This is a genomic window from Dietzia sp. CH92 (assembly GCF_032248695.1).
In the GTDB taxonomy this organism is placed as follows: Bacteria; Actinomycetota; Actinomycetes; order Mycobacteriales; family Mycobacteriaceae; genus Dietzia.
Map to the genome: position 1 here is coordinate 398,627 of NZ_JAVHXC010000002.1, position 56,080 is coordinate 454,706.

Annotated in this window: 53 protein-coding genes and 2 riboswitches (2 of these 55 cut by a window edge); of the genes, 25 read left to right on the forward strand and 28 right to left on the reverse strand. The window is 72.4% G+C overall.

Translation table 11 applies throughout. The annotated features are described in order from the left end of the window. The 6 genes from rfbD to RWK90_RS05285 form a co-directional block, all read right to left on the reverse strand. Positions 1-660, reverse strand: partial view of a dTDP-4-dehydrorhamnose reductase gene (rfbD, locus tag RWK90_RS05260; protein WP_314035479.1) — the 5' portion only. The gene continues 399 nt to the left of window position 1, outside the view; only the first 660 of its 1,059 coding nucleotides appear in the window; its start codon is at positions 658-660; its stop codon lies beyond the left edge, outside the window. After that, positions 657-1,538 (reverse strand): glucose-1-phosphate thymidylyltransferase RfbA, encoded by an 882-nt coding sequence (gene rfbA / locus RWK90_RS05265; RefSeq protein ID WP_314035481.1) that lies wholly within the window; start codon positions 1,536-1,538, stop codon positions 657-659. Before rfbA ends, rfbD begins: the two co-directional genes overlap by 4 nt. Before the next feature lie 16 nt (positions 1,539-1,554). Beyond that, positions 1,555-2,667 carry a dTDP-glucose 4,6-dehydratase gene (gene rfbB / locus RWK90_RS05270; protein WP_314035483.1) on the reverse strand — a complete coding sequence of 371 codons (1,113 nt, stop codon included), beginning with the start codon at positions 2,665-2,667 and terminating at the stop codon, positions 1,555-1,557. A 10-nt stretch (positions 2,668-2,677) separates the two neighbouring features. Further along, a complete protein-coding gene (locus RWK90_RS05275) occupies positions 2,678-3,544 on the reverse strand; it encodes a hypothetical protein (RefSeq protein WP_314035485.1) in 867 nt (288 codons plus the stop codon). Between the two features lie 34 nt (positions 3,545-3,578). Next, entirely contained in the window at positions 3,579-4,781 is a 1,203-nt protein-coding gene (locus RWK90_RS05280) for a YhjD/YihY/BrkB family envelope integrity protein (protein ID WP_314035487.1), read from the reverse strand. A 317-nt stretch (positions 4,782-5,098) separates the two neighbouring features. Beyond that, positions 5,099-6,172, reverse strand: coding sequence for a YihY/virulence factor BrkB family protein (locus tag RWK90_RS05285; protein WP_314035490.1), 1,074 nt, complete (start codon positions 6,170-6,172; stop codon positions 5,099-5,101). Positions 6,173-6,396: 224 nt separating this feature from the next. Here RWK90_RS05285 and RWK90_RS05290 point away from each other — a divergent pair, with 224 nt between their 5' ends. After that, positions 6,397-6,795 carry a hypothetical protein gene (locus RWK90_RS05290; protein ID WP_314035492.1) on the forward strand — a complete coding sequence of 133 codons (399 nt, stop codon included), beginning with the start codon at positions 6,397-6,399 and terminating at the stop codon, positions 6,793-6,795. 135 nt (positions 6,796-6,930) lie between these two features. Continuing rightward, entirely contained in the window at positions 6,931-8,055 is a 1,125-nt protein-coding gene (locus tag RWK90_RS05295; protein ID WP_314035494.1) for an NAD-dependent epimerase/dehydratase family protein, read from the forward strand. A gap of 18 nt (positions 8,056-8,073) precedes the next feature. Here the strand turns inward: RWK90_RS05295 and RWK90_RS05300 are convergent, their stop codons facing one another. Next, positions 8,074-8,886: a 3'(2'),5'-bisphosphate nucleotidase CysQ gene (locus RWK90_RS05300; RefSeq protein WP_314035496.1), complete on the reverse strand. Its 813-nt coding sequence runs from the start codon at positions 8,884-8,886 to the stop codon at positions 8,074-8,076. 473 nt (positions 8,887-9,359) lie between these two features. Here RWK90_RS05300 and RWK90_RS05305 point away from each other — a divergent pair, with 473 nt between their 5' ends. Beyond that, positions 9,360-10,295 (forward strand): sulfite exporter TauE/SafE family protein, encoded by a 936-nt coding sequence (locus tag RWK90_RS05305; protein WP_314035498.1) that lies wholly within the window; start codon positions 9,360-9,362, stop codon positions 10,293-10,295. A gap of 239 nt (positions 10,296-10,534) precedes the next feature. Next, on the forward strand, positions 10,535-11,017 hold the full coding sequence (locus RWK90_RS05310; RefSeq protein ID WP_314035500.1) for an Rrf2 family transcriptional regulator: 483 nt from the start codon (positions 10,535-10,537) through the stop codon (positions 11,015-11,017). Positions 11,018-11,638: 621 nt separating this feature from the next. Here RWK90_RS05310 and RWK90_RS05315 read toward each other — a convergent pair. Genes RWK90_RS05315 through cysD form a run of 3 tightly spaced genes read right to left on the reverse strand, consistent with a single transcriptional unit; the run spans position 11,639 to position 15,412 of the window. After that, entirely contained in the window at positions 11,639-12,565 is a 927-nt protein-coding gene (locus tag RWK90_RS05315; protein WP_314035502.1) for a sulfite exporter TauE/SafE family protein, read from the reverse strand. A 4-nt stretch (positions 12,566-12,569) separates the two neighbouring features. Beyond that, on the reverse strand, positions 12,570-14,495 hold the full coding sequence (cysN, locus tag RWK90_RS05320) for a sulfate adenylyltransferase subunit CysN (RefSeq protein WP_314035504.1): 1,926 nt from the start codon (positions 14,493-14,495) through the stop codon (positions 12,570-12,572). Next, positions 14,495-15,412: a sulfate adenylyltransferase subunit CysD gene (gene cysD / locus RWK90_RS05325; protein WP_314035505.1), complete on the reverse strand. Its 918-nt coding sequence runs from the start codon at positions 15,410-15,412 to the stop codon at positions 14,495-14,497. Before cysD ends, cysN begins: the two co-directional genes overlap by 1 nt. Positions 15,413-15,577: 165 nt before the next feature. On the opposite strand from cysD, the gene RWK90_RS05330 reads away from it, so the two are divergent. From RWK90_RS05330 to RWK90_RS05345, 4 genes are all read left to right on the forward strand, one after another. After that, positions 15,578-16,516 (forward strand): helix-turn-helix domain-containing protein, encoded by a 939-nt coding sequence (locus tag RWK90_RS05330; RefSeq protein ID WP_314035507.1) that lies wholly within the window; start codon positions 15,578-15,580, stop codon positions 16,514-16,516. Between the two features lie 76 nt (positions 16,517-16,592). After that, positions 16,593-18,290 carry a helix-turn-helix domain-containing protein gene (locus RWK90_RS05335; protein ID WP_314035509.1) on the forward strand — a complete coding sequence of 566 codons (1,698 nt, stop codon included), beginning with the start codon at positions 16,593-16,595 and terminating at the stop codon, positions 18,288-18,290. A 154-nt stretch (positions 18,291-18,444) separates the two neighbouring features. After that, positions 18,445-19,974 carry an aldehyde dehydrogenase family protein gene (locus RWK90_RS05340; RefSeq protein WP_314035511.1) on the forward strand — a complete coding sequence of 510 codons (1,530 nt, stop codon included), beginning with the start codon at positions 18,445-18,447 and terminating at the stop codon, positions 19,972-19,974. A 111-nt stretch (positions 19,975-20,085) separates the two neighbouring features. Continuing rightward, positions 20,086-21,198 (forward strand): NDMA-dependent alcohol dehydrogenase, encoded by a 1,113-nt coding sequence (locus RWK90_RS05345; RefSeq protein WP_314035513.1) that lies wholly within the window; start codon positions 20,086-20,088, stop codon positions 21,196-21,198. A 368-nt stretch (positions 21,199-21,566) separates the two neighbouring features. Here RWK90_RS05345 and RWK90_RS05350 read toward each other — a convergent pair whose 3' ends face one another. Beyond that, positions 21,567-22,466, reverse strand: coding sequence for an SDR family oxidoreductase (locus RWK90_RS05350; protein WP_314035515.1), 900 nt, complete (start codon positions 22,464-22,466; stop codon positions 21,567-21,569). Between the two features lie 118 nt (positions 22,467-22,584). Between RWK90_RS05350 and RWK90_RS05355 the strand changes: the two genes are divergently transcribed. Continuing rightward, complete coding sequence (locus RWK90_RS05355) at positions 22,585-22,809, forward strand: hypothetical protein (RefSeq protein WP_314035516.1); 225 nt, start codon at positions 22,585-22,587, stop codon at positions 22,807-22,809. A gap of 132 nt (positions 22,810-22,941) precedes the next feature. Here the strand turns inward: RWK90_RS05355 and RWK90_RS05360 are convergent, their stop codons facing one another. The 3 genes from RWK90_RS05360 to RWK90_RS05370 all read right to left on the reverse strand — a co-directional run bounded on the left by RWK90_RS05360 (position 22,942) and on the right by RWK90_RS05370 (position 24,924). Then, the gene (locus RWK90_RS05360; protein ID WP_314035518.1) at positions 22,942-23,706 is read right to left on the reverse strand and encodes a 3-oxoacyl-ACP reductase; all 765 of its coding nucleotides are present in this window, start codon (positions 23,704-23,706) and stop codon (positions 22,942-22,944) included. Positions 23,707-23,835: 129 nt separating this feature from the next. After that, positions 23,836-23,933: riboswitch (TPP riboswitch) on the reverse strand. A 71-nt stretch (positions 23,934-24,004) separates the two neighbouring features. Then, on the reverse strand, positions 24,005-24,481 hold the full coding sequence (locus tag RWK90_RS05365; RefSeq protein ID WP_314035520.1) for an SRPBCC family protein: 477 nt from the start codon (positions 24,479-24,481) through the stop codon (positions 24,005-24,007). 128 nt (positions 24,482-24,609) lie between these two features. After that, positions 24,610-24,924: a multidrug efflux SMR transporter gene (locus RWK90_RS05370; protein WP_314035522.1), complete on the reverse strand. Its 315-nt coding sequence runs from the start codon at positions 24,922-24,924 to the stop codon at positions 24,610-24,612. Between the two features lie 10 nt (positions 24,925-24,934). Then, positions 24,935-25,001, reverse strand: a riboswitch (guanidine-III (ykkC-III) riboswitch). A gap of 81 nt (positions 25,002-25,082) precedes the next feature. Here RWK90_RS05370 and RWK90_RS05375 point away from each other — a divergent pair. The 4 genes from RWK90_RS05375 (at position 25,083) to RWK90_RS05390 (ending at position 28,375) form a co-directional block, all read left to right on the forward strand. Next, positions 25,083-25,979, forward strand: coding sequence for an MOSC domain-containing protein (locus tag RWK90_RS05375; RefSeq protein WP_314035524.1), 897 nt, complete (start codon positions 25,083-25,085; stop codon positions 25,977-25,979). Positions 25,980-26,044: 65 nt separating this feature from the next. Further along, the gene (locus RWK90_RS05380; protein ID WP_314035526.1) at positions 26,045-26,887 is read left to right on the forward strand and encodes an aspartate dehydrogenase domain-containing protein; all 843 of its coding nucleotides are present in this window, start codon (positions 26,045-26,047) and stop codon (positions 26,885-26,887) included. Positions 26,888-26,919: 32 nt separating this feature from the next. After that, on the forward strand, positions 26,920-27,186 hold the full coding sequence (locus RWK90_RS05385; RefSeq protein WP_314035528.1) for a hypothetical protein: 267 nt from the start codon (positions 26,920-26,922) through the stop codon (positions 27,184-27,186). Positions 27,187-27,190: 4 nt separating this feature from the next. After that, positions 27,191-28,375, forward strand: coding sequence for an FAD/NAD(P)-binding oxidoreductase (locus RWK90_RS05390; RefSeq protein ID WP_314035530.1), 1,185 nt, complete (start codon positions 27,191-27,193; stop codon positions 28,373-28,375). Between the two features lie 86 nt (positions 28,376-28,461). Here the strand turns inward: RWK90_RS05390 and RWK90_RS05395 are convergent, their stop codons facing one another. Together RWK90_RS05395 and RWK90_RS05400 are read right to left on the reverse strand one after the other, a co-directional pair. Continuing rightward, positions 28,462-30,801, reverse strand: a complete 2,340-nt coding sequence (locus RWK90_RS05395) for an arylsulfatase (protein WP_396230275.1) — start codon at positions 30,799-30,801, stop codon at positions 28,462-28,464. Positions 30,802-30,848: 47 nt separating this feature from the next. Beyond that, on the reverse strand, positions 30,849-31,748 hold the full coding sequence (locus tag RWK90_RS05400; protein ID WP_314035532.1) for a TauD/TfdA family dioxygenase: 900 nt from the start codon (positions 31,746-31,748) through the stop codon (positions 30,849-30,851). 121 nt (positions 31,749-31,869) lie between these two features. Here RWK90_RS05400 and RWK90_RS05405 point away from each other — a divergent pair, with 121 nt between their 5' ends. Both RWK90_RS05405 and RWK90_RS05410 read left to right on the forward strand, forming a co-directional pair. After that, the gene (locus RWK90_RS05405; protein ID WP_314035534.1) at positions 31,870-32,454 is read left to right on the forward strand and encodes a helix-turn-helix domain-containing protein; all 585 of its coding nucleotides are present in this window, start codon (positions 31,870-31,872) and stop codon (positions 32,452-32,454) included. Further along, the gene (locus RWK90_RS05410; protein WP_314035536.1) at positions 32,451-33,482 is read left to right on the forward strand and encodes a formylglycine-generating enzyme family protein; all 1,032 of its coding nucleotides are present in this window, start codon (positions 32,451-32,453) and stop codon (positions 33,480-33,482) included. The genes RWK90_RS05405 and RWK90_RS05410 overlap by 4 nt, the downstream gene beginning before the upstream one ends. Here RWK90_RS05410 and RWK90_RS05415 read toward each other — a convergent pair. From RWK90_RS05415 to RWK90_RS05425, 3 genes are all read right to left on the reverse strand, one after another. Next, positions 33,438-34,223 carry a TetR family transcriptional regulator gene (locus RWK90_RS05415; RefSeq protein ID WP_314035537.1) on the reverse strand — a complete coding sequence of 262 codons (786 nt, stop codon included), beginning with the start codon at positions 34,221-34,223 and terminating at the stop codon, positions 33,438-33,440. The genes RWK90_RS05410 and RWK90_RS05415 overlap by 45 nt on opposite strands. 97 nt (positions 34,224-34,320) lie before the next feature. Then, positions 34,321-35,250 (reverse strand): ABC transporter permease, encoded by a 930-nt coding sequence (locus tag RWK90_RS05420; protein ID WP_314035539.1) that lies wholly within the window; start codon positions 35,248-35,250, stop codon positions 34,321-34,323. Then, positions 35,243-36,361, reverse strand: coding sequence for an ABC transporter permease (locus tag RWK90_RS05425; protein ID WP_314035541.1), 1,119 nt, complete (start codon positions 36,359-36,361; stop codon positions 35,243-35,245). The genes RWK90_RS05420 and RWK90_RS05425 overlap by 8 nt, the downstream gene beginning before the upstream one ends. 249 nt (positions 36,362-36,610) lie before the next feature. Between RWK90_RS05425 and RWK90_RS05430 the strand changes: the two genes are divergently transcribed. The 4 genes from RWK90_RS05430 (at position 36,611) to RWK90_RS05445 (ending at position 42,004) form a co-directional block, all read left to right on the forward strand. Further along, positions 36,611-37,573 carry an ABC transporter ATP-binding protein gene (locus RWK90_RS05430; RefSeq protein WP_396230276.1) on the forward strand — a complete coding sequence of 321 codons (963 nt, stop codon included), beginning with the start codon at positions 36,611-36,613 and terminating at the stop codon, positions 37,571-37,573. Next, positions 37,570-38,607, forward strand: a complete 1,038-nt coding sequence (locus RWK90_RS05435) for an oligopeptide/dipeptide ABC transporter ATP-binding protein (RefSeq protein WP_314035545.1) — start codon at positions 37,570-37,572, stop codon at positions 38,605-38,607. Before RWK90_RS05430 ends, RWK90_RS05435 begins: the two co-directional genes overlap by 4 nt. Further along, positions 38,604-40,211 (forward strand): ABC transporter substrate-binding protein, encoded by a 1,608-nt coding sequence (locus RWK90_RS05440; protein WP_314035546.1) that lies wholly within the window; start codon positions 38,604-38,606, stop codon positions 40,209-40,211. Before RWK90_RS05435 ends, RWK90_RS05440 begins: the two co-directional genes overlap by 4 nt. Positions 40,212-40,393: 182 nt before the next feature. After that, entirely contained in the window at positions 40,394-42,004 is a 1,611-nt protein-coding gene (locus tag RWK90_RS05445; RefSeq protein ID WP_314035548.1) for an ABC transporter substrate-binding protein, read from the forward strand. 667 nt (positions 42,005-42,671) lie between these two features. Here the strand turns inward: RWK90_RS05445 and RWK90_RS05450 are convergent. The 4 genes from RWK90_RS05450 to RWK90_RS05465 all read right to left on the reverse strand — a co-directional run bounded on the left by RWK90_RS05450 (position 42,672) and on the right by RWK90_RS05465 (position 46,438). Continuing rightward, positions 42,672-44,162, reverse strand: coding sequence for an amidase (locus RWK90_RS05450; RefSeq protein WP_314035550.1), 1,491 nt, complete (start codon positions 44,160-44,162; stop codon positions 42,672-42,674). 105 nt (positions 44,163-44,267) lie between these two features. Further along, entirely contained in the window at positions 44,268-45,128 is an 861-nt protein-coding gene (locus tag RWK90_RS05455) for an SDR family oxidoreductase (protein ID WP_314035552.1), read from the reverse strand. A gap of 40 nt (positions 45,129-45,168) precedes the next feature. After that, positions 45,169-45,897 carry a sulfite exporter TauE/SafE family protein gene (locus RWK90_RS05460; protein WP_314035554.1) on the reverse strand — a complete coding sequence of 243 codons (729 nt, stop codon included), beginning with the start codon at positions 45,895-45,897 and terminating at the stop codon, positions 45,169-45,171. A 64-nt stretch (positions 45,898-45,961) separates the two neighbouring features. Further along, a complete protein-coding gene (locus tag RWK90_RS05465; protein WP_314035556.1) occupies positions 45,962-46,438 on the reverse strand; it encodes a nuclear transport factor 2 family protein in 477 nt (158 codons plus the stop codon). A gap of 77 nt (positions 46,439-46,515) precedes the next feature. On the opposite strand from RWK90_RS05465, the gene RWK90_RS05470 reads away from it, so the two are divergent. After that, positions 46,516-47,235, forward strand: coding sequence for a helix-turn-helix domain-containing protein (locus RWK90_RS05470; protein WP_314035558.1), 720 nt, complete (start codon positions 46,516-46,518; stop codon positions 47,233-47,235). A gap of 12 nt (positions 47,236-47,247) precedes the next feature. Here the strand turns inward: RWK90_RS05470 and RWK90_RS05475 are convergent, their stop codons facing one another. Further along, positions 47,248-48,708 (reverse strand): DUF4389 domain-containing protein, encoded by a 1,461-nt coding sequence (locus RWK90_RS05475; RefSeq protein WP_314035561.1) that lies wholly within the window; start codon positions 48,706-48,708, stop codon positions 47,248-47,250. Positions 48,709-48,936: 228 nt separating this feature from the next. Here RWK90_RS05475 and RWK90_RS05480 point away from each other — a divergent pair, with 228 nt between their 5' ends. From RWK90_RS05480 to RWK90_RS05490, 3 genes are all read left to right on the forward strand, one after another. After that, a complete protein-coding gene (locus tag RWK90_RS05480) occupies positions 48,937-49,530 on the forward strand; it encodes a 1-acyl-sn-glycerol-3-phosphate acyltransferase (RefSeq protein ID WP_314035562.1) in 594 nt (197 codons plus the stop codon). A gap of 62 nt (positions 49,531-49,592) precedes the next feature. Next, entirely contained in the window at positions 49,593-49,985 is a 393-nt protein-coding gene (arfB, locus tag RWK90_RS05485; RefSeq protein ID WP_314035564.1) for an alternative ribosome rescue aminoacyl-tRNA hydrolase ArfB, read from the forward strand. Between the two features lie 107 nt (positions 49,986-50,092). Then, entirely contained in the window at positions 50,093-50,881 is a 789-nt protein-coding gene (locus tag RWK90_RS05490; protein WP_314035566.1) for an SDR family oxidoreductase, read from the forward strand. Positions 50,882-50,941: 60 nt separating this feature from the next. On the opposite strand, the gene RWK90_RS05495 is transcribed toward RWK90_RS05490, so the two are convergent. Continuing rightward, the gene (locus RWK90_RS05495) at positions 50,942-53,008 is read right to left on the reverse strand and encodes a heavy metal translocating P-type ATPase (protein ID WP_314035568.1); all 2,067 of its coding nucleotides are present in this window, start codon (positions 53,006-53,008) and stop codon (positions 50,942-50,944) included. A 593-nt stretch (positions 53,009-53,601) separates the two neighbouring features. Here RWK90_RS05495 and RWK90_RS05500 point away from each other — a divergent pair. Beyond that, positions 53,602-54,228: a hypothetical protein gene (locus RWK90_RS05500; protein WP_314035570.1), complete on the forward strand. Its 627-nt coding sequence runs from the start codon at positions 53,602-53,604 to the stop codon at positions 54,226-54,228. Between the two features lie 70 nt (positions 54,229-54,298). Here the strand turns inward: RWK90_RS05500 and RWK90_RS05505 are convergent, their stop codons facing one another. Then, on the reverse strand, positions 54,299-54,484 hold the full coding sequence (locus RWK90_RS05505) for a DUF6440 family protein (protein WP_314035572.1): 186 nt from the start codon (positions 54,482-54,484) through the stop codon (positions 54,299-54,301). Positions 54,485-54,540: 56 nt separating this feature from the next. After that, positions 54,541-54,960 (reverse strand): hypothetical protein, encoded by a 420-nt coding sequence (locus tag RWK90_RS05510; RefSeq protein ID WP_314035574.1) that lies wholly within the window; start codon positions 54,958-54,960, stop codon positions 54,541-54,543. A 213-nt stretch (positions 54,961-55,173) separates the two neighbouring features. Between RWK90_RS05510 and RWK90_RS05515 the strand changes: the two genes are divergently transcribed. Beyond that, on the forward strand, positions 55,174-55,791 hold the full coding sequence (locus RWK90_RS05515) for a hypothetical protein (RefSeq protein WP_314035575.1): 618 nt from the start codon (positions 55,174-55,176) through the stop codon (positions 55,789-55,791). A 12-nt stretch (positions 55,792-55,803) separates the two neighbouring features. Here RWK90_RS05515 and RWK90_RS05520 read toward each other — a convergent pair whose 3' ends face one another. Then, positions 55,804-56,080, reverse strand: the 3' portion of a protein-coding gene (locus RWK90_RS05520) for a transcriptional regulator (protein ID WP_314035577.1). 77 nt of this gene lie beyond the right edge of the window; 277 of the gene's 354 nt are visible here — the last part of the coding sequence; the start codon falls outside the window, past its right edge; it ends in the stop codon at positions 55,804-55,806.

Genomic DNA, 56,080 nt, shown 5'->3' on the forward strand with positions numbered 1-56,080 from the left:
GGGCGAGCCCCACTGGTCGTCCACCACGCTGACCTCGTCACGCTCCCGCTCGAGGCGGGCCATGGTCGCCACGAAGTCCCCGCCGGGGATCCCCAGTCGCTCCCGCTCCGGCCCGGTGTACACCCAGGACGTGCGCAGGATCGTCGCCTCGGGGTGGGCGGCCAGCACGGCGTGCTCGCCGGCCAGTTTGGTGCGGCCGTACACGGTGGCCGGGGCGGTCACGTCCGTCGGCTCGAGCGCCGGGGCGGTCTCCGGGTCGGGCTCACCCGCTCCGCCCGGGGCCCCGCGGCCGCCGGGGACCTCGCCGGAGAACACGTAGTCGGTACTGATGTGCACCAGCCGCAGGCCGCGCTCCCGGCACGCCTCCGCCAGGATCCGCGGCCCCTCCACGTTGACCAGGTGCGCGCCCGCCTCGTCCGACTCGGCCCCGTCGACATTGGTGTACGCCGCGGCGTTGATCACCACCGCCGGCAGGTGCCGGTCCAGGTACCCCGCCACCGACTCCGCAGTGCTGATGTCCAGCTCGTCCCGGCCGGGAGCGAGCACCTCGCCGGGCCCGGCCAGCCGCAGGTGCGTGCCCACCTGACCGCGCCCGCCGGTCACCAGCACGCGCGGCAGCGCGTCCGGGAGTTCGGCGGTGCCGTCGTCGTCGGCGTTCACGGCGTACGCCCCTTCTCCCTGCGCAGGATCTCCAATAAGTATCGGCCGTACCCCGACTTCTGCAGGGCGTGGGCACGGGTGGTGAGCTCGTCGTCGTCGAGATACCCCATCCGCCACGCCACCTCCTCCGGGCAGCCGATCTTCAGGCCCTGCCGGTCCTCGATGGTGCGGACGTAGTTGCCCGCGTCGAGCAGCGAATCGTGTGTGCCCGTGTCGAGCCAGGCGGTGCCACGCGGGAGCACCTCCACCTGCAGCCGCCCCTGCTCGAGATAGTGGCGGTTGACGTCGGTGATCTCGTACTCCCCCCGCGCCGACCTGCTCAGCCCGCGCGCCACCTCCACGACGTCGGCACTATAGAAGTAGAGGCCCGGCACGGCGAAGTCCGAGGCCGGGTTCTCCGGCTTCTCCTCGAGACTGATCGCCCGCCCGTCCGCGTCGAAGTCGATCACCCCGTACCTGCTCGGATCGGCCACCCGGTAGGCGAACACCGCGCCCCCGTCGAGGTCGGCGAACCGACGCAACTGCGTGCCCATGCCCGGGCCGTAGAAGATGTTGTCACCCAGGATCAGCGCCACCGGCTCGTCTCCGATGTGCTCGGCGCCCAGCACGAACGCCTGCGCTAACCCCTCCGGCGCCGCCTGCTCCACGTAGCTCAGCGTGATGCCGAACTGGCTCCCGTCACCCAGCAGCCGCCGGAACTGACCCGCGTCCTCGGGCGTCGTGATGACGAGGATGTCGCGGATCCCCGCCAGCATCAGCGTCGACAGCGGGTAGTAGATCATCGGCTTGTCGTACACCGGCACCAGCTGCTTGCTCGTGGCGAGCGTGAGCGGCTGCAACCGCGTACCGCTGCCGCCGGCCAGGACGATGCCCTTCACCGCGCCACCCCCACCGTCACAGCACCGTCTCCGTCCGCGCGTACCGCGCCTCGACCCGCTCCTTGACCGGCGCCCACCAGTCCCGGTGCTCGGCGTACCACTCGATGGTCTGGCGCAGGCCCTCGCGGAAGTCGGTGTGCCGCGGCTGCCAGCCCAGCTCTTCGCGGGTCGCCGAGGCGTCGATCGCGTACCGCAGGTCGTGGCCCGGCCGGTCCGTGACGTGGTCGAACCCCGGGTCACCGTCCGTGCCCGCGACGCCCATGAGCTCGCAGATCAGCCGCATGACCTCGAGATTCGAGCGCTCGCCGTCCGCGCCGATCAGGTACGTCCGGCCCGGCTCCCCCGACTCGAGGATGCGCAGGACCGCGGCGTTGTGGTCGTCGACATGGATCCAGTCCCGCACGTTGGCTCCACTGCCGTAGAGGCGGGGCCGGCGACCGTCCAGGATGTTGGTGATCTGCCGCGGGATGAACTTCTCCACGTGCTGGTACGGCCCGTAATTGTTGGAGCAGTTGCTGATCGTGGCGCGCACCCCGAAACTGCGGACCCACGCGCGCACCAGCATGTCCGCCCCCGCCTTGGTCGCCGAGTACGGACTCGACGGGTTGTACGCCGTCGCCGCCGTGAACTTGGCCGGGTCGTCCAACTGCAGATCCCCGTAGACCTCGTCCGTCGACACGTGGTGCAGCCGCACGTCATGGCGACGGCACGCCTCGAGAATGGTGTACGTGCCCACGATGTTGGAGTGCACGAACGGCCACGGCGTCGCCAACGAGTTGTCGTTGTGACTCTCCGCCGCGAAGTGCACGACCGCGTCGCGCGGCCCCGTCAGCTCCGAGACCAACCGATCCGTGATCGCGGCGTCCGCACAATCCGCCTCCACCAGCTCTACGCGACCCCGCCCGCCGGCGGTGCCGCCGCGGTCCTCGTCGTCGTCCCCCACCGGCCGACCACCACTCGACGGGCCCGCCCCGCCCGCCGGCTCGAGGAGGTCCGCGAGACTCTCACGATTGGCCGCGTACGTCATGGAATCCAGCACCGTGACGTGTGCCTGCGGGTGCTCGCGGACGACGGAGCGGACGAAGTTGGCGCCGATGAACCCGGCTCCCCCGGTGACGACGAGGCGCATGGGCACAACCCTACCGTCCGGCCGGACCGCCACCCGACGGCTCGTCGCGCTGCCGGTCCGCCCAGCGCCGCTTGATCTCGCGCGACCTCCGCGAGTGCCGGACCGCCACCACCGCCAGGGCCACTCCCGCCACCAGCGGCACCCACACCTTGGTGTACTCGAGCAGGAACTCCACCCACCCCGGGAGCGTGACGTCCGGCCACGGGATGTTCGGCAGCGTGATGTCCGGCCACGGAATGCTCGGCCACGGGATGTCCGGCCACGGGATGCTCGGCCACGGGATGTCCGCCAGGCGCTCGATGATCCAGTCGAGCACGGGATCCAGCAACCGGCCGAGGACCGGCAACAACAGGATCATCGCGATGGCCCACCCCGACCTGCCGATGCCCGCCGCGACCGGGTAGACCACACGTTTCCACGGCGACGACGCGATCGCCTCCAGCCGGGCCTCGGCCGCGGAGCCGGGCGGCGGGTCGAAATGCACCACGTCGAGGCCCCCGCGGAACGTCACCTGGCGGACCGCGGTGTCGAGCAGGTTGGTGCGTACCTGGACACGCGGGCCCGCGAGCGGCGGCGGCGTGGTGTGCTCACCCGGGGGCGGCGGGTCCGCCGTGAGCGAGAAGCGCCGGTCGCTGATCTGCCGGGCCCGCGCCACCACGACCCCGTCGCGGAGCAGCGCGCATCCCGGAGACGCGGCAGCCGAAGGTGCGGCCTTCTCTGGCGGCCTGCGCTGCGGGTACCCGGGGTCGATGGTCTTGAGCTCGGCCGGGGTGCCCACCGCGAACTCGAGGACCCCGTGTTCGGGATGGTCGAGGCTCCAGATCTCGGGTGCGCCGGCGTGGGCGGGGACGTCGGTCGCGGGCCTGTCATCGGTCATCACGGGCTCCTCGGTCGGCGGGCAGCCCCGCACCCTACCGGCCGGGGCCGCGCCCCTCGGCGTTGACTGTCGACTCCGCGCGAGCGGGCGCCTCGGTGTCAGTCCCGCTGTGCGGCTCGGTGTCTGACCCCGCGGCTGGCTCCGTGGCTGGCTTGCCGGGCTCGGGCGTCTTGGTCGCGGGGTCCGCGGGCTCGGGCGTCTCGGTAGCGGGGTCTGCGGGCTCGGGCGCCCGTCCATCCGCCGGCTCGCGCAGGAGCGTGCGGTATTCGGCGATCATCTTCTCGCGCTGGCGGTTCTCCCACTCGCAGGCCCGGGTGTCGCGCGGGGTCACCTGGATGACCTCCTCTGCGGCGATGCCCGACCGGAGTTGGCGCACTCGGAGCACCTCCGCATCGAGACGTACCCCGTACACCACCGCCATGTTGACCAGCCACAACCACAGGAGGAACACGATGACGCCCGCCAGCGACCCGTACACCCGGTTGAAGTTGTCGAAGTTGGAGACGAAGAAGCTCAGGCCCGCCGTGGCCACGGCGATGATCGCCAGCGCGGCCGCCGCTCCAAGCGACAGCCACGAGAACCGGCGACCGGAGATGTTGGGCGCGAACCGGTAGAGGATCGCCAACGCGAGGATCACCGCCACCACGGCGGCGGGCCACTTGGCGACCCCCCACACCGCCAGCGCGGTGTCGCCGAGCCCGATCCAGTCGCCGACCGTCTCGGCCACCGGGCCGCTGAACGCCAGCGCCACCCCGCCTACGGCGACGAGCACGATCAGCAGCGCCGTCAGCGCCAGACCGGCGGGCAGCAGCCGCCACGGTGGGCGCCCCTCCTGGATGCCGAACATCGCGTTCATGGCCCGGCCGAGGGCCCGCACGTACCGGGACGCCGACCACAACGCGACCGCCGTGCCCACGATCAGTGCGGTACCCGCGGCGGGCGTCGTGACCAGCGCCTCGACCGGCCCGCGCACCGGGTCCAGCACCTCGGGTGGTGCGACGTCGGAGAGCATGTCGATCACCGCGTCGACGGTCCTGGAGCCCTGGCCGAAGACGCCGAGCAGCGACACCACGACCAGGACCGCCGGGAACAGCGAGAGCACTCCGTAGTAGGTGAGCGACCCGGCGAGGTCGGGCCCGCGGTCGCGGAGGAACTCCGTGATCGAGCGGATGAGCACCATCCGGGTGGTCCGCAGGCCTCTGCGGATGGCGGCGGTGGGCCCGTCCGAAGTGGTCATGCCCCGATTGTGGCCGTTGCCGGCCCGGAGCGCGTCAGCCTCGCCGGGCGTGTGCCCGTCCGAGGGCGCCTGCCCGCCACCGCCACAGCCGCTCCCGGCCATGGCGTCTCGCGCGCACCGCGGGGAGGGCGAGACGCCATCCCCGGAAGCGGCTGCGGAAATCGCGCACATCCGCGGGAGCGAGACGCCATCCCTGGGAGCGGCTGCAGGGGCGGGCCCGGGAGCGGGACGCCATCCCGAGGAGCGAGACGCCATCCCCGGGAGCGGCTGCGGGGGCCGGGCGGACGGACGCGAACCCGCCGGCGGGCCGGGGCCGCTCAGTCGCGGTGGCGGGCCTGTTCGGCCTGGGCCTCGCGGCGGACCTCGGCCGCGTCGTCGATGGTCTGCTGCTGCTTCTCCGCCGCCTTGTCGCTCGCCGTGGTGTCGCGGGGCGGGAGCTGGATGGTCTCCTCGGCGGGCATCCCGGCCTGCAGCTCACGGGCGCGCTCGACCTCGGCGTCGACCTCCGCGCCGAACAGCAACGCGTTGTTGGTGATCCACAGCCAGAGAAGGAAGATGATGACGCCGGCGAGCGAGCCGTAGGTGGCGTTGTAGCTGGAGAAGTTGGTCACGTAGAAGACGAACGCGCCGGTCGCCACCGCCCACACGATCAGTGCGATGACCGCGCCGATCGAGATCCAGCGGAACTTGGGTTGCTTGACGTTGGGCGCGAACCCGTAGAGCACGGCCAGGATGACGACGACGACGAGCACCAGCACCGGCCACTTGGCGATCCCCCACACGGTCACGGCGGTCTCCCCCAGACCGATCAGGTTCCCGACCCATTCGGCGATCGGTCCACTCACCACCAGGAGGAGCCCGGCGAGGCAGACCAGCAGGAGGAGGACCGCGGTCAGCACGAGGGTGACCGGCTTGAGCTTCCAGAAGGGCCGGCCCTCCTCGACCTCGTAGATGCGGTTCATCGCCCGACCGAACGCGCCCACGTACCCGGACGCCGACCACAGCGCACCGGCGAGACCGGTGACGAGGGCGACGCCGGCGGCCGGGGTGTTGACGACCGACTCGATGGGTCCGCGCAACGCGGCGAGCGTCTCCTCCGGGGCCGCGCCCTCGAGCAACTCCATCACCGCGTCCACCGTCGCCTGGCCCTGCCCGAACACGCCGAGCAGGGACACCACCGCCAGCAGGGCGGGGAACAGCGACAGGACCGCGAAGTACGTGAGGCTCGCGGCGAGATCGGTGCACTTGTCCCTGGAGAACTCACCTACCGCGCGCTTGATGCCGATCTTCCACGCGCCACTCTTGAGTGAGGTGGGCGACTCGGGCTTGCCGTGATCGGGGTCGGCGTCCGGCTCGGGCTTGTCGGTGATGTCGCGACTCGTCGTACTCATACCTCCAGACTTTCCCACCACCGTGGCCCGTCCGCATCCGTCCCGGCGCCTCGGCGCAGGAAACCGCTCGCCCCGTCGCCTCCCGAGTGCACACGCCCCCCGGCAGGCGATACCGTGATTCCCCCGTGAGATGTGACGCGCACCCGGCTGCGTTACCCTGTTCGATGTCACGTCATCAAATTGGTGCGTCACCACACTCGAGACCACGATCAAAGGAGCACACGATGAGCCTGTCCAACGCGATTCTCCGCGGCGTCAGCGGCGCCTTCGTCCTCAACTCCGGCCTGAGCAAGCGCGGCATGCCGACCGAGGCCGCCCAGGGCCTCCAGGGCTTCGCCGCCACGGGCGTGCCGGCCGTCACCAAGATGGACCCGGACACCTTCGGCAAGTTCGTCGCCTACTCGGAGATCGGGATCGGCGCCGCGCTGCTCACCCCGGTCGTGCCCCGCCGGATCGCCGGTGCGGCCCTGGGCGTCTTCTCGGCCGGCCTGCTGGCGATGTACTTCCGCAACCCCGCCATGACCGAGTCCGACGGCATCCGCCCCAGCCAGGAGGGCATGTCCCTGGCCAAGGACGCGTTCATGGCCGCGATCGCCGGCGCCCTGGTCACGGACAACTCCTGATCTCCTGGCGGCGGGCGCACCACCTCAGCGCCCGCCGCGTCGCCCGCAGGATCGGCCCGGCCCCGCCTCGCGCGGGGCCGGGCCGACGCGCATCTTCCGGATGCGTGAGCCCGGCACATCGCCGACGATGGGGCGATGACGCAGAACCCGGAGCCCGATCCCCCGGCCCGCCGGATGCGGATCGTCGTCACCGGCGCCAGCGGCAACGTGGGCACCCCACTCGTGCGGCGCCTGCTGGCCGACGGCCACGAGGTCGTGGGGCTGTGCCGCCGCCTCCCGCCGGCCGCCCCGCCCTACGACGGCGCGTCATGGCATCGCGTCGACCTGTCGTACGCGAGCGCCGCCGACCTGGTGGACGTCCTCCGCGGCGCGGATGCGGTCATCCACCTCGCGTGGGGCTTCCAGCCGACCCGCGACGTCGACCACCACCACCGGCTGGGCGTCGGCGGGACCGCGGCCGTTGTCGAGGCGTGCCGCCTGGCGGGCGTGCCGCACCTGGTGCACCAGTCCTCGGTGGGCGCGTACGCCCCCGTCTCCGACGGCGGCCCCGGCATCTCGGTCGAGCGGCGGGTCAGCGAGGACGCCGAGCTCGGGGGCGTCCCGACCGCCGCCTACAACCGCCACAAGACGGCCGCCGAGCACCTGCTGGACCTGCACGAGCAGCGGCACCCCGGCGCTCCGACGATCGCCCGCATGCGGCCCGCGTTCATCGTCCACGGCGGGGCCGCCTCGGGGCTGCTGCGCTACTTCACCCCGGCCCTGACCCCGGCCCGCCTCATACGGGCGCTGCCGATCCTCCCGGTGGACCGTCGGCTGACCGTGCCGCTGGTCCACGGTGACGACATGGCCTCCGCGCTGGCGGCGGCCGCCACGACCGGCGTGCTGGGGGCGTTCAACATCGCCGCCGAGCCCCCGATCACGCTCGACATGCTCGCGCGCGAACTCGGTGCGCGGCCCGTGCACGTGCCCTACCGCGTGCTGCGGCAACTCGTCCACGTCAGCTGGCTGCTGCGCCTGCAGCCGGTGAGCATCGGCTGGGTCGACCTGGCGTTCGGCGCGCCGCTCATGCACACGACCCGCGCCCGCGCGGAGCTCGGGTGGAGCCCCACGGTCCCGGCGGACGTGGCATTGCGCGAGGTGATCGACGCGATCGCCGCGGGGAGGGCCGGCACGTCACCGCCGCTGCGCCGGCGCACGCTGCTCGACGCCCTGGTGAGCCTGCGCAGAGGCGGCGCGGTGGACCGCCGACGGCTGCCCTGACACCGCGGCCCGGGCCGGTCAGGCGTCGGCGATGGCGCCGAGGATCGCGTCGGCGAGGTCGGCTCGGCACACCACGAGATCGGGCAGGTACGTCTCGGCCACGTTGTACTCGAGCGGCGAGCCGTCGATCCGAACCGCCACGAACCCGCGGGCCAGCGCGACCCCCGCGGGCGCCGCGGAGTCCCACTGGTACTGCCCGCCCGCGTGGATGTAGGCGTCGGCCTCGCCGCGGACGACGGCCGCCGCCTTGGCACCGGCCGAGCCCAGCGGTACCAGATCACCACCCACGGCGTCGGCCACGGCATCGGCGAAGGCGGGCGGTCGGGAGGCCGAGAGGACGATCCTCGGCCGGGTGTCCGAACGCGGCGGCAGGAGGCCTCCCCCGTCGACCCCGCCGTTGCCCACCGGTGCGGCGTAGATCTCGTCGTCGTCGACCCCACACACCACCCCGAGCGCGGGCAGCCCCACCGCTGCGGCGGTGAGCCGTGACGACGCCGGGTCCCCGTCGCGCTCCCACAGTGCGACGTGCACGGCCCAGTCGGGCCGGTCGCCGAGACCGTATTCGCGGGTGCCGTCGACGGGATCGATGATCCACACCCGGTCCGCGTCCACGCGGGAGAGGTCGTCCCGGGACTCCTCGGAAAGGACGGCGTCGTCCGGCCGCGCGTCCGCGAGCCGCGCGAGCAGCAGCTCGTTGGCGCGACGATCACCGACGTCGCCGAGCGCGCGCCCGGTGGGGCCCGAGGACCGGAGCTCGACCAGCAGTCGCCCGGCGTCCATGGCGAGGTCGACGGCGAGCTGCTGGTCCGGGGAGCGCGTGGCGGAGGTCATGCCCCCAGCCTAGGAGGCTCACCGCCGACGCGACCGGAACCCCCGGCGTCGGCCGTGGCCGTACTCCCTCACGACTCGGGCGGGTTCGTCCGGGCACCGATGGGCGTCGGCCGCGACCCGCGCGGCTCCGCGGGACGGGAGCACCCCGCTCCGGGCGCCGCAGCGCCGGCATCCCCACACGGCGCCGTCCCCGGTCTCCTCGACAAAGCACACGCGCTCTCCGACCTCGTTCATTGGTCTCCTCGAGCTTGGCGCCGGCCCCCTAAGCCCGCGCGGTGACGCCTATATTCTCACAAATCTTTTATCGCCGGTAGTGCGGTGCTCACATCGGGGGCGGCGGGCGCCGGGGCCGGGCACGCGGCGGTGTTCGGCGCCCCCGCGATGTCGATAGACAGATCGGTCTAGACATCGTCCGCGTCGTATGTCTACTGTATTACTCGACTTAATCGATCCACTCTTCTCAAGGGGAGCTCGTGAAGACCCTCATCGTGCTCGGCGTCGTCGGCGCCATAGCCCAACTCATCGACGGCTCCCTGGGCATGGCCTACGGCGTGACGTCCACGACCCTGCTGGTCGCGGCGGGCATCGCCCCGGCGGCGGCGTCGGCGTCCGTGCACTTCGCCGAGATCGGCACCACCCTCGCCTCCGGCGTCTCCCACCACAAGCTGGGCAACGTCGACTGGCGGATCGTGCGCGTCCTCGCGATCCCGGGCGCGATCGGTGCGTTCGCCGGCGCCACGATCCTGTCCAACCTCCCGGCGGACGTGGCCAAGCCGGTCGTGGGCGCGATCCTGCTCGCGCTGGGCCTGTACGTCCTCTACCGCTTCCTCGCCCTCGGCGGTCGGCGCCCGGAGTTCAAGGGCCGCGTCCGCACCGGCTTCCTGGTCCCACTCGGCCTCGTCGGCGGGACCCTCGACTCCCTCGGCGGCGGCGGATGGGGCCCGGTCGGCACGACCTCGCTGCTGTCGTCGGGCCGGGTGGAGCCGCGCAAGGTCGTCGGCTCGATCGACACGTCCGAGTTCGTCGTGGCCGTCGGCGGCTCGCTGGGCTTCCTCCTCGGACTCGGCGCCGCCGGGATCAACTGGGGCTACGCCCTGGCACTGCTCATCGGCGGCGTGATCGTGGCGCCGTTCGCCGCGTGGCTGGTCAAGCACCTGCCCGCGCGAGTGCTCGGTACCGCGGCCGGCGGCCTGATCGTCGTGACCAACTCGCGGACCCTGCTCCAGTGGGCCGAGGTGCCGTCGGCGGCCACCACCCCGATCCTCATCGCCCTGGTCGTCGTCTGGATCAGCCTCGTCACGTGGGCCGTGCGCACCGAGAGGAAGATCGGGCGCGACGACGACGAGCTCAGCACCTCCGACGGGCCCGCCCCCTCCGCGAGTGCGGAACCGGCTCCCGCCGGCGCCTGAGACCCGTTCGCGCCGAACGGCTGTCCCGTTCGGCGCCCACCCGCTGCGCGCCGCCTCACCCCACTGCCGCTCGCGCCCGGATCTGGTCGTTCGTCCACATGGACGGGCGACCAGATTCTTTTCCGCTGGCCCGGGCGATGTGGGGATGAGTCGGACGGTCCGGGCGCCCCGCGTCCGGCCCGCGCCGCTGCGGAGCACTCCCCGTCCGGCGCGCCGGCCGCTCTGGGAGACTGTGTCGCATGAGGGTCACGGCCAAATCGGACTATGCGTTGCGCGCGCTCGTCGAGCTCGCGGCGGCCCAGCTCGAGATGCCCGATCGTGACCCGCGTGAGAACCCGGTCAGCGCGGAGGAGTTGGGGCGCCTGCAGGACATCCCGCACGGCTTCCTCCAGGCGATCCTGTCGGATCTGCGTCGCGCCGGGATCGTGGCCAGTCGCCGAGGCAAGACAGGGGGATGGTTCCTCGGCCGCGCCGCTGCCGACATCTCGGTGGCCGACGTCCTGCGTGCGGTCGACGGCCCGCTGGTCAGCGTCTACGACGTCCGGCCCGAGTCGGTGGTCTACAACGAAAGGGCGGCGGTGCTGCAGCATGTGTGGATCGCGTCGCGGGCCGCGCTGCGCCGGGTGATGGACGCGGTGACGATCGCCGACCTGGCAGCCGGGCACCTGCCGGGCGAGGTGCACGAGCTCACGCTCGACAGAGACGCCTGGGAAGCCCGCTGACGCGCTCGCTCGACCCGCGATCGCCTCCGGCCGCCCGTACGCCACGCAGCCGCCCCTGAAGATGGCGTCTCGCCCCCATCCCTGCACGGCCCACCACGCAGCCGCCCCTGAAGATGGCGTCTCGCCTGCCCCGCGGTGAGCGCGAGACGCCATGTTCGGGAGCGGCTGCGTTTGTAGTGAGCGCGAGACGCCATCCCGAGGAGCGGCTGCGTCTGGTGCGAGCCGCGGCGGCGCCTGGTGAGCCGCGGCCTGGCATCCGAGCGGCGGCGTCTGGTGCGAGCCGCGGCGGCGCCTGGTGAGCCGCGGCCTGGCATCCGAGCGGCGGCGTCTGGTGCGAGCCGCGGCGGCGCCTGGTGAGCCGCGGCCTGGCATCCGAGCGGCGGCGTCTGGTGCGAGCCGCGGCGGCGCCTGGTGAGCCGCGGCCTGGCATCCGAGCGGCGGCGTCTGGTGCGAGCCGCGGCGGCGCCTGGTGAGCCGCGGCCTGGCATCCGAGCGGCGGCGTCTGGTGCGAGCCGCGGCGGCGCCTGGTGAGCCGCGGCGTGGCATCCGGGCGGCTGCGTCTGGTGCGGGCGGCGGAGCCCGACGCGAGCGGCGACGTCCGACAGGTGCGGGGAGGGTGACTCAGGCGGGGGTCGACGCCCCGGACCGCTGCTCGACCGGCTCCTCGAGGTGCACCGAGAAGCGGCGCACGAGCACCTTCCACACGAGCGGGCCGCCCACCACGAGCACGAGCGTGATGATCCCGATCAGCAGCGGCGACGCCCCGAGCATCGCCGACGCGGTCACGGCGAGCACGATCGTAATGCCGCGACGGATGAGACCGCCCGGGACGCGGCCGGCGAACTTCGACCCGAAGAACGTGCCGACCGCGCCACCGACGAGCAGCGGGACCAGCAGGTCCCAGTCGACCCCGGTGACCATGACGTGGCCGATCGCGGCCGCGATCACCAGCGGGACCGCCTGGACCAGGTCGGTGCCGACCAGTCGCAGGGCGGCGAGCGTCGGGTAGAGCAGCATGATGCACATCATGATGACGGTGCCCGAGCCGACCGAGGTGATGCCCACCATCAGCCCGCCGACCACGCCGACGAGCAGGGTGAGCACCGGCTTGACCGGCGGGTCGGGATCGTCACCGGTGCGGATGCGTCCGGACATCTCGAAGAACGCGCGCAGGAAGTACGCCGTCGAGGCGACGATCAGGGTCGCGCCGATGGCCTTCTTGAGCACTCCCTGCACGTCGTCCGCCCCGATCGCGTGGACGAGCCACGCCCCGAGATAGGCGGTGGGCACCGAGCCGATGACCAGCCAGAACGCGATCTTGAGATTGGGTTTGCCGTGCCTCCAGTGCACGCCCGCACCCACGACCTTGTTGACCGCGTTGACCACGAGGTCGTTGGCGACCGCCGCCGTGGGCGGGATGCCCACGAGGATGAGCGCCGGCGTCATCAGCGCGCCGCCGCCCATCCCCGTCAGGCCGATCACCACGCCGATGACGGCGCTGACGACCAGCAGGCCGAGCGAGTCGTAGGTCCACAGGGCCTCGGGCACCGGCTCAGATTCCCAGGATCGAGCTGAGGATTCGCTGCGCGACCTCTTCCGCGGTCCCGTCCTCGGGACGCACGTGCAGGTCGGGGGTCAGCGGCGGCTCGTACGGCGCGGAGACGCCGGTGAACTCGGGGATCTCGCCGGCCCGGGCCTTGGCGTACAGACCCTTGGGGTCGCGGGCCTCGCACTCGGCCAGCGGGGTGTCCACGAAGACCTCGGTGAACGGCAGGTCGGCCTTGGCGTGGACCTGGCGCGCCGCGTCGCGGTCGGCGCGCATGGGCGAGATGAGGGAACAGATGACGACGACGCCGGCATCGGCGAACAGCGCCGCAACCTCCGCGGTGCGGCGGATGTTCTCCGCCCGGTCCTCGGCCGAGAACCCGAGGTCGGCGTTGAGGCCGTGGCGCAGGTTGTCCCCATCGAGGATGTACGCCGGATGACCGGACTCGATGAGCAGCCGCTCGACCTCGGAGGCGATGGTCGACTTGCCCGAGCCGGACAGGCCGGTCAGCCACAGGGTGCGGCCCTGCCCGCGGTCGCCGCGCTGGACGGCCCCGGCGTGCCAGACGACGTTGGAGCCGGTGGTGGCGGGCCCGATGATCATGCCCGCGCCCACCGTGTTCCCGGTGATCTCGTCGACGAGGATGAACGCGCCCGTGTCGCGGTTGCGACGGTAGGGGTCGTACATCAGCGGCGTCTGCGTCCGCAGGCCGATGCGCCCGATCTCGTTGAGCTGGAGCTCGGTGGAGTCGGGGTCGCGGTGCAGCGTGTTGACGTCGAGCCGGTACTCCATCCCCGTCACGATCGCCTTGGTCTCGCGCGTCGTGTGCTTGACGATGTAGCGCTTGTTGGTCTCGAGGGTGGTGTCGTCGGCGAACCAGCAGACCATGGCCTCGAGCTCGGTGCCCTGGTGCGGCCGGTTGCCGGGCCGGGCGATCATCTCGCCGCGGACGATGTCGATCTCGTCGTTGAGCGCGATCGTCACCGCGGCGGGGGCCGCGGCCTCGTCCAGCTCGGCTCCGCCCGGGCCCCAGATCGCCTTGACCGTGGACTGCCGACCGGACGGCATGACGACCACGTCGTCGTCGACCTTGATGATCCCACCCGCGACGGTTCCGGCGAAGGACCGGTGATCCAGGCCGTCGGCGCGCTGGGGGCGGATCACGTACTGCACGGGGAACCGGACGTCGGTGAGGTTGCGGTCCGAGGCGATGTGCACGTTCTCGAGGTGGTCGAGCAGCGCCGGGCCCGTGTACCAGGGCATGGCGTCCGACCGCTCCACGACGTTGTCGCCCTTGAGCGCCGAGAGCGGCACGAAGGTGACGTCGTGGACCTCGAGCTTGGCGGCGAAGTCGGTGAACTCGGCGCGGATGGCCTCGAACGTGGCCTCGTCGTAGTCGATGAGATCCATCTTGTTCACGGCCACCACGAGGCGGGGAATGCCCAGGAGGGCGGACAGGAACGCGTGACGGCGGGTCTGCTCGAGCACGCCCTTGCGCGCGTCCACGAGGATGATCGCGACGTCCGCGGTCGAGGCGCCGGTGACCATGTTGCGCGTGTACTGCACGTGGCCCGGGGTGTCCGCGATGATGAACTTGCGCCGCGGGGTCGAGAAGTAGCGGTACGCCACGTCGATCGTGATGCCCTGCTCCCGCTCGGACCGCAATCCGTCGGTGAGCAGCGCCAGGTCGGTGTACTCGTCGCCGCGCTTGGCGGAGGTGGCCTCGATGGAGGCGAGCTGGTCCTCGAAGATGCCCTTCGAGTCGAACAGCAGGCGCCCGATGAGGGTCGACTTGCCGTCGTCGACCGAGCCGGCGGTGGCGATGCGCAGGAGCTGCGCGTGCTCGGCCATGGTGTGCGGGTGCTCGACGGAGCCGTCGGCGGTGGCCGGGGTGGCGTCGCTGGTCGCGGTGTCCGTGGTGGGGGTGCTCATCAGAAGTAGCCCTCCTTCTTGCGGTCTTCCATGCCGGCCTCGGAGATGCGGTCGTCGGCACGGGTGGCGCCGCGCTCGGTGACGCGGGTGCCCGCGACCTCGGCGACGACGGCGGCGTTGTCGGCGGCGTCGGACTCGACGCAGCCGGTGCAGGTGGCGTCGCCGACCGTGCGGAAGCGCACGAGCTCGGTCCGCGCCTCCTCGTGGGGCAGCGTCTCGAGGAACCGGGTCTTGGCCAGGAGCATGCCGTCACGCTCGATGACCTCACGCCGGTGGGCGTAGTAGATCGGCGGCAGGTCGATGTCCTCGCGCTCGATGTACTGCCAGATGTCCAGCTCGGTCCAGTTGGACAGCGGGAACACGCGGATGTGCTCGCCCTTGCGGTGCTTGCCGTTGTAGAGCTTCCACAGCTCCGGGCGCTGCGCGCGGGGGTCCCAGGCGCCGAACGCGTCGCGGAAGGAGAAGACGCGCTCCTTGGCGCGGGCCTTCTCCTCGTCGCGGCGGGCGCCGCCGAAGACGGCGTCGAAGCGGTTCTCCTGGATGCCGCGCAGCAGCGCGGTGGTCTGGAGGCGGTTGCGGCTGGCGCCGACCCCGGTGTCCTCGACCACGCGGCCGGCGTCGATGTCGTCCTGGACGTGCGAGACGAGGAGCTGGACGCCGGTCTCGGCCACGACGCGGTCGCGGTACTCGATCACCTCGTCGAAGTTGTGCCCGGTGTCGACGTGCATGAGCGGGAACGGCATCGGCGCGGGCCAGAAGGCCTTGCGGGCGAGGTGGAACATCACCACCGAGTCCTTGCCGCCGGAGAACAGCATCCCCGGGCGTTCGAACTGCGCGGCTACCTCGCGGAAGATGTGGACGGACTCCGCCTCGAGCGCGTCGAGATGCGAGAGCGTCACCGCCGACCTCGTCGTCATGCGACCTCCAGTGTCGTGGGCTGAACCGGCGGACCGGACAGCTGGGCAGACCGGTCTGTCTACCTCCGGGCGTCTGGACCATCCTGCGCCCGGGAGGGTCGCTTTTCCATCTCGGTGAACCGAATCACCCCCGCCCTGTCGGATAGTCGACATAGGATCACGGCTATGCGACACGAACCGACCCGCCGGGTGCTCTCCGTGGTGCGAGCGCTCGCCACCGACGGACCTCCCCTGCCCCTGGCGGAGATCGCGCGGCTCACCGGGGCGAGTCGGTCCACGCTGCACGCCGTGATCGCGGAGATGGACGCGCAGGGCTGGGCGGAGAAGACGGGCGGCGGGTGGCGGGCCGGCCCGGAGCTGCGCGCGGTGGGCACGGCGCTCGCCGGTGAGGTCGATCTGGTCCGGGCCGCCCGCCAACCGCTCGAGACGCTCGCGGACGCCACCGGGATCGCGGGGGTGGTCTTCGAGGTCCGGGACGGCATGGCCGAGGTCGTCGACTCGGTCGGCGCCGGCATGCGCACCGCGTCGCGCGAGGTCATGCCCGTCGGACACGTGGTCCCCGTGCGCGCCCCCTTCGCCCGCGAGCTGGCCGCGCGCATGCCCCTGACCGAGCAGCGTCGGTGGCTGGCCGGGGCCACGGGACTCACCCCGGCGGCGCGCGACCGCCTCGAGGTGGTGCTGCCGCAGATCGCGCGCCGCGGCTGGTCGATCGAGCGGCTCACCCCCGCCCGCCGCGAGCTGCTGCGGATGGCCGACTCGCTGGAGACCTCGGGCATCGGCGCGCTGGTCCGCGACCGGGTGTCCGAGCTGTTCGTCGAACTGTCGGAGATCGACGTCACCGACGCCGAGCTCGACGCGACCGCGGACCTCTCCGTCGCCTCGATCGCCGCGCCCGTGCTCCGGGCCGACGGGCGGGCCGTGGGATCCGTGGCGGTCGCCCCGGGCCGGCGCATGACGGGCCGCGCCGTCGCCCGCGCCGTGGAGGCCGTCACCGGGTGCGCGGACGCGGTGTCCGCGCGCCTCGCCTCGGGCCCGCCGACGCCGCGCACGGCCGGCCTGCCCGACCACCTGGTGCACCCGGCGCACGCGGCGCGCCACCCCTGACCCGCGACGCGCGGTGGCCCCGGCGGCGCGCCCGTATGGTGTAGATCACATCCCTCGCGCGCTCCCGGAGGTGCCCGTGCCCGACATCATCCGTCCGTCCGCCGCGCCCTCCGGCCCCCTCCCCCCGGCCGCACCCTCCGCGTCGACCGCGGACCCGCTGGGCCTGGCGTGGCGCCGGTCGGAGCTGAGCGGGCTGACGCCGCGGAGCGCACGTCCGGGGGCGCCCGACCCGCGTGCCTCGCGCTCCCACCGCCTGGCCGAGGCGGCGCGCCCGGTGATGGACGGCCTCGACGCGGTCCTGCGGGACACCGGCGCCACCCTCCTGCTGGCCGACCGCGAGGGCCGGGTCATCCGCACCGTCCGCGACCACGCGCGGATCTCCCGCATGCTCCTGCGGCGCGGTGTCGACGACGGCGCGACGCTCACCGAGGAGACGGTCGGCAACAACGGCATCGGCACCGCCCTCGAGACCCGCGCCGGGGTCTTCATCCACGGCGAGCAGCACTTCGCGGAACTGTTGCGCGATTTCGTCTGCTACGGGCACCCGATCATCGACCCGCTCACCCGGAGGCTGGTCGGGGCGGTCAACCTCACCGGCATGAGCGCGGACGCCTCGCACCTGTTCGCCCCGTTCGTCCGCAAGATCGTCGCGGACATCGAAGCCCGCTACGTCGACACCGCCCGCGCCGACGACCGTGAACTCTGGCGCCGGTTCGTCGAACGCACCCGCTCCGGCGACGCGGCGACCTGCGCGTTCGGCGACGAGGTGGTGCTGGCGTCGCACTCGAGCCTCGAGCGGCTCGACTCCACGGACCTCGTGACGCTGCGGCGCCTCGTCGAGCGGGACGAGGTGGGCGACGTCGTGGAACTGTCCGTGGGTCCGGTGGGCGTGCTCGCCAGCCGGGTGGGGCGCCGTGCCCACCTGCTGGACCTGACGTTCCCCGACGCCCCCGGGCCCACGCCCCGCGCCGCGCGGGTGGTCGACGCCGCGGCCCGCGGGCTCGACGCGGGACCGGGCCGGAACGCCCCGGTGGCGACGGTGGTGCGGGGCCACGCCGTGGTGGGACCGTCCGGGTCGGGGAGGTCGACGACGGCGAGGTCGATCGCCGGCCCACGGGCCCGCCATGTCCGACTCGCGGAATCCGATGACGCCACCTCCGCGTGGCGGGAACTCGCACTGCCCGCCCTCCGTGATCTGTCCGGGCCCGTCATCCTGGACGACATCGACCTGTTGGCCGACGCCGATCTGCGGAGGTTGGCGGCGCGCCTGCAGTCCGCCGCGGACCACCTCGTCGTCGTCACCGGACTCGACGACCCGCGCCCCGCGGTGAGGGCGGTCATCGACACGTGCGACCGACGCACCGCCGTCCGGCCCCTGCACGAACGCGGCGCCGAGGGCGGCGAGATCGTGCGCGCCATGGTCGCCGACCTCGCCGCGCGGCGCGGCACGCCACCCCCCACGGTGACGGCGCGGTTCGTCGAGGCGGCCTGCGTGCTCGACCTGCCGAACGGACTGGTGACGCTGCGCTCGGTCCTCGGGGACTGCCTGGACCGGCTCGACCAGCGGGGATCAGGGCGCCTCGACGTGGACGCGCTGCCGTCACGGTCCCGCGCGGCGCGGCCACCCCGGCCCGGCGAGCTGGCCCGCGGGGAGTACGACGCGATCGTCGCGGCCCTCGCCGAGTGCGACGGCGTGCGCTCCCGGGCGGCCCGGCGCCTGGGGATCAGCCGCACCACGCTGTACGCCCGCATGCGGGAGTTCGGGCTGTCCTGACGCCCCCGCCGCATCGACCGTGGCGGCCGTGGCGGTCTTGACGGTCGTGTCCACGCGGCTGTCCAGAATCTGAACACCTCGGGGCCTCCGCCCGACCTCAGGATGGGTTGTGACCGGCCTCACAGATGAGGCGGTCGGATCTTCGGAGGTAGACATGACCGGCACACTCTCCCGCGACACCGACTCCACCGCGCACGTCGACGAGCGCCTGGGGGCCGAGGCCCGCGAGTTCCTCGCCCGCCCCCACCGCCTGCTCATCGGCGGCCAGTGGGTCGACGCCGCCGACGGCCGCACCTTCGCCACCCACGACCCCGCCACCGGCGCCGAGATCACCCGCGTCGCCCACGGTGGGCCCGAGGACGTCGACCGCGCCGTGGCCGCCGCCCGCCGCACGTTCGACGACGGCGCCTGGGCCACCATGAAGCCGCGCGAGCGCGAGCAGATCCTCTGGCGCATCGGCGACCTGCTGGACGCCAAGGCCGAACTGTTCGGGCAGATCGAGGCCCTCGACAACGGCAAGTCCGTCGCGATCGCCACGGCCGTCGACGTGGCCTGGGCCGCCGACGTGTTCCGCTACTACGCCGGCTGGGCCACCAAGATCGAGGGCTCCACCGTCCCCGTTTCCATGCCGTTCGCCGGCGACAAGCAGTTCCACGCCTACACCCAGCGCGTCCCCGTGGGCGTGTGCGGGCAGATCATCCCCTGGAACTTCCCGCTGCTCATGGCCGCCTGGAAGCTCGGCCCCGCCCTGGCCACCGGCAACACCCTCGTCCTCAAGCCGGCCGAGCAGACCCCGCTCACCGCCCTGCTGCTCGGCGAGATCTGCCAGGAGGCCGGCGTGCCCGACGGCGTGGTCAACATCATCACCGGCTTCGGCGACGCCGGCGCCGCGATCTCCGCCCACGACGACGTGGACAAGGTCGCCTTCACCGGCTCCACCGAGGTCGGCAAGCTCATCGTGGACGCCGCCAAGGGCAACCTCAAGAAGGTGTCGCTCGAGCTGGGCGGCAAGAGCGCCAACATCGTCTTCGCCGACTGCGACTGGGACGCCGCCGTCGCCGGCTCCGTCGCCGCGTGGATGTTCAACCACGGCCAGGCGTGCACCGCCGGCACGCGCCTCTACGTGGAGGACTCGATCTACGACGAGTTCACCCAGGCGGTCGCCGACGCCGCCGCGCAGGCCCCCATCGGCCACGGGCTCGACCCCGACACCGTGCTCGGGCCGGTGGTGGACCAGGACCAGTTCGACAAGGTCTCCTACTACCTGCGGGCCGGCATCGAGGACGGCGGCCGGGCGCTGACCGGCGGCGCCCGCCACGGTGACACCGGATACTTCATCCAGCCCACCGTCTTCGTGGACGTCAAGCCCGAGGACCGCGTCGTGCGCGAGGAGATCTTCGGCCCCGTCGTGGCCGCCCTGCGGTTCTCCGACGTCGACGACGCCGTCCGCCAGGCCAACGACTCCGTGTACGGCCTCGCCGCCGGCGTCTGGACCAAGGACCTGTCCAAGGCACACCACGTGGCCAGCCGCCTCCAGGCCGGATCCGTGTGGGTCAACCAGTACAACGGCTTCGACACCGCCATGCCGTTCGGCGGGTTCAAGCAGTCCGGCTGGGGCCGCGAACTCGGCGCCGGCGCCCTGGACCTGTACACCCAGACCCGCTCGGTCAACATCCAGCTCTGACGCGACCGGCCCACCCAGACCGGGACCCGGCGTCCCCGTGACCACTCCGGGGACGCCGGAGTCCCCCCTCTCCACCGCACCCTGCGCCCGCCCCTCGAAAGGACCACCACCGTGAAGACCAAGGCCGCCGTACTGTTCGACACCCACAAGCCGTTCGAGATCATCGAGCTCGACCTGGACGACCCCGGCCCCGGCGAGGTCCTCATCAAGTACACGGCCGCCGGCCTGTGCCACTCGGACCTACACCTGTCCGACGGCTCGCTGCCGCCCCGCTTCCCCATCGTGGGTGGCCACGAGGGCGCCGGCGTCATCGAGGCCGTCGGCGAGGGCGTCACCAAGGTCAAGCCCGGCGACCACGTCGTGTGCTCGTTCATCCCCAACTGCGGCGTGTGCCGCTACTGCTCCACCGGGCGCCAGAACCTGTGCGACATGGGCGCGACCATCCTCGACGGACACATGCCCGACGGCACCTTCCGCTTCCACTCGGGCGGCCAGGACTTCGGCGCCATGTGCATGCTCGGCACCTTCTCCGAACGGTCGGTCATCTCGCAGCACTCGGTGGTCAAGGTCGACGACTGGCTGCCGCTCGACAAGGCCGTGCTCGTGGGCTGCGGCGTGCCGTCCGGCTGGGGCACCTCGGTCTACGCCGGCGGCGTGCGCCAGGGCGACACCGTGGTGATCTACGGCATCGGCGGCCTGGGCATCAACGCCGTGCAGGGTGCGGTCCACTCCGGGGCGCGCCACGTCGTGGTGGTGGACCCCGTCCAGTTCAAGCGGGACGAGGCGCTGAGGTTCGGCGCCACCCACGCCTTCGCGAGCGCGGCCGAGGCCCACGCCGAGGTCGAGAAGCTCACCTGGGGTCAGATGGCCGACCAGGCGCTGATCCTCGTGGGCACCGTTGAGGAGCAGGTCGTCTCCGACGCGTTCGACGTGATCGGCAAGGGCGGCCGGGTGGTCATCACCGGCCTGGGCAACATGACCGACAAGACCGTGCAGGTCAGCGGCACCATGATGGCCCTGTTCGGCAAGACCATCACGGGCACGCTCTTCGGCTCCGCCAACCCGCAGTACGACATCGTCAAGCTCCTGCGCCTGTACGACGAGGGCAAGCTCAAGCTCGACGAGCTCATCACCACCACGTACACGCTCGACCAGGTCAACGACGGCTACCGGGATCTGCAGGACGGGAAGATCATGCGCGGCGTGATCATCCACGACACCTGATCCGGCCGTAGGCCCACAGACCGGAGTCGGCCGGGCCGGGCGGGACGGCGCCCCCGCCCTCCCCCTCCGACCGACTCCTCCCCCCGACGCGCGTCGCCCTCCCCCCTGGGCGGCGCGCGTCGCTCATTTCGGCGACAGCCGCTCCCGCCGATGGCGTCCCGCCCCCGCCCCTGCCCGCCACATCCGCAGCCGCCCCCGCCGATGGCGTCTCGCCCCCGCCCCTGCCCGCCACATCCGCAGCCGCCCCCGCCGATGGCGTCTCGCCCGCACCGCGGTGCGCGCCAGACGCCATCGGCGGGGGCGGCTGTGTTCATGCCCTCGGCGGAGTCCCGGTTCGCCCCGCACGCGCTGCCCTGCAGGGCCCGCCGTCAGGGCGTGGGCGCACCGCCGGTCACCGAGAGGGTGTTGCCGGTCGTGTACGAGGACTCCTCCGAGGCCAGGTAGACGTACGCGCCGGCCATCTCGACCGGCTGGCCGGGGCGGCCGAGAGGGTTCTTCTGACCGAAGTACGGCAGCTTCTCGGGCTTCTGCCCGCCGGTCACCTGCAGCGCCGTCCAGAACGGGCCGGGCGCCACCGCGTTCACGCGGATCCCCCGCGGCGCGAGTTGCTGCGCGAGCGCCTTGGACATGGTGTTCACCGCCGCGCGGGAGGTGGCGTAGTCCACCAGGCCCGGGGACGGGGTGTACGCCTGTACCGACGAGGTGAAGATGACGCTCGCGCCCGGCTGCAGATGACCAAGTGCCTCCTGCATCATCCAGAACGGCGCCGAGATGTTGACGTTCATCGTCTCCGCCCACTGCTCGGAGCTGAGGTCCTCGAGGTTCTCGACGTACGTCTGCCGGGCGGCGTTGAGCACCAGCACGTCGATCCCGCCGAGTCCGGCCACGGCGTCGCGGACGATCCCCCGCGCCACCTGCTCGTCGCCGACATCGCCGGGCAGCAGGACGCAGGTGCGGCCCGCCTCACGGACCAGTCGGGCGACCTCGTCGGCGTCGGACTGCTCGGACGGGAGGTAGCCGATCGCCACGTCGGCGCCTTCGCGGGCGTAGGCGATCGCCACCGCGCGGCCGATCCCCGAGTCGCCGCCGGTGATGAGCGCGCGGCGGCCGGTGAGTCTTCCGTGGCCGACGTAGGAGGTCTCGCCGTGATCGGCGGGCGGCTCCAGCTCGGAGGCCAGCCCCGGTACGGGCTGCGACTGCAGGGGGATGTCGACCTCGTATTTGGTGGTGGGGTCGATGAGCGGCTGGGCGTTCGGATCGGTGGTCACGGCAGGCCTCCTGGGTCGTCGGGATTCCGACCGTACGCGCCCCGTCCGGATGCGACCTCGCCACGAATCACCGACACTGCGGAGGACCGCAGACTTCCCTCGAGACGAAGGAGCAAGCATGCCCCGTTACCGCGTGATTGACCCCGACCAGAACGTGATCGACGAGAAGGAGTTCGCTGACGACACCAAGGCGTACGACTGGTTCAAGACGGTCGAGGTCCCGGACGACGCGCTCGGGTACGCCATGGAGGTCGACATGGACGGCAAGTGGACCCGCTTCGAGATCAACGACGGCGGCACCAACACCTCCCCCGCCGCCGACGAGGGCACCGGCACTCCCTGATCCGAGACCCTGCACAACGGGCAGTCGGCCCGTCCAGCACACAATCCGCTACTCCGCCGGCGGATCCGCTACCTCCACGGGAGTAGCGGATTCCGAGGCGGAGTAGCGGATTTCGGAGGGCCCGGCCCGGCCTCACCCGTTGACCAGTCCCCCGTCCACGATGAGGTTCTGCCCGGTCACCGCACGCGCCCACGGGGAGGCGAAGAACAGCACGGCGTCGGCGAGCTCGGCCGGGGTGATCGCACGCCGCAGTGGGGTCCCGGAGGCGATGAGGTCGAACACCTCGGCGGGTGTGGCGGCGCTGGCGTCGGTGGTCTGGAGGAGTCCGCCGGAGACCATGTTCACCGTGATGCCGTCGGGTCCGAGGTCGGCGGCGAGGGTCCGGGTCAGGGACAGCGCGGCGGCCTTGGCGGCGGTGTAGTCGTGGTACGGCACGACGGGGTGCTGGAACAGGTTGGTGCCGATGTTCACGATCCGTCCGGAGCCGGCCTCCCGCATTCCCGGCAGCGTGGCCTGGGTGGTGGCGAGCGTGGCCTTGACGGCTCCGCGCAACTGGGCGTCGAAATCGCCCCAGGTCAGCGCGTCGGGGCGGGGGCGGGCGTCGCCGTTGAACGAGAAGTCGACGAGCGCGTTGTTGATGACCGTGGTGACGGGGGCGCCGAAGTGGGCGCGCGCGGCGTCGACGAGGGCGCGCACCTGGTCGTCGTCGGTGACATCGGCGCGGAGGGCGATGGTCCGGTCGGTGCCGAGTTCGCGGACGAGGTCGTCGGCGGCGGCCTCGCTGCGGTGATAGTTGACGACGACGAGAGCGCCTTCGCGGGAGAAGGCGCGACTGATGTCTGCACCGAGTCCGCGGGCTCCGCCGGTGACCAGGACGACCTGCTCGTCGATTCGCACACTGTGTCCGCTGTTCACTGCCACTCACTTCCCGGTGGTCCCGGCGAGGGTGACGATGTGGCTCCGCTCGTCGACCACGCCGGTGCGCGGTGGTCGGGCGGCGGCGCCACGACCCGCGGTGACGGGCGGTGTGCGCCGTATCGACATTCCTTCGCTGGAACTACCCAGATCAGGTTCGACGGGTGTGATCTCAGCCGCCCGGATGGGCAGCACCCCGTGTCGCCGACCACCTTAGATCACCGGGCGGGAGGACCAGGCGGCACCCGCACTGATCTGTGGAGCGCGTGTCAGCGCGTGATCACGTCGCGGTCTCGTACTTCGCCGCGAGCTTCGACAGCGTCTCGGTGATGCCCGCCGCGTTCTGCTTGTCCACGCCGACGATCTCGAAGAACTTCCCCAGCTTGGACGGCCGGTTGTCGAAACTCTCCACGACCTCGGTCCTCCCGCCCGGGGCCGGGGTGAACTCCCAGCGCCACCGGTGACCGGCGGGATGCGCCCACTCGATCACCTTCCGGGTGGGGGTGTCGCGGTATTCGGTCACCGTGCAGGTGATGCGGTAGGGCACGCCGTACATCCGCATCGCGGTGGTGAACTTGGCCCCGGCATGAAGGGTCGACGGCCCCTGGACGTTGTCCCGCACGGTTCCGGAGCCGTCGACGAGCCCGTGCTTCCGGGGATCGTTGACGAGGGCGAACAGTTCCTCGGCGGGTGCGTTCACGGTGACGCTGCGGGCGACCACGCGTGGTCCGCGGTCGACGGTGCTGATTGCGGTCATAGGAGGAGAACCTTCCTTGTGGACTCGGCCCGCTCTCGGACTCGGCGGATCGGCGAGCTCGGGTGCGGTGCAGCCCACCGTACGGCCGGGCTACGACATCGTGCGGCCCTTCGGGCATGCCCGATGGATCAACTGACGGCCTTGAGTCCGACCACGCCGCCGACGATCATCGCGAGGAACAGCACTTTCGCGGCCGAGACGGGTTCCGCACCGGTGACCATCGCGTAGACGACGGTCAGCGAGGCACCGATGCCGACCCAGACCGCGTACGCGGTGCCCACGGGCAGGTCGCGCATCGCGTAGGCCAGACCGACCATGCTCACGACCAACGCGACGCCGAACACGGCCGAGGGCCACAGTCGCGTGAACCCCTCCGAGCGGCCGAGCGCCGTGGCCCACACCGCCTCCAGAACTCCGGACAGAACGAGTACGACCCACGCCATGACAGCCTCCTGCGGGCCGTCTTGTCGCACACCGGGTACGGCACCCCTCGTCCGGAGGCCCCGGGCCGGGGCTCTGTTTCTCAGGCTCGCACGCGGCACCCTGGTGGGCAACGTCAGATCCGTCACCACGGCCGCCCCCGGAACCTAGGCTGGCCTCCATGAGAGTGGGCGTGGTCTCTGAGCTGTGGCGTTACCCCGTCAAGTCGATGCGGGGTGACCGCATCACCGAGACCGCCGTGACCGAGAGCTGGGGGTTGCCCGGTGACCGTGGCTGGGTCGTGCGGGACGAGGAGGCCGGTGAGATCCGCAGCGCCAAGAAGCTCGCGGACCTCCTCCGGTTCCACGCCCGCTACCTCGAGGAGCCCCTCGCCGACGCCACGCCGCCGGTCGAGATCGAGTTCCCGGACGGTTCGACGGTGCGGAGCGACGACGACCGGGTCCACGAACTGCTCTCGGCCGCGCTGGGTCGGCGGGTCAGCCTGCATCCGCGCCGGCCGGCGGACGACCACGAGCACTACCGGCGCCTCGCCGTCGACGAGGCGGACCTGCGGTCTCAGCTCGGCCTCGGACCCGATGACCCTTTCCCGGAGTTCACGGGGATGCCCGCGGACGTCCTCGCCGAGTTGGAGGACTACGCCAGCCCGCGCGGCACGTACTTCGACGCCCTGCCGTTGTCGCTGCTGACCAGTACCGCACTCCGGTCACTGCAGTCCGCGCTTCCGGACTCGGTGATCGATCCCCGCCGGTTCCGCAAGAACATCATCGTTCAGCACGAGTCGGAGGGATCCGGCGCGGGTGCGGACGCCGACGCGCCCGGAGGCGGGCACCCCGAGTTCGACTGGGTGGGTCGCCGCCTGGCCGTCGGCGAGGTGGAATGCGAGGTCGTCATGCGGATCTCACGCTGCCGCATGGTGACCCTGCCGCAGGCCGACCTGCCTCACGATCGCGGCATCCTGCGGTCGCTCGCCCGCGAGAACGGCTCGAAGTTCGGGGTCTACCTGCGCGCTCTCACTCCGGGCACGATCCGCGAAGGCGACGAGGTCCAGCTCGTCTGAACTCCGGTCTGGTCCACGGGTCCGGAGAGGAGCGGGCCCGTTCGCGGCTGGGTACGGTCGGGGCCATGCCCCCTCTCCCCTCGCCTTCGACCCGACCGACATCCGGAGCAGAACTGACGGTGGCGGTCGTCGGCGCCGGCGCGATCGGCGGCGCCGTCATCGAGGCGCTCGAGCAGGGCCGGGTCCCGGGTGCGAGGCTCGGCGCGGTGCTCCGATCGAACAGCACGGAGAGCGAGATCGAGGCCGCCGTCGACGCGGCCGACGTGGTTGTCGAGGCCAGCAGCGTCGCGGCCGCCGAGGCGTACATCCCGCGGGTCACGGCCACCGGGACGGACATCATCGTGTGCTCGTGCGGTGTCTTCGCCCGGCACGACGACCCCCGCACCCTCCCCGCGCCGGGCCCGCACGCCGGGCGGGTCCTCGTACCGGCCGGCGCGATCGGCGGTCTGGACGTGCTGGCGGCGGCCGCCCGCGCGGAGACCGGCGAAGCCCGCGTCCGCCACGTCACCATCAAGTCCCCGGCCGCCCTGAACGTGGGCGACGAGCTCGCCGGACCTCGCGAGGTGTTCCGCGGCTCGGCCCGCGAGGCCGCGCTCGAGTTCCCCCTCACCTCCAACGCCTCCGTCGCCCTCGCTCTGGCGACGCTCGGCCTGGACCGGACCGAGGTGAGCGTCGTCGCCGACCCGGACGTCGAACGCACCCGCCACGTCGTGGAGTGGGAGTCCCCCGTGGGCCGCTACGAGCTGCGGTTCGAGAACGCCGTGGACCCCGACTCCGGTGGCCGCACTTCGGCGATCACCGCCTGGTCGGTGGTGGGGGTCCTCCACGCGCTCGCGGCCGGGGTCGGGCCGGGGGTCGTGGTCCTCGGGGGCGATCGACCGGTGGAAGGCGCCACGCCGAGCCCCTAACGTGTGGGTTCCAGTCGATCGAGAGGTGCGAAATGACCAACGCCCGACCGTCAGACCCCGACCCTGCCCAGAGCCCCGACGTGGACAGCCACGGCGCGGCACCCGCCGGCATCACGCCGGACTCCGACTCCACCTCGTTGCAGTCGGACAGCGCCACCAACAAGCAGGGCCCTCTGCAACAGCAGAGCCCGACACCTCAGCCCGGCAACAAAGCCGCGTACGTGTGGATCGCGGTCATCGCCGTCGTCGTCCTCCTCGTCGTCATCGGGCTCGTCGGCTACGCGTTCGAAGTGTTCTGACGCCATGCCCGCCGCGTTCGACACCGTGATCGTCGGGGCGGGCAACGCCGGGGTCTCCCTGGCCGCCCGCCTCAGGCGCGACGGCGTGCGCAGCGTCGCGCTCATCGACCCCAGCCCCGTGCACCGGTACCGACCGATGCTCAACTACGCGGCGGCCGGGCAGGCCCGCATGTCACGGTACGAACGGCCCATGGCGACCGTCGTCCCCGACGGCGTCGAGCTCCTCCCCCACGCGGCGACCCGTGTCGACCCCGCCGAGCGCACGGTCACCCTGGACACGGGCGCCACCGTCGGCTACCGCGACCTCGTGGTGTGCCCCGGCCTGACCCCGCACTGGGACGCCGTCCCGGGGCTGCAGGAGGGCTACGTCGACGGGTGGGCGGTGTCCGCACACGTGCCCGAGTACGCCGGCCGGGCGTGCGCCGCCCTGGTCCGCGTACGCGAGGGCACCGTGGTGTTCTCGGTCCCGCCGGAACCCGCCTCCTGTGGCGGCACGGTGCTCAAGGCGATGTTCCTGGCCTGTGACCACTGGCGGCGCGAGGACGTGCTCGACCGGATAGACATCCACCTGGTGACCCCGTTCCGCGGGCTCCTCGGTCTCGAGCACGCCGACCGGAGGCTGCGGCCGTTCATCGAGCGGTACGGCATCACCGTGCACGAGCAGTCGCGCATCGACTCCGTGGACCATCACGCCCGCACGGTCGCGGTCGCCGGCCCGACCCCCTCGACCATCGAGGACGTCCACCTGGCCTACGTCACCCCGCACTCCCGCGCGCCCCGGTTCGTCGCCGACTCCGGCCTGGCCACCGACGACGACGCCGCCCTGGTCGACGTCGACCCGGGCACCCTGCGTCACACCCGCGTCGACACCGTCTGGGGACTCGGGGACGCCGCGACGGTCGGCACCCGCCCGTCGGGCGGCGCGTTGCGGGACCAGGTGGGGGTGGTGGCCGACAACCTGCGCGCCACCCGCGACGGTGGGGCGCTACGGGAGTACGACGGCTACACGGTCATCCCCGTCGCCGTGAGCAGGAACCGGCTGGTGCTCGACGAGCACGACCGGAGCGGGCGGCCGGCCCCCTCGGTCCGCGGGATCGACCTCACCGTGCCACGGCGGGCGACGTACGCGTTCGACCGGTTCGTCCAACCCGTCGTGTACTTCCGCAAGCTCCTGCGCGGGCGGGTCTGAGCCGGCCGGCCACCTGAGCGCGGGGCGCCCGAGCGCAGGGGCGCGGCCGGCACGCCCGCCGCGCCCCGGGCCGCGCCCCGCGCTGATCAGTGCGTCGCCAGCTCGATGCTCTCCCTCCTCGCCCGCGGCAGCTCGCTGCCACGCTGCAGGTCCACCCGCACGTGGTGCAGCGTCGCTCCGCGGACCGGGAACGCCCCCTCGTAGGCGGTGCTCACCGCACTGCCGCGACTGCGGCCGACGTCCAGGGTCTCGTTCATGCTGAACATCGCGGGGGCCGTCACGGCGATGCGGCCCCGACCGACCTCCTCGCCGTCGACGAGCAGGGACAGGTCGGCGCCGGCGGCGATCCCGCCGTCGTAGCCGAACTCCAGCTCGACGGTGCGGGCGCCCGCCGGGAGGGGCTCGCTGCCGGCGGCGCGACCGTGGTGGCGGCCGAAGAAGTTGTACTCGAACACCGGCACGCCGTCGAGGAGGTACAGCGTCAGGCCGCCGAACCGCCCGCCCATGCTCAACAGGACCCCCTCGCACTCCCCCACCTCGTGCACGTCGAGCGACGCGGTGAGCAGGAACCCCCTGTTGAACAGCGTGGGCGCGGCCTTCTCGTTGAGCCCGTCCATGTGGGGGTACAGGGTGATGGAGGACCGGCCGGCCATGGGGTGGGGCGGCCGGCTGTCGGGGCGGGCCTGGCGGCCGACGGTGCTGTCGTCGAGCGGCAGGACGTCGTAGCGGGCGGCCTCGGCGATGAACTTGGTCTTGAGCCGGTCGAGGACGTCCGGGTGCTCGTCGGCCAGGTCGCGGGCCTGCGACCAGTCCACGCGGGTGTCGTACAGCTCCCAGGTGCTGGAGGCCAGGTCGCCCAGGTCCACCCGGGAGGCCATGAGCCAGGGGGCGCGCTGGACGGTGACGGCGGTCCACCCGTGGTCGTAGATCCCGCGGTTGCCGAAGATCTCGAAGTACTGGGTGGTGTGCCGGTCCGGGGCGTCGGGTTCGGTGAACGTGTAGGTCATGCCGACGCCCTCGAGTGGTTTCTGCGCGACCCCGTCCACGGTGTGCGGCATGGGCAGGCCGGCCGCCTCGAGGATCGTCGGCGTGATGTCCACGCAGTGGTGCCACTGGTGGCGCAGCCTGCCGGGTTCGGCGATCCGCCCCGGCCAGTGCGCGACGAGCCCGTTGCGGGTGCCGCCGTAGTGGGAGGCGACCTGCTTGGCCCACTGGTACGGGGTGTTGAGCGCGAGCGCCCACGACGCCGGGAAGTGCGGGTACGAGTCGGGGCCGCCGAGGTCGTCGAAGTTCTCCAGCAGTTCCTGCGTGGTGGAGGGCAGGCCGTTGAGCCCGGCCAGGTAGTTGAAGGCCCCCAGCCGCCCGCCCTCGGTGGAGGCACCGTTGTCGCCGACCATGTACAGCACGAGGGTGTTATCGAGCGCACCGGTGGCGGCGAGGTGGTCGATGAGTCTGCCCACCTGGTCGTCGGTGTGCTCGAGGAACCCGGCGTACAGCTCCATGAGGCGGGAGGCGACCCGCCGTTCCTCGTCGTCGAGCTCCTCCCAGTGCGGTAGTCCCGGGGCCCAGGGGCCGAGCTCGGTGTCGGGTGGCACCACGCCGAGGTCCTTCTGGCGTTCGAGCGTCTGCTCCCGCAGCGCGTCCCAGCCCTCGTCGAACCGCCCGGCGTACCGGTCACGGTGGGACTCGGGCACGTGCAGGGGCGCGTGGACGGCACCGAACGGCAGGTAGCAGAACCAGGGCTGGCCCGGGGAGACGGAGTCCAGCTCGTCGATCCACTGCACGGCGCGGTCCACGAGGTCCTCGGTGAGGTGGTAGCCCTCCTCCGGCGTGCGCGGCGGATCCACCTGGCGGCGGCCGTCGTAGAGGACGGGGGTGAAGTGGTCGGCCTCGGCGCCGAGGAACCCGTAGAAGGTGTCGAAGCCCTCCTCGGTGGGCCAGCGGTCGAAGGGGCCGGCGGCGGTGGTCTCCCAGGGCGGGGTCTGGTGCATCTTGCCGAACGCCCCGGTGGCGTACCCGTTGCCGCGCAGCACGCGGGCGACGGTGGCGGCGGAGTCCGGGCGGACGCCGGTGTAGCCGGGTGCGCGGGTGGCCATCTCGGAGATCACGCCCATGCCGACGCTGTGGTGGTTGCGTCCGGTGAGGGTGGCCGCGCGGGTCGGCGAGCACAGGGCGGTCGTGTGGAACCGCGTGTAGGCGGCGCCGTCGCGGGCGAGGCGCTCGATGGTGGGTGTGTGGCACGGGCCGCCGAAGGCGGAGGAGGTGCCGAACCCCACGTCGTCGAGCATGACGAGCAGGATGTTGGGCGCCGATTCCGGCGGGCGGACCTGCTCGGCTCCCGGGAACGGGTCGTGTTGGTGGCGGCGGTCCATCTCGGCGGCCACGCGCGACGCGAGGCGGCGGACGGGCACGACGTGGCGGTCCAGGGTCGGATCGTCGGCGCGGCCCGGTGTCGGGCGGTCGTGGGGCGTCGTCATGCCGGCACGTCCCCGACGATCGCGACGCGCTCCATCACGCGTCGGTGCGGGAAGTAGTCGCTACACGCGTAGTGCTGGGTGGCGCGGTTGTCCCAGAACGCGACCGTGCCGGGGGCCCACCGCAGGCGCACCTGGAAATCGGGCATCTTCACCTGGTCCAGCAGGCGGCGCAGCAGCTCCCGCCCCTCGACGGGGTCCACGCCGTCGATCTCGGTGGTGAACAGGCTGTTGACGAACAGCAGCTTGCGGCCTGTCTCGGGGTGCGTGCGGACCACGGGGTGGTGCTGCGGCGGGTACTGCGCCTGCATCTCGGCGAGCCTGTCCGGGGTCATCCCGCGGCCGAACGACGGGGTGAAGTCGTGCGTGGCGGTGAGTCCGTCGATCCGCTCGCGGATGTCGGCGGGCAGGGCGTCGTAGGCGTTGCCCATGTCGGACCACAGGGTGTCGCCGCCGGCGTCGGGCACCTCGATCGCGCGGAGCACCGAGCCCAGGGGCGGGCGGTCCTTCCAGGTCACGTCGACGTGCCAGATGTTCTCCATGCCCGGGTTGTCCTGGCCGCGGTCGAAGCGGACGACCTCGGGGATCTCGCCCTGGTCGAGGATCGGGTGGACCTCGAGCTCGCCCCAGTGGGCGGCGAAGTCGCGGTGCTGGTGGGCGGTGAGGTGCTGCTGGTCGCGGAAGAACAGGACCTTGCGTTCGAGGAGCGCGGTCCTCAGTTCGGCGATCTGTTCGGGGGTCGGCGCGGCGAGGTCCACGCCCTCGATGTCGGCGCCGATGAACGGGGTGACGGGCCGCACGCCGATGTGCTGGTAGGTGGCGGGCGGGGCGTCGTCGGCTCCGAGCCTGAGGCGCTTGGGGCCGAACTCGATCTGGTGGTCGCCGATGGTGACCTGCATGGGGGTTCCTCTCGTGACGGCGGGTTCCGCGGGCGGCGGCGGTGGTGGTGGTGGCCGGGCGTAGACGGTTGTCTACAGGCGGGCCTGTCCAGACAGTAGACGTTCGTCTACAGTTGCGTCCATGGAACGCGCCACACCGGATCGCCCCGTCGGTCGAGACGCCGTCCGCCGCGCCGTGTTGGGCACGGCCCGGCGGGTCTTCGCCGCCCGCGGGCCGCGCGCGCCGCTACGCCTGGTGGCCGAGGCCGCGGGGGTCAACCTCGGCCTCATCCACCGGCACATCGGGAACAAGGACGACCTGCTGGCGGCGGTCCTCGAGGAGGGCCTGCGCCACGGATCCGCCCACGTCGCCCAGCACGACGACGCCGGCCGGGCCGTCCGCGCCATGCTCGCCGGGGCCACGGCCAACCCGGACTTCAGCCGGCTGCTCGTGTGGTTGTCACTGGACCCCGACTCCGTGGCGCGCCCGCTCCTCGACGCCTCGACGCGCCCCGCCCGCGCGGTGGCCCACATGACCGCTCCCCCGCCGGCCGGCGACCTGCACCTCGCCCTGGCGCTCACGGTGATCTACGCCTGGCCGGTGCTCCGCGAGCAGATCCTCGACGTGCTGGAGGTCCCGGCCGCCGCGCGCGAGGACGTGGACGAGCGCATGGGCGCGCTGCTGTCCGAGGTGGTCACCGGGGTCGGCGCGGAGGGACGAGGATGACGGACCCGACGGCGAGGTCGACGACGACGAGGTCGTGCTGCGCACCGGCGGGCCCGCCCGTGCCGGAGGAGCCGAACGGTCCGGCCCTCCGGGTCCCCGGCCAGGCCCGCGGGGGCGGCAGCGCGGCGGGGCGGGGCGCCGACCGGCCCCGGCGGCAGGTGGTGGTGCCCGCGGGCAGCTTCCTCATGGGCGACCACTTCGACGAGGGCTACCCCGATGACGGCGAACTGCCCGTCCACGAGGTGAGCCTCCGGGCGTTCCGCATGGACGAGTGCGCGGTGACCAACGCCCAGTTCGCCACGTTCTGCAAGGACACGGGCTACGTCACCGACGCTGAGCGGGTGGGCGTGTCCCCGGTGTTCCACCTGGCCGTGGAGGCCGACCGGTCCGATGTGCTCCACCGGCTCGACACCACACCGTGGTGGGTGGCCGTGCGCGGCGCGGACTGGCGCCACCCCGGGGGCCGGCGGTCCTCGATCACGGGCCTGCAGAACCACCCGGTCGTGCACGTGTCGTGGAACGACGCGACGGCCTACTGCGACTGGGCGGGCGCGCGGCTGCCCACCGAGGCGGAGTGGGAGTACGCGGCCCGCGGCGGACTGGCCGGCGCCCGGTTCCCGTGGGGCGACGAGCTCAGCCCGCGCGGCCGGTGGAACCTCAACGTGTGGCAGGGGCGCTTCCCCACCCACAACACCCTGGACGACGGCCACCTGACGACCGCGCCCGTGCGGGCGTACCGCCCCAACGGCTACGGCCTGCACCAGATGGTCGGCAACGTGTGGGAGTGGTGCGCGGACGTGTTCGACCCGGGCTACTACGCGGACTCACCCCGGGAGGACCCGCGCGGCCCGCTCCCCGGCGGCGGCCCCGCCGCGGGCCCGGACGACGACACCTGGCGGGTGATGCGCGGCGGGTCGTACCTGTGCCACGACTCGTACTGCTACCGCTACCGGGTCGCGGCGCGGTCGGCCAACACGGCCGGATCAGCGACCGCCAACCTCGGGTTCCGCTGCGTCCGCGACCTCTGAGCCCGCGACGGGTCCGCCGACGACCTCGACGGATCCGCCCGCGACCGCGGCGGGCCGGTTCGCGCCGCCGTCGGACGCGCCCTGCCCGGCCCGCAGCGCCGCCTCGATCATGTCGTAGAGGTGGGCCACGACCTTGTCGAACTCGGAGTTGACCACAGTACTGCGGGCGTCGCGTCGGTCCTCGTAGACGGCGAGCGCGCCGGTGAACATCTGGACGGCCAGATCGATCCGCTCGAACGCGACCCGCCGGGGCAGGTGCGAACACACGTCGATGAGGCGCACCACCACGTCGTCGGTGGCGGTGCGCAGCCGCACCTCGGGCGCCTCGGGCCCCATCACCGGCCCGACCCGCTGCAGGAAGCGGGCGTAGTGGGTGGCGTCCGGGGTCGCGCGCAGCAGTTCGACGATCGGTTCGAACAGCACCCGCACCAGCGAGGCGAGGTCCGTGCCGAGGCCCTGCTCGTCGACCTCGGCCAGGCGCTGCTGCCGCACCGCGTCCAGGGCGGTGAGCCGGCGGCGCAGGACCTGCAGGATGAGCCCGTCCCGGCTCCCGAAGTGGTACTGCACCGCCGAGTTGTTGCGCTGCCCGGCGGCGGTGGCGACATCGCGCATCGACACCCGGTCGAGGCCGCGTTCGCCGATCAGCTTCTCGGCGATCTCGATCATCGCCGTCTTGGCGTCCCTGGCCGGGGAGGCGCCGTTCGGCCCGGTGTCAGCCGGGGCGTCGTTCGTCCGCTCCATCGAGCCCACTCCTTCGGCGCCGTACTCGGCGGCCCTCATGGTCGGCGGCCTGGGTCATCGGCCGCGTCGGCCGGCCCGGACGGGCCGGCCGATCGGGTCAGATCTTGGCGGCGCCCGGGCTCCACTTGCGTCCGGCCGCCTCACCCAGCTGATTGAAGCTCAGGACGGTGAGGAACAGCACGAACGCGGGGATGCCGACGAGGTAGGGGTAGCGCTCGAAGTCGGGCTGACCGGCGCTGATCATGTTGCCCCAGGTCGGCTCGGGGCGCGGGATGCTCAGCCCCAGGTAGCTCAGCGAGGCCTCGGCCACGATGAGCACCGCGACCAGCATGAAGCTGTAGGACAGCACCGGCGCGACGATGTTCGGGGCCACCTCGCGCAGCATGATGCGGATCTCCCCGGCGCCGAGCGAGCGGGCCGCGGTGACGAACTCGCGCCCGGCGAAGCTCATGGCGTTGGCGCGCACGAGTCGCGCGTACGACGGCACCACCATGATCCCCAGCGCGAGGGTGACGTTGAGCAGGGTCGGCTCGAGCACCGTGATGATCGCGATGAGCAGGATCAGCGACGGGAACGCGAGCAGCACGTCGCTGATGATGGAGACCACGCGGTCGGCCCAGCCGCCCTTGTACCCGGCCACCAGGCCGAGCGCGCCGCCGATGAGGCCGCCGATGATCACGCCGCCGATGCCCACGACGATCGAGACGCGCGCGCCGTAGAGCAGGCCGCCGAGGATGTCGAGGCCCTGCCGGTCGGTGCCCAGGGGGAAGTCCGAGGCCAGGTCCGGCGGCAGCAGGGACGGCGTCGTGAGCGCGAGCGCCGGGTCGCGGGCCTCCGCCAGCGGCAGGAAGTCGACGATGAGGGCACCCAGCACGATGAGGACGGTCCAGCCGAGGGCGATCCACGTGCCGAGGCCGGAGAGCCTGGGCAGCCGGAGCTTGCGCCGGGCGGGGGCGTCCGCCGCGACGGTCGCGGTCGCGGTCGCGGGGGACGCGCCGCGCGGGAGGGTCGTATCGATGTCAGCCACGGCGGATCCTCGGGTCGATGAGTGCGTAGGCGACGTCCACGGTCATGTTGACCAGGACGTAGAAGGCGGCGATGACGATGACGCCACCGAGCACCACGGGGAGATTGTCGTTCTGCACGGCGTCGACGATCATGCTGCCCATCCCCGGCAGGTTGAACAGGCGCTCGACCACCACTGTGCCGCCGATGAGGCGGCCGAGGCTGATGCCGGCGAGGGTGATGATGGAGACCGTCGACGGCCGCAGGGCCTCCTTGACCAGGACGTGCCCGGTGGGCATGCCCTTCGCGCGCGCCGAGAGGACGAAGTCCTGCTGCAGCGTCGAGATCATGTCGGTGCGCAGGACGCGGGTGAAGATCGCGACCTCCATGAGCGCCAGCGTCAGGGCCGGCAGCGCGATGCTGCGCAGGTTCTCGCCCAGCCCCTCGTCCAGCGGCACGTAGCCCTGGCGCGGGAACTCGGGCAGGAAGGTGGCGATCAACGCGAGCACGCCGCCCGCCACGAGGCCGGCGATGAGCGCCTTGCCCCACATGACGCCGGGCGCCCCGGGCCCGCCCCGGCGGCCCAGCGGCGACAGCGCCACCGCGAGACCGACCACGGCCGCGAGCCCCAGGATGAGCTGCTGCGCGAACGAGTGGTTGAACACCAGCAGGTAGATGAGCAACAGGCCGGCCACGAAGCTCGGCACCGAGATGAACGCGAACGCGACGATCGAGGCCACCTGGTCGAACACGCCACCGCGGCGGTAGGCCGACCACACCGCGACCGGCACGGCGATCGCCAGCGACAGGATGATCGACAGGAACGCGAGCTGGATGGTCACCGGCAGGGCGTTGCCGATCATCTCGGTGACGGGCTGGTTGGGCTGGATGAGCGAGTTGCCGAGATCGGCCGAGAGCATGCTGCCCGCCCAGTCGGCGAAGCGGACCGCCAGCGGATCGTCGAGCCCGAGCTCCTCCCTGGCGGCCAGATACTGCTCCTCGGTCGCGCCCGGTCCGACGGCCGAGGCCGCGGCGTCACCGGGGACGGCCTCCATCAGGAAGAACGCGCCGATCGCGGCGAGTATGACGACGACGACCGCGTGCAGAGCGCGTTCGCCTATGAACCTGAGCACGTGGGGAGACCCCTTCGTTGAGTCACCGCATGAGGCGGTTACTTAATCATCTTGACGAAGCCACACTAGTTCGTGATACTCGTCACAGCAACACGTTCTAAGTACATGACTTAGAGCCGGTACTCACACCAGGAGGCAGCCATCGCCGCCGCACCACCAAGCGGGCCCGTGACCACGGACACGGACCTGCTGCTCGAGGTCCGGGACCTGCGCACCCACATCGACACCCCGGCGGGTCGGATCACCCCCGTGGACGGGGTCGACATCTCACTGCGTCGCGGCGAGACGATCGGCATCGTGGGCGAGTCGGGGTCGGGCAAGTCCATGCTCGTCCGGTCGATCATGGGCATCGCCCCGTCCACCGCACGGGTCGACCCGTCCTCGACGGTCCGCTTCGACGGCCGCGACGTCCTCAAGCTCACCCGCCGGGACGCGCAGAAGTTCTGGGGCCGCGAGATCGCCATGGTCTTCCAGGACCCGCTCACCTCGCTCAACCCCATCCGGACGATCGGTCGTCAGATCATCGACCCGCTGCGCCACCACCTGGGCCTGAGCCGCAAGGACGCGGCGGACCGCGCCGTCGAGATGCTCACCCGCGTGCGCATCCCCTCGCCCAGGACCCGGCTGAACGAGTACCCGCACCAGCTCTCCGGCGGCATGCGCCAGCGCGTCGGCATCGCCATCGCCCTGTCCTGCGAGCCCAAGCTGCTCATCGCCGACGAGCCCACCACCGCGCTCGACGTCACCGTGCAGCACGAGATCCTCGACCTCCTGCACGGCCTGCAGACCGACTCGGACATGGCGATGATCCTGGTGAGCCACGACCTGGCGGTGGTCTCCCAGCACACCGACCGGATCGGCGTGATGTACGCCGGCCGCTTCCTCGAGGTGGGCGACACCCGCGCCCTGCTCGACGAGCCGGCGCACCCGTACACCGGCGCCCTGCTCGACTCGATCCCGCGCCCGGACCAGCCTCCGCACACCATGCTCACCGTGATCGAGGGACGCCCGCCGAACCTGCGGGACATGCCCGCCGGCTGCCGGTTCGCCCCCCGCTGTCCGCGCGTGGCCGACGACTGCCTGACCGTGGACCCGCCGCTCGAGGACCTCACCGGAACGCCCGGGCTCACCCCGCAGTTCTCCGTCCACCGGGTCGGCTGTCTGCACCCGACAATCCCCGCCCCCATGAGCACCACCAGCGAGGCATCATGACCGTCTCTCCCCCCGACCTCGCCGGTTCCGCGGACACCGGGATCGCGGGCCGTCCGACCGACGCCAAGCTCGTCGTCGACGCCGTCACCGTCGAGTACCACACCCGCAAGGGCACCGTTCACGCCGTCTCGGACGTCTCCCTGGACGTCCCCCGCGGCTCCACGCTCGCCCTCGTCGGCGAGTCCGGCTGCGGCAAGTCCAGCCTCGGCCGGGCGATGCTACAGCTGCCACGCCCCTCCGCCGGGCGCGTCATGGTGGACGACACGGACCTCTGCGCCCTGTCCGGTTCCTCGCTCAAGGAGGCGCGCAAGCGGATCCAGATGGTGTTCCAGGACCCCATCTCCTCGCTCAACCCGCGCCGCAAGGTCCGCGACATCGTCGCCGAGGGCCTGGAGATCCAGGGCGTCGACGGCGGCCGCGAGGAGATCCGGCGCCGCGTCGACGCCGCCCTCGAGGCGGTCGGCCTCGACCCCGAGCACGCCGGCGACCGCCGCCCGTCGGAGTTCTCCGGCGGGCAGTGCCAGCGCATCGCGCTCGCCCGGGCGCTCGTCCTGGAGCCCGAGGTGCTCGTCTGTGACGAGCCCGTCTCCGCGCTCGACGTCTCCGTGCAGGCGCAGATCCTCAATCTCCTCGAGGAGATGAAGGAGCGCTACCAGTTGACGATGGTGTTCATCTCCCACGACCTGTCGGTGGTCCACAACATCGCCGACCGCGTGGCCGTGATGTATCTCGGCATGGTGTGCGAGGTCGCCGACACCGAGACGCTGTACCGGGCCCCGGCCCACCCGTACACGATGCTGCTCATCTCCTCGGCCCCCACGCTCGGCGGCACGCTCGCCGACACGCTCGGCGAGGAGTCCATCACCGCGACCAGCTCCGAGCTGCCCTCGCCCCTGAACCCCCCGTCCGGATGCAGGTTCCGCACCCGGTGTCCCCGGGCCACCGAGCTCTGCGCCGCCGAACGTCCCCCGCTCACCACCATCGCGCCCGGCCACCAGGTCGCGTGCCACCACCCCCTCCAGGAGAACTCATGAAGCGCACCACCGGTGCCCTGGCCGTCCTCGCGACGGCCGCCCTGACCCTGTCCGCGTGTGGTGGAGGCGGCGACGAGTCCACCTCCGCCGCCGGCGGCGCCGAGGGCCAGGCCCCCGACCAGTCCGAGCGCTGCACCGAGGACCTGGCGGGCGGCACGATCACCGTCGGCGAGTTCTCCATGCTCCCGTCGTTCGCGCCCGGCCAGGGCCAGTACGGCGTCCGCGGCGGCGCCCAGTCGGCGGCCGTCTACGACCGGCTCATGGTGTGGAACCCCGAGGCCGCGGAGTTCGAGCCCAAGCTCGCCGAGTCCCTCGAGGCCAACGAGGACAACACCGTGTGGACCCTCAAGCTCCGCGACGGCGTCACCTTCTCCAACGGCGACCCGCTCACCGCCGAGGACGTGGTGTTCACGGTGGGCCTGCACAAGGACCCCGCGAACCGGTCGACCGCGATGACCGACGCGATGGAGATCTCCGAGGCCCGCGCGGTGGACCCGCTCACTGTGGAGTTCACGCTCGCCGACCCGTGGGCCGGGTTCCCCGTGACCCTCGCCGGCACCGTCGGTGAGGTCATCCCCAAGAACGCCTACGAGGCCGCCGACCCGCAGGAGTGGTCCCGCAACCCGATCGGCGCCGGCGCCTTCACCGTGGCCGAGTACATCCCGGACCAGAAGACCGTGCTCGAGCCCAACCCGGAGTACTACGGCGGGCCCGTCTGCCCGACGCTGGAGTTCATCCGCATCCCCGGCTCGCAGAGCACCTTCGACGCCTTCAAGACCGGCGAGATCCAGGTCGGCTTCCTGCGCGGCGCCAAGTTCACGTCCATGGCCCAGGCCGAGGACGTCCGCGGCTTCGAGGAGATCATCAGCTCCGGCTCGGTGATCAACATGAACTCGGGCAAGGCCGGCTACGACGGCATCCTCACAGACGCCCGCGCCCGCCAGGCCGTCGCCGCGGCGATCGACCGGGACCTGTGGAACCAGCGCCTCTACGACGGCGAGGGCCAGCCGACCTCCGCGCTGGTCGCCGACTCCTCCCGCCTCTACGACGGGCAGGAAGGGCCCGCGTTCGACGTGGAGAAGGCCAAGTCCCTCGTCGCCGAGCTCAAGGCCGACCGCCCCGACTGGAACGGTGAGCTGCGCATGCTCATCTCCGACGGCCCCGAGAACGTCGAGGCCGGCGTGGTCGCCAAGGCCCTGCTGGACGCGGCCGGGTTCAACGTCGTGATCGACAACGCCCCCGTCTCCCAGGTCACCGCCCGCCAGTTCACGGGTGACTACGAGATCGTGATCGGCGGCCTGGCGCCCTCGGACGCCGACCTGGCGTCGACCTTCGCCAGCGCGTTCACCCCGGGCGGGGCCACCAACCTCACGGGCATCGACGACCCGGAGCTGTCCGCCGCGGTCACCGAGCTCAAGGCCGCCGCCGACGTCGACTCCCAGAAGGCCGCGCTCACGCGCCTGCAGGAGGTCTTCAACGAGGTCCAGCCGTTCACCGTCGTCGCCAACGGCGAGCAGTACGTGGCCGTCTCCGACACCGTCGGCGGCCTCACCCCGACGCTGTCCTCGACCGTCCTGTACGACGGGGCCTTCGTCAAGAAGTGACCGTCACCGCGTGACACCCGGCGTCGCCGGCGGGCCCTGAACCCGCCGGCGACGCCCCTCACACCACACCGTCGTGCCCCGGGCCGTCCGCCCACCGGCGAGAGCCCGGGGCTGCTTCACGCCGACATCCCCACCGGCGGTGCGCCGACCGGCCCGCCGCGTTCTCACGATCAGGAGTTCAGATGACCCGCGCCTCCCGCGCCACCAGCGCCTTGGCCGTCCTCGCCGCGACCACCCTCGCCCTCACCGCGTGCGGAGGCGGCGGTTCGGAGTCCACCGCCAACGCCTCCGGCGCCTCCGCTCCGGACCAGTCCGAGCGGTGCACCGAGGACCGGGTCGGCGGCACCATCACCATGGGCGAGTACGCGATGCTCCCCTCCTTCGCGCCCGGCCAGGGCATGTTCGGCGTCCGCGGGGCCACCGAGTCGGCGGCCGTCTACGACCGCCTCATGAAGTGGAACCCGGAGACGGCGGAGTTCGAGCCCAAGCTCGCCGAGTCGCTGGAGTCCTCCCAGAACAACACCGTCTGGACCCTCAAGCTCCGCGACGGCGTGACCTTCTCCAACGGCGACCCGCTCACCGCCGAGGACGTGGCCTTCACGATCGACCTGCACAAGGACCCCAAGACGGTCTCCAACGCGATGACCGACGCCATGCAGGTCGAGCAGGCCCGTGTCGTGGACCCCCTCACCGTGGAGTTCACCCTCGCCGAGCCGTGGGCCGGGTTCCCGATCCTGTTGGCCGGTGCCGGCGGCGAGGTCATCCCCAAGAAGGCGTACGAGGCCGCGGACCCGCAGGAGTGGGCGCGCAACCCCATCGGCGCGGGCGCGTTCACCGTCTCCGAGTACGTCCCGGACCAGCAGCTCGTGCTCGAGCCCAACCCGGACTACTACGGCGGCCCGGTCTGCCCGACCCTGAAGTTCATCCGCATCCCCGGCTCGCAGGGCACCTACGAGGCGTTCCAGACCGACGAGGTCCAGGTCGGCTTCCTGCGTGGCGCCAAGACCGTCACCGCCGCCCAGGATGCCGGTGACAAGGGCTTCGAGACCATCACCAGCGCCGGCTCGATCGTCAACCTCAACGCGGGCAACGCCGGGTACGACGGGGTCCTCACCGACGAGCGCGCCCGCCAGGCGTTCGCCAAGGCCCTGGACCGCGACCTGATCGACCAGCGCCTCACCGGCGGACTCGGCCAGCCCACCTCGGCCATCATCGCCGAGTCCTCCCGCTTCTACGACGGCCAGGAGGGCCCGCAGTTCAACGTCGAGGAGGCCACCGCGCTGCTCGACGAGGTCAAGGCCGACCGCCCCGACTGGAACGGTGAGCTCACCCTGCTCGTGGCCGACAGCCCGGAGAACATGGAGTCCGGCGTGGCCGTCAAGGCCCTGCTCGACGCCGCCGGCTTCAACGTCACCATCCAGAGCGCGCCCGTCGCCCAGGTCGTGGCCCGCCAGTTCACCGGCGACTTCGAGGCCGTCATCGGCGGTCTGTCCCCGTCGGACGCCGACCCCGCCTCGACGTTCGCCAGCGCCATGACCCCCGGCGGCTCGCTGAACATCCCGGGCGTCGACGATCCCGAGCTCACCGAGGCCGTCGCCGCGTTCAAGGCGGCCCCCGACCTCGACGCGCAGAAGGCCGCGCTCACCGAGCTGCAGGAGGTCTACAACCGCGTGGTGCCGTTCGCGGTGCTGGCCAACGCGCAGGAGTACGTCGTGGTGAACGATTCCGTCAAGGGCGTCTCCCCGACCCTGCACAGCACGATGCTCTTCGACGGCGCGTTCGTCCAGGAGTGACAGTCGCGGGGTGATCGCCTCGCGCCGGCGGCCGTCGACGCCGACAGTCGCGGGGCGATCGCTCGGCCACCGCCGAACGGCGCGGGGGCGATCGCTCCGCCACCACCGAACGGCCCCGGGGCGATCGCTCCGCCACCACCGAACGGCCCCGGATCCTGCTTCAGGGATCCGGGGCCGTTCGCCATTTCAGGGACCCGCGCTCTGCGCCTGGCCTGCCCGGCCGCGCGCATCGGGCGCCTCGGCGTACGTCGACGACCCCGCCCACCTCGCCTGACACAGCCGCCCCCGTCCATGGCGTCTCGCGCGCACCGCGGGGAGGGCGAGACGCCATGTTGGGGAGCGGCTGCAAGAAACACGTGCATCCCCGGGAGCGAGACGCCATCTTCAGGAGCGGCTGCACACCCTCCGGCGGCAGGCCCGGGGGCGAGACGCCATCTTCAGGAGCGAGACGCCCGGAACGGGAGCGAACGCGCGCGATGCCGAACGCATACGCCCACGAACCCGCCCTCCGGGCGACAGCCGCACGCGAACATGGCGTCTCGCGCGCACCGCGGGGAGGGCAAGACGCCATGTTGGGGAGCGGCTGCAGAAGACGCGCGCATCCGCGGGAGCGAGACGCCACCGCCAGGAGCGGCTGGGCGAGTCCCGCGCCGGCGCTACTCCCCTCTCACCAGCCCGCGAACCCGGGCGCCACGCGCTGCCACGGCGCGGCCGCCTCGAGCTGCCCCGACAGCCGCAGCAGCAGGTCTTCGCGCGCGTAGTCGGCGACCAGCTGCACGCCCACGGGCAGGCCGCGGTCGTCGGTGCCGAGCGGCAGCGAGATCGCGGGCTGGCCGGAGACGTTGAACATGCTCGTGCACACCGAGAACGCCGAGGACCGGGTCCACATCGTGCCCGGGTCGGTGACGTCGAGGTACCCCAGCTCCGGGGTCGCCGAGGGCAGAGTCGGCATCAACAGCACGTCCACGCCGTCCGCCCCGAACAGCTCGGCCACGCGCCAGCCGGTCAGTTGGGCGGTCTGCAGAGCCCGCGCGACATCGGGTGCCGAGTGGGTCATGGCATTGTCGAGGATCACCCGGGTCCAGGGCTCGATGTCGTCGTCGTCGAGCTCCCTTCCCAGCGCGGCGAGTCGCGCATCGATGGTGGCGCGCAGCTGGGCGCCCATGATCGCGCCGACCGCCGACATCACCTCCATCACGTCGAGCCCCAGTTCCACCTCGCGCACCTCGTGGCCCAGCTCGCCCAGGAGCGCGGCGGTGCGCTCCACGGCGGCGGTGCTGGACGCCTCGGTGGGGAACGGCCCCGGCGCCACGCGCAGCAGGCCCACCCGCAGGCGCCCGGGGTCCGCGCCCACCTCGTCGAGGAAGGGCCGCGGCGGCGTGGGGGCACCGTAGGCGTCGCCCGGGCGGTGACCGGCCACCGCGTCGAGCAGGGCCGCGCTGTCCCGCACGGTCGTTGTCAGAGCGTGGTGGTAGGACAGGGGCGACGACAACGCGTCCGGGTGCGGCCACGTCGGCACGCGGCCGCGACTCGGCTTGAGGCCGACGAGCCCGCACATGGCGGCGGGGATGCGGATCGAGCCGCCGCCGTCGGTGCCGTGGGCGACCGGGACCATGCCCGAGGCCACGGCCGCCGCCGATCCGCCGCTCGACCCGCCGGTGGAGTGGCCGGTGTCCCACGGGTTGCGGCACGGGCCGTGCAGGAGCGATTCGGTGGTGGTGGTCTTGCCCATCTCAGGCACGTTGGTCGTGCCGAGCACCACCATGCCGGCGGCCTTGTAGCGCTGGACGACCGTGCTGTCCACGTCGGCCACGACGTCGGCGAACAGCCGCGATCCGTTCGCCGCGGGCAGGCCGGCCACGTCGGTGCCGAGGGCCTTGATGACGATCGGCACGCCGCGCAGGGGGCCGTCGGGCAGGCCGGCGGCGACCTCCGCGCGCGCGGCGTCGAAGCGGGTGGCGACCATCGCGTTGAGCTGCGGGTCCAGGGCCTCGATGCGGGCGATCGCGTCCTCGAGCACCTCGGCGGCGGTGGTGGCGCCGGAGGCGATGTCGGCGGCCAGGGCGAGCGCGTCGCGGCCGGGGGCGGTCTCACCCGCGGCGGGAGTGGACCCGGTCGGGGCGGGCGCGGACCCGGTCGGGGCGGGGGTGTCGGTCATGGGGGGCCTTTCGGGAGGTGGGTGGGGGGCGGGGCGGCGCGGGATCGGGGGACGACGGCGACGACGGCGGCGGCGACAGTGACGACGACGGCGACGACGACGAGGTCAGCCCCAGCGCGACTGCCCGCCGTCGAGCGGGATGGTCGCACCGGTCAGATACGAGGCCTCGCCGGAGCAGAGCCAGGCGACGGGGCGGCCGATGTCGACGAGGGGGTCGCCCACCCGGCCGGCGGGGATGCCGGCGATGAACTCGGCGGCCTCCTCCGGGTTGTTGTCCATCCACCAGTCGAGCCCGGGGCTGTGGGCGTGGGGGGCCACGTTGAGGGCGCGGATGCCGTCGGCGGCCCATTCGTAGGCGGCGGCGCGGGTGAGGGCGCGGACGGCCTCCTTCACGGCGGCGTAGATGCCGTAGTTGGCGGCGTCCCAGCGGACGGCGGCGGAGGTGACGAGGTTGATGACGGTGCCGCCGCCGCGCTTGGCCATCTCGGGGCGGGCGAGCTTCATGAGGCTCAGGGTGACGCGGGGCCCGCCCTCGAAGGCGGTGCGGAAGTCGTCGTCGGGGTAGTCCGACAGCGGCAGCGGCATGGCCATGTTCGCGTTGTTGACGAGGATGTCCACGCCGCCGAGGCGGTCGACCGCGGTGGAGATGATGGTCTCGGGGGCGCCGTCGGCGATGATGTCGGCCGCGAGGCACTCCGCGGTGCCGCCGGCGGCGCGGATCTCCTCGGCGACGCGCTCGAGCTTGTGCAGCTTGCGGCCGACGAGCAGCACGGCGGCGCCGGACTCCGCCAGGCCGAGGGAGATGCCGCGGCCGACGCCCTGGCCCCCGCCGGTGACGATCGCGACCTTCCCGGCCAGGCGGGTCGAGGCGTCCTGCGGGGCGGCCAGGCGGGTCGAGGCGTCCTGCGGTGCGGCGTCCTGCGGCGCGGCATCCTGCGGCGCGGCGTTCTGGGGCGTGTCGGTCATGGGGTCCTCCGGGTCGCGTGGGTGGGTGTCGGGACGGCGGTCACGCCGTGACGATCGTGAGCAGGCCGGCGATCACCACGAGGGCGATCACGGCCGAGCGGAACAGGTGGGTGGGCAGGCGCCGGGCTATCGCGATGCCCACCTGGTTGGCCGCGACCCCGGCGACGATGCACGCCGCGAGCAGGGGCCACAGTCCGGGCAGGTCGATCCCCGTGCCCGACCACAGCAGCGCGAGCGAGACCAGGCTGGTGATGACGAAGTAGCCGGCGAGGTCGGCAATGAAGCCCATCGGCGGGATCCTGGCGCGGCCCAGCAGCAGGACGACGGGCGGGCCGTTGAGCGAGGTGGTGGTGGAGAAGTAGCCGCCGATCGCGCCGACCGTCGCGGTGATCGCGGCGGACGGCGGCCGGGCCGTGCGTCGGGTGGGCAGCGCCATCGCGAGGCCGCACAGGATGGTGACGGCACCGGCAGCGGGCGCGAGGTGTTGTTCCGGGAGCAGGGTGACGGTCTGCACGCCCAGCCAGGCCCCGGGCACCGACGCCGCGCCGAGGACCGCGACCCGTCGCCAGGTGATGTGCTCGCGCAGCTGCACGGTGACGCCCACGCGGGTGATGAGTGCGACGACCAGGTTCACCGTGACCGTCTCCGCCAGCCCGATACCCGCGGTGAGCATGAGCGGCGTGGCGATCAGGGAGGTGCCGAACCCGGTGGCGCCGCCGATCACCGAGGCGACGGCCACGCACACCACCGCGACGGCGATCAGGTCCACTCGTCACCGTCATGCCCCTGGGCCGCACTGCCGGCGCTGTCGTCCCGGGCGGTCCGCGCCGCCGTCACTTGCCGTCGGCGGGGGCCAGGTGGTTGTCGTTGAGCCGGAAACTGGGGACGTCCTTGAGGTTGATCTGGGCCTCGTAGGTCCGCGTGTAGCCGGTGCGGGTGATGAGCCAGCGGCCGTCGACGCGGGCGTAGGCGTCGTCGTAGAAGGCGCTGCCGAAGATGAAGGTGTCGTACTCGGGCACGATCACGCGGTCCTGCAGGTACCAGCGGCCGGTGGCGGTGTCGCCGTCGATCTCGATCTCGGGGTGGTGGGCCTGGTGCTCGGTGACGACGCCGTCGGTCATCTGCCCGCGCAGCCCCGCCACGACCTCGTCGCGGCCGGTGTAGCTCAGGCGCTTGCCGTAGGAGGCGGTGACCTCGGGGGCGAGGGTCTCGGCGAGCTCGTCCCACAGCCGGAGGTCGACGCAGCGCAGGTAGCGGTACTTGAGGGCCTTGATGGCATCGATGTCGTCGCGGCGGTCGGTGGTGGTCATGGGGGCCTTTCACACGGGTGGGGGCGCCGGGTTTCGCGCGCTCCCGTTGACTGTAGTCAAGTGTGTACAGTTCGGGAATGGAAACCGGGAACAACGCCGCCGGACGCGATCACGACGACGACGACGACGAGGCCACCGACGCCCCGTCCGGCCCGCCCGCCGGGGCGTCCGCCCGAGAGCCGGGGCAGACGCCGGCCGAGGCGACCGGGAGTGGGCGACCACCCGGTGGGGCACGTCCGTCAGGAGCTCGCCCGACGGGCCGCGACGAGGTGCGCTCGGCGGTGATGCGGGAGGCCCGTCGGCTGTTCTCGGAGCGCGGCCCGCACGTTCCGCTGCGCGACATCGCGGAGGCGGCGCAGGTGAACCTGGGCCTCATCCACCGGCACGTGGGCCGCAAGGACGCGCTGATCACGGCGGTGATGCAGGACGCGGTGCGGTTCGGCGCGGCGAGGCTGGAGGGTCTGGACGACGCCGGCGAGGCGGTGCGCGGGATGCTGCTGGGCGCCTCGGCGCATCCGGAGATCAGCCGCCTGCTGGCGTGGTTGGCGCTCGATCGCGAGGCGGCGTTCCCCCCGATGCTCGATCCGTCGCAGCGGCCCGTCGCGGAGCTGCGACGGATGACCTCTCCCCCACCGGCCGGCGACGTGGAGCTGCTGCTGGTGTTCACCGCCGTCTACGGCTGGCCGGTACTGCGTGAGGCCCTGCTCGACGCGCTGGACATCCCGGAGTCCGAGCGTGAGGGGATCGACGAGCGTCTGGCGGACCTGCTGGCCCGGGTCGTCACCGGCGGGCGCTGACCCGCCGGGCGGTCAGTCCTCTGGCCCCTGGTCCAGGCGGAACGGCGGATACTCGTCCCGCAGGAGCAGGCTGTACGACGCGACGCGGTACACCCAACGGTTGAGGCCCACGTTGAGGGCGAACAGGCCGGACGGGTAGCGACCGGTGAACAACAGCCCGATCGCGGCGATCAGCACGAGCAGCCCGAGCAGGCTGGCACTCCACGACCCCGCGTCGCTGTCCGAGACGTTGACGGCCACGATGCCGCCACCGGTGACGATGCCGATGACGAGCAGGTGCGGCAGGACCAGCAGCCACCATTTCACCAGCACCAGACCACGCGACAGGTGGCCCGGGTAGGCCACGTCGAGGTCGGCGGGATAGTCGGCCCGGCCCAGGGCGAAGGGCGGGTAGCGGTCGGTTCCGAGCACGGCGTACGCGTAGAAGCCGACCCGCCAGTGCCAGCGCATCGCGGCCACGACGAAGTCGAACCACGGCCGCGGGTAGCGGCCCGTCACCAGGATCGTCAGGCCTGCCGCCACCGTGACGACGACCACCGCGACCGACAGGACGGCCAGGACGATGTAGTGCGGGATCGCCAGCAGCCACTTGACGAGCCACAGGCCGCGTGAGACCCGGTCGTCGGGCAGCCCGGTGAGCCGCAACGGGTCGGAGCGCCCGGGGTCAGCCGCGCCGCCGCCCACGTGACCGCGGCCGACGTGCCGCCCGAGTCCCGCGGCCCCGAACAGCACCAGCGGGATGCCCAGCACGAGTGCGATGAGGCCCGAGACGAGCGGGGCCGCGGCGTCGACGAGCCCGAGGAGTTCGGTGTGCGCACCGACCTGCAGGTCGACCCAGAGCGGGCGGCCGCCGTCGGCGTTCATCACCACCACCACCCAGTTCCCCGGGCGCAGGTTGACGTCCAGAGCCTGCGCGGTGGAACCGGTGATGGCGTGTGCCCAGATCCCCTGCACGAGGGGTGGCTCCGGAGTGCGCGTCCCCGGGACCGGGCGCAGCGCCGCGTCGGGATCCTCCCCGCTCCCCCACGTCACGGGCCCCATCCCGACCCCGTCGTCCCACGGGTCGTCCCCGAGCACCGAGTGCGGCACGTCGCGGAGGTACTCGTCCACTGCGTCGGCCTCGGCGATCCCGAGGAACACCCGCTGGTCCGGGACCACCGGCGTCGCCCGGATGCGCACGGTGATCAGGTCGTCCACATCGAGACCGCCCGGGTCGACCGCCTCCCCCTCACCGAGGTCGACGGCGATGGGGCTCGTCGTGATGGCGTTGCCGACGGCGTGGAACCGCTGCGTCTCCGTGTAGAGGAACTGCCCGTCCTCCTGCGACTGCTGCGCCACGCTCAGCAGGAGCCCCACCGCACCCAGGACGAGTCCGAGCACCGTGAGGACCACGCCCGCGACGAGCACGGCCCAGTCGAGCGGGCGGGGTCGGTCGGCGGGCGGATCGGACGAGCCTGAGTCGGTGGTGCCCATTGCAGTTCCTTGGTCCGGGAGGGTCGACCCTCGCGGAGGTAGCGGAGCCGCCGTGCGTGATAACCATATAGTTATATAGCCAGCGCACGGGTATCGGTTTCATCACGACCGCCCGCGAACGCACCGCCCGCGAACGCACCGCCCGCGAGGGCACCGTGCGGCGCCTGCGGGGTGCAGGACGGGGTTCACCCGCCCGCGGGTCCCGGTCCCGTCACCTAGGGTGGCGGCGTGCCCCGTGACCTCGTCGCCCGCGCCTATTGGCGCCTCAGCCGCTGGAGCCTGTCGACCCGTCCGGGGCCGGACCGGCCGTCGATCCTCCTCGGCGCGCCACACACGTCCAACTGGGACTTCGTCCTCATGCTCGGCATCGCCTGGCGGCTGGGCATCGACGTGCGCTGGCTGGGCAAGGCGAGCTTGTTCTCCGGGTGGCGGGGGCCGCTGATGCGGGTGCTCGGCGGGATCCCGGTGGACCGTGGTGACCCGGCCCGGGTCGTGGAGGACATGGTCCGGACGGTGCACGCGGGAGAAACGTTCTGCTTGGTCATCACGCCCGACGGGACCCGCGGCGGGCACGAGCACTGGAAGTCGGGCTTCTACCGGATCGCGCGGGAGACGGGGCTGCCCGTGATCCTGGGATATGTCGACCGGACCACCATGACGACGGGACTGGGCCCGACGATCGACCTGACCGGCGACATCACGGCGGATATGGACCGCATCCGCGACTTCTACTCCGACAAGTCCGGATTCCACCCGCACAAGCGCGTCGAACCGCGGTTGGCGGTCGAAGGCCGCCCGGAGGTCGACGAGCCCGCCCCGTGAACCACCGCCACGCCCCCGGCGGCCTGCGGGTACCCCCTGGGCCCGGCGTCCCCCGAGGGCTCGTGATCCCGGCGGACGAGTTGGTCGAGCGGTTCTCGAGGTCGTCCGGGCCCGGCGGTCAGCACGTCAACACCTCCGACTCGCGCGTCCAGCTCAGCCTCGACCTGTCGACCACGACGGCCCTGGACGAGGACCAGCGCGCCCGCGTACTGCAGGCTCTCGCCGCGAGGGTGTCGGGCGGCGTCCTCACGATCACCGCGGAGGAGCACCGGTCCCAGCACCGCAATCGTGTGGCGGCGCGGGAACGCCTCGCCGACCTGCTGCGCGGGGCCCTCGCGCCTCCGGTACCCCGCCGGCCGACCCGGCCCACCCGCGGATCGCGACGACGCCGGATCCAGCACGAGCAGCGCCGCGCGGAGATCAAACGCAATCGCAGACGCCCGGACGTCGACTGACGGAATCCGGTCCTGGGCCGGCGACTCTCGGTCGAAGACGCGCGCGCCCCCTCGCCCGTCGAGTAGAACTTGTTCCAACGGATTAAGAAACCGACTTAGAGGTGGGTATGGGAACTCTCGACGGACGCGTGGCAGTGGTGACCGGGGCCGGGATGGGCATCGGCAGGGGGATCGCCGGCGCGCTCGCCCGCGAGGGCGCCTCGGTGATGGTCGCCGAGATCGACGAGGCCGCCGGTACCGGGACCGCTCGATGGCTGCGGGAGCAGTGGGGTGTCGACGCCGAGTTCGTGCCCACTGACGTCATGGTCAAGGACCAGGTTGTGGGGATGATCGACTCGACGGTGCAGCGGTTCGGCCGGCTCGACATCCTGGTGAACAACGCGTGGCGGGGTTCGGGCTTCGCACGGCTGGAGAACATGACCGACGAGAAGCTGCGGTCGGGGTTCGACATGGCCGTGATGGCCGCGTTCTGGGCGATGCAGGCCGCGCTGCCCGAGCTCGAGAAGCACGGCACGGGCCGCGTCATCAACCTGTGCTCCCTCAACGGCGTCAACGCGCACATGTACTCAGTGCAGTACAACGCGGCCAAGGAGGCCCTGCGCACGCTCACCCGTACGGCGGCGCGGGAGTGGGCGCCGCGTCAGGTGTGCTGCAACGTGATCTGCCCCGGCGCACAGAGCGAGGCCTACCGTCGCGTGGCCGAGGCGAATCCGGAGATGGCCGCCGGCATCGCCGCGGCCAACCCGATGGGCCGCGTGGGCGACCCGCTGGACGACATCGGTTCCGTCGCGGCGTTCCTCGCCGGCGATGCCAGCCGCTATCTCACCGGCAACACCCTGTTCGTCGACGGGGGCGCGCACATCAACGGCGTGCAGTGGGCGCCGGACGTCGACTGATCACGGTCGGGCCGCTCGGCGAACCGGATCCGGTGGTTCCCGGATCGACGATCCACGGCTTCACTCGCGGTCACCAGACCCACCACGGCTCGCCCCGCCGTCGCCGCCGGGCCCGACGAGCGCGTCCGGGGACAGGTCCACGCGCCGTAGGAGCTGAGCGTTCAGAGCCACCACCACCGTCGACAGGGACATGAGTACCGCCCCGACCGACATCGGCATCACCAGGCCCACCGGAGCGAGGACGCCCGCGGCGAGCGGGACCGCCAGGAGGTTGTAGCCGCCTGCCCACCACAGGTTCTGCACCATCTTCCGGTAGGCGGACTCCGACAACCCGGCGGTCGAGACCACGGCCCGCGGATCGTCGGTCGCCAGCACCACGCCGGCCGACGCGATCGCCACGTCGGTGCCCGCCCCGATCGCGATACCCACATCCGCCTGGGCCAACGCGGGCGCGTCGTTGACGCCGTCGCCGACCATCGCCACCCGCCGCCCCTCCTCCTGCAGCTGCCGGACGGTGGCCGCCTTGTCCTCGGGGCGCACGCCGGCGAAGAAGCGGTCGATACCCAACTCGCGCGACACGGACGCGGCCACGGCCTCGGCGTCTCCGGTGATCATCTGTACCTGCACACCCCGCTCGTGGAGCGCGGCCACGGCGGCTGCGGACTCGGGACGGATCTCGTCCATCAGGCGCAGCGCGCCCACGATCTCCCCGTCTACCAGAACGTGCAGGATGATCGCGCCCTGCGCGCGCCACGACTCGAGCCTGCCCGCCAGGTCGGCGGACTCCGCCAGACCCTCCTGCTGCAGCAGATACGGCCCGCCGACCTGCACCACCCGCCCGTCGGCACGCGCCCGGACCCCCACCGCCGGCGACGAGGCGAAGTCGACCGCCGGCGGCACCTCCAGCCCCCGCTCCCCCGCGGCGGACACGATCGCGCGGGCGAGCGGGTGCTCGGAGTCCGACTCCGCCGCCGCGGCCAACCGCAGCAGCTCCGCGTCCTCCCAGCCCGGGACCGTCTCCACCGCGGTGACCGAGGGCGCGCCGGTCGTCAGGGTGCCGGTCTTGTCGAACAGCACCACGTCGACCGTGCGCATACCCTCCAGCGCCAGCCGGTCGGTGACGAGCACGCCGCCGCGGGCGGCCCGCTCCGTGGCGATGGACACCACCAGCGGGATCGCCAGCCCCAGCGCGTGCGGGCACGCGATCACCAGCACCGTGATCACCCGCGCCACGACCTGCTCGGGCGTGCCGAACACCCACCACGCCAGCGCCGTGAGCACGGCGGAGACGAGCGCGTACCAGAACAGCCACGCGGCCGCCCGGTCGGCGATCCGCTGCGCCCTCGAGGACGAGTTCTGCGCCTCGTCGACCAACCGTCGGATCCCGGCGAGAGTGGTGTCCTCGCCCACCGCGGTCACTCGTATCCGCACCCCCGAGTCCGTCGCGACGGTCCCGGCCACGACCCGGTCGCCCTCGCCCCTGCGGATCGTGCGTGATTCGCCGGTGATCATCGACTCGTCCATGCTCGCCGAGCCCTGGGTGATCACGCCGTCCGCGGGGACTGCGGAGCCCGGGCGGATGATCACCTCGTCGTCGTACCCCAACTCCCCCGGTGAGACCTCCTCGACCCGGTCCCCCACCACGCGCTCCGCGCGATCCGGCAGCAATGACGCCAGCGAGTCCAACGCCGACCCCGTCTGGGCGAGCGACCGCATCTCCACCCAGTGGCCGAGCAACATGATCACCACCAGCAGCGCGAGCTCCCACCAGAACTCGAGCTCGGCGTCCACCACGCCCACCGTCGCCGCCCAGGACGCTAGGAACGCCACCGTGATCCCGAGGCTGATCAGCAGCATCATGCCCGGTTGTCGTGCGCGGATCTCGTCGATGCCGCCGGTGAGAAACGGACGGCCGCCCCAGACGTACATGACCGTGCCCAGCACCGGTGCGACCCACAGGCCCCAGCCGGTGACCTCGTACCCGAGCAGGTGACCGAACATCGGCGAGAACGCGACCGTCGGAATGCCCAGTACCAGCATGATCCGGAACAGGTGTCCGTACAGCTGCACGTGGTGCGAATGGTCATGGCCCGCGTGGTCGTGGTGAGTCGTGTACTGCTCGGTCATGGGCTGTCGGCCTTTCGTGCGCGCTGCCGCCCCGACCGTGTCACGGGCCCGCCGATCCGTCCAGTGCCGCCGGGAGCGGGGCGGGGATCCGCGACCGCCCCTCCCGTCGCGGAATCCGCTACCGTCCCTCCGGATCCGCTACCCCTGTGAGGGGAGCGGATCCCGAGTCCGGGTAGCGGATGTGGCGGGCGCGGTCGCTCGCCAGCGGCATCCCGTCAGTTCCCCGGTGTCATAGACTCGGTCCACGGCCCCGACCCTGGTCAGCTCTGCCACGCCTGTGACTTCTGTTCTCGCAGTTCAGCCCCCGAGGCTTGAATTTTATGAGGTAACACTCACCGAAACCGGGGCGATGTAGGGGCGGGAGAAGGGGACGGTTCGGTGTCTCCCGGATTCGCACCCCGCCGCCCGGCGCGGGTGCCTGGCGAAGGGGCACGATGATCGGTTCCTGGGGGTCCGGCCGCGGCCGGCGGGCTGAGGTGACGCGCCCCGGTGCCCGGGACGCGCCAGATGCCCCAGATGCGCCAGATACGCCCGGGGGCGGGACCACTCCCGCGCCGACGGAGCCGCATCCGCACATCGGTCTCGTCTGGGCGATGGCGGCGGTCGCCGCGATGGTGCTGGTGTTCCTGGTGGTTCCGTTCGGGTGGCAGGGCGCGGCGCCGGCGGTCGATCCGGCCACGTCCACGGGCCCCGGTGCGCCGCCGGAGTCGCTGACTCCGCAGACTTGGGTGTTGTCGTCGACGGTCGTCACGTCCCTGCCCCCGGAGAACGCGGCGGAGGACGCCGGCGCCGGGGACGCCAGGCCCGGAAACGCCAGGCCCGGGGACGCAGGGCCCGGCGGCCCCGAACTCGGGGACGCCGGGGACCCCGTCGAGCGGCCCGGCCCGTGGATCATCCGGGTCCCGCGTGCCATCCCGACCGGCCCGGCGGACGATCCGAGCAGTGCGTCGGACTCCGGGTCCCCGTCGTCGGGCCCGTCGCGCTCGTCCGCGTCCCCGACCGGACCGGCGACGACGTCCGCGCCGGCCACACCGGCCACTCCGACCAGCGTGCCGGGGTCGTCGTGTCCTCCGGTCCCGCCCGAGGAGACGGCTCCGTTGCCGGCTGTCGGCGACGGGGTCGGCGCGGCGGCGGACGGGCCCTCCGCGGCCGATCTCGGGTCCACGGCCGGCCCGGTCGCGGACCCCGCCCGGGTCGCGCCCACCGCCGAGCACTGCTGAGGCTGGGCGCCCGGGTCGGCTCGGCCCCCGGCGGCGGGCGGCTCGGACCCCGCGCCGGGCGCCGTCGTGCCTAGAGCCCGTGCTCCTGGAGCGGCCGGCCCTGCGCGTCGAGGAGCGGGGTCAGCCCGCCGCCCGTGCCGTCGTTGCGCCACAGGTAGCAGACGCCCGTGCGGGAGTCGCGCAGGATCTCGATCCGCCCGCCGAACCCGATCCCCTCGGAGTGGATCTTCTGGAACCGCTTGTCACGTCTGGCCATGCCCCCATGGTCGCACCGGTGTCGACGACGACGAGCGCGGCCGCCCCGGGTGGTGGTCAGTTGCCGTGGGGGCGGAACAGTCCGCGAGTGGCCTCGGCGACGGCGCGGTCCGGTGCGCGGAGTTCGAAGGGGACGGGCGGCGGGGTGGGCGCGGCGTCACGTGAGCGGACGCGGGCGGTGAGAGCGCGGACGGTGAGGACGCGGGTGCGGCGTCCGCTGATGAGCTGGACGGCCAGAACGAGTCCGGCGAACACCATGAGCGTGAACAGGGCGGGCAGCATCCAGGTGGCGCGGGACATGAGAACGGCTCCGGCGGCGAGTTCGGCGGCCGCGACGGTGCCGACCAGCGTCGGACCGATCGCGACGAGACCGGCGGCCAGGGCGAGCACTCCTCCGGCGGCGGCGAGCGTGTAGGCCGTCGCGGTCACCAGGGGGCGGCGGGGGTGAGCGCCGTGACGTCCGGGGAGAGTGCTCATGGTGGGTCTCCTGTCTCTGCGTCTGGTGGTGATTCGGCGCCCTCCCGGTCCGGGATGGGTGGGCGGGGCGAGGATGGTCCCCGGGTCGCGCGGGCCGGTCTCGGGGTGACCCTGAGACGGACCCGGATCTTCGGTCCGGGCGGGGCGGATCGGCGTGGGCGGCGGTTATGTTGGGGGGAGTCCATCCCGCCCCGAGCCTCGAATCGAGTCACCATGAACGAGCAGCATCCGCGGCGGCCGGACGATCCGTGGCCCGAGGGCGGGTACGGGGACCCGGACCGCCCGGCAGCGCCGGAGTCCGAGAACCCGACCGAGCGCTTCCCCACCGCGCGCTACCCGGCGGAGCGGCCGTACGAACCGCCGGCGTTCGAACCCCGCGCCGACGATCCGCGGGCCTACGAGCAGCAGCCGTTCTCCCGCCCGGTCGAGCCGTTCTCCCGCCCGGTCGAGCCGTTCTCCCGGCCACCCGAGCCGTTCGCCCGGCCAGCCGAGCCGTTCGCCCGCCCGGCCGAGCCGTTCGCCCGCCCGGTCGAGCCGCTCGCCCACGAGGGCGGCTTCCCGTACGGCATGCCGCCGGCCGCCCCCTACGGAGCCCCCGCGCCGTACGGGTACGGCGACCCGCTCATCCCGCAGCACCTGCACGTCCCGCCGCAGCAGTTCCGCCCGGGCCCGTACCCGCCGCCGTTCGGCTACCCGCCCGTGCAGCAGACGGTCTACGTGCACGGGGCGCCGGCGCGGCGCGTCAACCACCCCCTGCACCTGGTGTTGACGGTCGTGACGTTCGGTCTCTGGCTCCCCATCTGGATCGTCCTGGCCATCGCCAACTCCTGACGACCCCGGACCTCACGCCCGGCCGAGGCGGAACGACGCCCTGCCGGCGTGGGTGTCGAGGGACTGGACCCGCACCCGCGCGTCCACTCCCGCGGGCACCGATCCGGCGAGCGCGTCCTGCAGCGCGGCCTGGATGTCGCGGACGATGTCCCGGATCGGTCGGGACCGGTCGACACTGACCTCCACCGTCACGGCCCTGCCGGGTCGATCGAGGTTCAGCCCGAAGTGGGCCCGGTCCCCGCCGACTCTGCGGACGCGGGCGTCGAGGGTGCGCAGGGTGGTGCCGATG

Bases quoted from the DNA above. Each gene is read 5' to 3' on its own strand.
- RWK90_RS05275 (WP_314035485.1), bottom strand. From the start codon at position 3,544: ATGACCGATGACAGGCCCGCGACCGACGTCCCCGCCCACGCCGGCGCA.
- RWK90_RS05310 (WP_314035500.1), top strand. From the start codon at position 10,535: ATGAGGGTCACGGCCAAATCGGACTATGCGTTGCGCGCGCTCGTCGAG.
- RWK90_RS05370 (WP_314035522.1), bottom strand. From the start codon at position 24,924: ATGGCGTGGGTCGTACTCGTTCTGTCCGGAGTTCTGGAGGCGGTGTGG.
- RWK90_RS05470 (WP_314035558.1), top strand. From the start codon at position 46,516: ATGGAAACCGGGAACAACGCCGCCGGACGCGATCACGACGACGACGAC.
- RWK90_RS05505 (WP_314035572.1), bottom strand. From the start codon at position 54,484: ATGGCCAGACGTGACAAGCGGTTCCAGAAGATCCACTCCGAGGGGATC.
- RWK90_RS05375 (WP_314035524.1), top strand. From the start codon at position 25,083: ATGAGAGTGGGCGTGGTCTCTGAGCTGTGGCGTTACCCCGTCAAGTCG.
- RWK90_RS05445 (WP_314035548.1), top strand. From the start codon at position 40,394: ATGACCCGCGCCTCCCGCGCCACCAGCGCCTTGGCCGTCCTCGCCGCG.
- RWK90_RS05475 (WP_314035561.1), bottom strand. From the start codon at position 48,708: ATGGGCACCACCGACTCAGGCTCGTCCGATCCGCCCGCCGACCGACCC.
- RWK90_RS05365 (WP_314035520.1), bottom strand. From the start codon at position 24,481: ATGACCGCAATCAGCACCGTCGACCGCGGACCACGCGTGGTCGCCCGC.
- RWK90_RS05380 (WP_314035526.1), top strand. From the start codon at position 26,045: ATGCCCCCTCTCCCCTCGCCTTCGACCCGACCGACATCCGGAGCAGAA.
- RWK90_RS05500 (WP_314035570.1), top strand. From the start codon at position 53,602: ATGGCGGCGGTCGCCGCGATGGTGCTGGTGTTCCTGGTGGTTCCGTTC.
- RWK90_RS05400 (WP_314035532.1), bottom strand. From the start codon at position 31,748: ATGCAGGTCACCATCGGCGACCACCAGATCGAGTTCGGCCCCAAGCGC.
- cysD (WP_314035505.1), bottom strand. From the start codon at position 15,412: ATGACGACGAGGTCGGCGGTGACGCTCTCGCATCTCGACGCGCTCGAG.
- RWK90_RS05490 (WP_314035566.1), top strand. From the start codon at position 50,093: ATGGGAACTCTCGACGGACGCGTGGCAGTGGTGACCGGGGCCGGGATG.
- RWK90_RS05285 (WP_314035490.1), bottom strand. From the start codon at position 6,172: ATGAGTACGACGAGTCGCGACATCACCGACAAGCCCGAGCCGGACGCC.
- RWK90_RS05515 (WP_314035575.1), top strand. From the start codon at position 55,174: ATGAACGAGCAGCATCCGCGGCGGCCGGACGATCCGTGGCCCGAGGGC.
- RWK90_RS05330 (WP_314035507.1), top strand. From the start codon at position 15,578: ATGCGACACGAACCGACCCGCCGGGTGCTCTCCGTGGTGCGAGCGCTC.
- RWK90_RS05455 (WP_314035552.1), bottom strand. From the start codon at position 45,128: ATGACCGACACGCCCCAGAACGCCGCGCCGCAGGATGCCGCGCCGCAG.
- RWK90_RS05280 (WP_314035487.1), bottom strand. From the start codon at position 4,781: ATGACCACTTCGGACGGGCCCACCGCCGCCATCCGCAGAGGCCTGCGG.
- RWK90_RS05295 (WP_314035494.1), top strand. From the start codon at position 6,931: ATGACGCAGAACCCGGAGCCCGATCCCCCGGCCCGCCGGATGCGGATC.
- RWK90_RS05450 (WP_314035550.1), bottom strand. From the start codon at position 44,162: ATGACCGACACCCCCGCCCCGACCGGGTCCGCGCCCGCCCCGACCGGG.
- RWK90_RS05435 (WP_314035545.1), top strand. From the start codon at position 37,570: ATGACCGTCTCTCCCCCCGACCTCGCCGGTTCCGCGGACACCGGGATC.
- RWK90_RS05355 (WP_314035516.1), top strand. From the start codon at position 22,585: ATGCCCCGTTACCGCGTGATTGACCCCGACCAGAACGTGATCGACGAG.
- RWK90_RS05405 (WP_314035534.1), top strand. From the start codon at position 31,870: ATGGAACGCGCCACACCGGATCGCCCCGTCGGTCGAGACGCCGTCCGC.
- RWK90_RS05415 (WP_314035537.1), bottom strand. From the start codon at position 34,223: ATGGAGCGGACGAACGACGCCCCGGCTGACACCGGGCCGAACGGCGCC.
- RWK90_RS05390 (WP_314035530.1), top strand. From the start codon at position 27,191: ATGCCCGCCGCGTTCGACACCGTGATCGTCGGGGCGGGCAACGCCGGG.
- RWK90_RS05510 (WP_314035574.1), bottom strand. From the start codon at position 54,960: ATGAGCACTCTCCCCGGACGTCACGGCGCTCACCCCCGCCGCCCCCTG.
- RWK90_RS05290 (WP_314035492.1), top strand. From the start codon at position 6,397: ATGAGCCTGTCCAACGCGATTCTCCGCGGCGTCAGCGGCGCCTTCGTC.
- RWK90_RS05440 (WP_314035546.1), top strand. From the start codon at position 38,604: ATGAAGCGCACCACCGGTGCCCTGGCCGTCCTCGCGACGGCCGCCCTG.
- RWK90_RS05340 (WP_314035511.1), top strand. From the start codon at position 18,445: ATGACCGGCACACTCTCCCGCGACACCGACTCCACCGCGCACGTCGAC.
- RWK90_RS05495 (WP_314035568.1), bottom strand. From the start codon at position 53,008: ATGACCGAGCAGTACACGACTCACCACGACCACGCGGGCCATGACCAT.
- rfbB (WP_314035483.1), bottom strand. From the start codon at position 2,667: ATGCGCCTCGTCGTCACCGGGGGAGCCGGGTTCATCGGCGCCAACTTC.
- RWK90_RS05300 (WP_314035496.1), bottom strand. From the start codon at position 8,886: ATGACCTCCGCCACGCGCTCCCCGGACCAGCAGCTCGCCGTCGACCTC.
- RWK90_RS05385 (WP_314035528.1), top strand. From the start codon at position 26,920: ATGACCAACGCCCGACCGTCAGACCCCGACCCTGCCCAGAGCCCCGAC.
- RWK90_RS05410 (WP_314035536.1), top strand. From the start codon at position 32,451: ATGACGGACCCGACGGCGAGGTCGACGACGACGAGGTCGTGCTGCGCA.
- RWK90_RS05465 (WP_314035556.1), bottom strand. From the start codon at position 46,438: ATGACCACCACCGACCGCCGCGACGACATCGATGCCATCAAGGCCCTC.
- cysN (WP_314035504.1), bottom strand. From the start codon at position 14,495: ATGAGCACCCCCACCACGGACACCGCGACCAGCGACGCCACCCCGGCC.